At 54.8% G+C, this 56526-nt stretch carries 59 protein-coding genes and 1 pseudogene (1 of these 60 only partly in view); 13 read left to right on the forward strand and 47 right to left on the reverse strand.

The features are described 5' to 3' along the window. From OCV66_RS12375 to OCV66_RS12460, 19 genes and pseudogenes are all read right to left on the reverse strand, one after another. The coding region (locus OCV66_RS12375) for a hypothetical protein (RefSeq protein WP_262564630.1) at positions 1-228 on the reverse strand (228 nt) is incomplete at its 3' end. A gap of 364 nt (positions 229-592) precedes the next feature. Further along, on the reverse strand, positions 593-1555 hold the full coding sequence (locus OCV66_RS12380) for a flagellin (protein ID WP_054328424.1): 963 nt from the start codon (positions 1553-1555) through the stop codon (positions 593-595). 710 nt (positions 1556-2265) lie between these two features. Further along, positions 2266-2772, reverse strand: a complete 507-nt coding sequence (locus tag OCV66_RS12385; RefSeq protein WP_243182504.1) for a cytidylate kinase-like family protein — start codon at positions 2770-2772, stop codon at positions 2266-2268. Further along, positions 2769-3560: an MATE family efflux transporter gene (locus OCV66_RS12390; protein WP_147574468.1), complete on the reverse strand. Its 792-nt coding sequence runs from the start codon at positions 3558-3560 to the stop codon at positions 2769-2771. Before OCV66_RS12390 ends, OCV66_RS12385 begins: the two co-directional genes overlap by 4 nt. After that, positions 3518-3730 (reverse strand): hypothetical protein, encoded by a 213-nt coding sequence (locus tag OCV66_RS12395; RefSeq protein ID WP_054328422.1) that lies wholly within the window; start codon positions 3728-3730, stop codon positions 3518-3520. Before OCV66_RS12395 ends, OCV66_RS12390 begins: the two co-directional genes overlap by 43 nt. Further along, positions 3727-4095: an MATE family efflux transporter gene (locus tag OCV66_RS12400; RefSeq protein ID WP_186950442.1), complete on the reverse strand. Its 369-nt coding sequence runs from the start codon at positions 4093-4095 to the stop codon at positions 3727-3729. The genes OCV66_RS12395 and OCV66_RS12400 overlap by 4 nt, the downstream gene beginning before the upstream one ends. After that, entirely contained in the window at positions 4088-4453 is a 366-nt protein-coding gene (locus OCV66_RS15655; RefSeq protein WP_152959518.1) for a MarR family winged helix-turn-helix transcriptional regulator, read from the reverse strand. The genes OCV66_RS12400 and OCV66_RS15655 overlap by 8 nt, the downstream gene beginning before the upstream one ends. Next, a complete protein-coding gene (locus OCV66_RS12405; protein WP_256435240.1) occupies positions 4401-4526 on the reverse strand; it encodes a hypothetical protein in 126 nt (41 codons plus the stop codon). The genes OCV66_RS15655 and OCV66_RS12405 overlap by 53 nt, the downstream gene beginning before the upstream one ends. A gap of 202 nt (positions 4527-4728) precedes the next feature. Continuing rightward, the gene (locus OCV66_RS12410; RefSeq protein ID WP_186950440.1) at positions 4729-6354 is read right to left on the reverse strand and encodes a response regulator transcription factor; all 1626 of its coding nucleotides are present in this window, start codon (positions 6352-6354) and stop codon (positions 4729-4731) included. Next, a complete protein-coding gene (locus tag OCV66_RS12415) occupies positions 6329-8119 on the reverse strand; it encodes a cache domain-containing sensor histidine kinase (protein ID WP_054328416.1) in 1791 nt (596 codons plus the stop codon). The genes OCV66_RS12410 and OCV66_RS12415 overlap by 26 nt, the downstream gene beginning before the upstream one ends. A 74-nt stretch (positions 8120-8193) precedes the next feature. Beyond that, positions 8194-8910, reverse strand: a complete 717-nt coding sequence (locus tag OCV66_RS12420) for an ABC transporter ATP-binding protein (RefSeq protein ID WP_054328415.1) — start codon at positions 8908-8910, stop codon at positions 8194-8196. Beyond that, positions 8900-9679: an ABC transporter ATP-binding protein gene (locus OCV66_RS12425; protein WP_147574471.1), complete on the reverse strand. Its 780-nt coding sequence runs from the start codon at positions 9677-9679 to the stop codon at positions 8900-8902. The genes OCV66_RS12420 and OCV66_RS12425 overlap by 11 nt, the downstream gene beginning before the upstream one ends. Beyond that, positions 9680-10690, reverse strand: coding sequence for a branched-chain amino acid ABC transporter permease (locus OCV66_RS12430; protein ID WP_054328414.1), 1011 nt, complete (start codon positions 10688-10690; stop codon positions 9680-9682). A 14-nt stretch (positions 10691-10704) separates the two neighbouring features. Continuing rightward, complete coding sequence (locus OCV66_RS12435) at positions 10705-11571, reverse strand: branched-chain amino acid ABC transporter permease (protein ID WP_054328413.1); 867 nt, start codon at positions 11569-11571, stop codon at positions 10705-10707. A gap of 77 nt (positions 11572-11648) precedes the next feature. Then, complete coding sequence (locus tag OCV66_RS12440; protein WP_054328412.1) at positions 11649-12812, reverse strand: ABC transporter substrate-binding protein; 1164 nt, start codon at positions 12810-12812, stop codon at positions 11649-11651. Positions 12813-12882: 70 nt separating this feature from the next. Beyond that, complete coding sequence (locus OCV66_RS12445) at positions 12883-13914, reverse strand: zinc-dependent alcohol dehydrogenase (RefSeq protein WP_147574472.1); 1032 nt, start codon at positions 13912-13914, stop codon at positions 12883-12885. Continuing rightward, the gene (locus tag OCV66_RS12450) at positions 13911-14663 is read right to left on the reverse strand and encodes a sugar phosphate isomerase/epimerase family protein (RefSeq protein WP_147574473.1); all 753 of its coding nucleotides are present in this window, start codon (positions 14661-14663) and stop codon (positions 13911-13913) included. Before OCV66_RS12450 ends, OCV66_RS12445 begins: the two co-directional genes overlap by 4 nt. 629 nt (positions 14664-15292) lie before the next feature. Beyond that, positions 15293-15715: a hypothetical protein gene (locus OCV66_RS12455; RefSeq protein ID WP_242977942.1), complete on the reverse strand. Its 423-nt coding sequence runs from the start codon at positions 15713-15715 to the stop codon at positions 15293-15295. Positions 15716-15727: 12 nt separating this feature from the next. Then, positions 15728-15937 (reverse strand): annotated as a pseudogene (locus OCV66_RS12460) (transposase); the annotation flags it as partial. A 789-nt stretch (positions 15938-16726) separates the two neighbouring features. On the opposite strand from OCV66_RS12460, the gene OCV66_RS15660 reads away from it, so the two are divergent. Next, entirely contained in the window at positions 16727-16930 is a 204-nt protein-coding gene (locus OCV66_RS15660; protein WP_082397429.1) for a helix-turn-helix domain-containing protein, read from the forward strand. Positions 16931-16988: 58 nt separating this feature from the next. Here the strand turns inward: OCV66_RS15660 and OCV66_RS12470 are convergent, their stop codons facing one another. Next, positions 16989-17240: a hypothetical protein gene (locus tag OCV66_RS12470; protein ID WP_107631851.1), complete on the reverse strand. Its 252-nt coding sequence runs from the start codon at positions 17238-17240 to the stop codon at positions 16989-16991. Between the two features lie 1018 nt (positions 17241-18258). Continuing rightward, entirely contained in the window at positions 18259-18483 is a 225-nt protein-coding gene (locus OCV66_RS12475; protein WP_107631850.1) for a helix-turn-helix domain-containing protein, read from the reverse strand. A gap of 91 nt (positions 18484-18574) precedes the next feature. On the opposite strand from OCV66_RS12475, the gene OCV66_RS12480 reads away from it, so the two are divergent. The 3 genes from OCV66_RS12480 (at position 18575) to OCV66_RS12490 (ending at position 21575) form a co-directional block, all read left to right on the forward strand. Continuing rightward, complete coding sequence (locus OCV66_RS12480) at positions 18575-18832, forward strand: hypothetical protein (RefSeq protein WP_054328521.1); 258 nt, start codon at positions 18575-18577, stop codon at positions 18830-18832. 79 nt (positions 18833-18911) lie between these two features. Then, positions 18912-19994 carry a glycosyltransferase family 2 protein gene (locus OCV66_RS12485; protein WP_147574474.1) on the forward strand — a complete coding sequence of 361 codons (1083 nt, stop codon included), beginning with the start codon at positions 18912-18914 and terminating at the stop codon, positions 19992-19994. A gap of 75 nt (positions 19995-20069) precedes the next feature. After that, positions 20070-21575: a collagen-like protein gene (locus OCV66_RS12490; protein WP_456237156.1), complete on the forward strand. Its 1506-nt coding sequence runs from the start codon at positions 20070-20072 to the stop codon at positions 21573-21575. 73 nt (positions 21576-21648) lie between these two features. Here the strand turns inward: OCV66_RS12490 and trxA are convergent, their stop codons facing one another. From trxA to OCV66_RS12505, 3 genes are read right to left on the reverse strand one after another with little or no spacing between them, the layout of a single operon-like run. Beyond that, complete coding sequence (gene trxA / locus OCV66_RS12495) at positions 21649-21954, reverse strand: thioredoxin (RefSeq protein WP_054328042.1); 306 nt, start codon at positions 21952-21954, stop codon at positions 21649-21651. Positions 21955-21973: 19 nt separating this feature from the next. Continuing rightward, entirely contained in the window at positions 21974-22783 is an 810-nt protein-coding gene (locus OCV66_RS12500) for a DNA-3-methyladenine glycosylase family protein (RefSeq protein ID WP_054328043.1), read from the reverse strand. Next, positions 22780-23157, reverse strand: a complete 378-nt coding sequence (locus tag OCV66_RS12505; protein WP_054328044.1) for a DUF3783 domain-containing protein — start codon at positions 23155-23157, stop codon at positions 22780-22782. The genes OCV66_RS12500 and OCV66_RS12505 overlap by 4 nt, the downstream gene beginning before the upstream one ends. Before the next feature lie 334 nt (positions 23158-23491). Between OCV66_RS12505 and OCV66_RS12510 the strand changes: the two genes are divergently transcribed. After that, positions 23492-24286, forward strand: coding sequence for a ZIP family metal transporter (locus OCV66_RS12510; RefSeq protein ID WP_107631845.1), 795 nt, complete (start codon positions 23492-23494; stop codon positions 24284-24286). 377 nt (positions 24287-24663) lie between these two features. Beyond that, entirely contained in the window at positions 24664-25092 is a 429-nt protein-coding gene (locus OCV66_RS12515; RefSeq protein WP_054328045.1) for an RNHCP domain-containing protein, read from the forward strand. Positions 25093-25193: 101 nt separating this feature from the next. On the opposite strand, the gene OCV66_RS12520 is transcribed toward OCV66_RS12515, so the two are convergent. Beyond that, positions 25194-25979: a hypothetical protein gene (locus tag OCV66_RS12520; RefSeq protein ID WP_147574475.1), complete on the reverse strand. Its 786-nt coding sequence runs from the start codon at positions 25977-25979 to the stop codon at positions 25194-25196. Continuing rightward, positions 25961-27313, reverse strand: a complete 1353-nt coding sequence (gene rlmD / locus OCV66_RS12525) for a 23S rRNA (uracil(1939)-C(5))-methyltransferase RlmD (protein ID WP_054328048.1) — start codon at positions 27311-27313, stop codon at positions 25961-25963. The genes OCV66_RS12520 and rlmD overlap by 19 nt, the downstream gene beginning before the upstream one ends. 83 nt (positions 27314-27396) lie before the next feature. Between rlmD and OCV66_RS12530 the strand changes: the two genes are divergently transcribed. Then, on the forward strand, positions 27397-27624 hold the full coding sequence (locus OCV66_RS12530; protein WP_054328049.1) for a hypothetical protein: 228 nt from the start codon (positions 27397-27399) through the stop codon (positions 27622-27624). Between the two features lie 55 nt (positions 27625-27679). Here OCV66_RS12530 and OCV66_RS12535 read toward each other — a convergent pair whose 3' ends face one another. From OCV66_RS12535 to OCV66_RS12615, 17 genes are all read right to left on the reverse strand, one after another. After that, on the reverse strand, positions 27680-31009 hold the full coding sequence (locus OCV66_RS12535; RefSeq protein WP_147574476.1) for an S-layer homology domain-containing protein: 3330 nt from the start codon (positions 31007-31009) through the stop codon (positions 27680-27682). A 102-nt stretch (positions 31010-31111) separates the two neighbouring features. Next, positions 31112-31894: a hypothetical protein gene (locus OCV66_RS12540; RefSeq protein ID WP_147574477.1), complete on the reverse strand. Its 783-nt coding sequence runs from the start codon at positions 31892-31894 to the stop codon at positions 31112-31114. Further along, entirely contained in the window at positions 31887-32444 is a 558-nt protein-coding gene (locus OCV66_RS12545; RefSeq protein ID WP_147574478.1) for an RNA polymerase sigma factor, read from the reverse strand. The genes OCV66_RS12540 and OCV66_RS12545 overlap by 8 nt, the downstream gene beginning before the upstream one ends. Before the next feature lie 487 nt (positions 32445-32931). Beyond that, positions 32932-33456, reverse strand: coding sequence for a hypothetical protein (locus OCV66_RS12550; protein ID WP_147574479.1), 525 nt, complete (start codon positions 33454-33456; stop codon positions 32932-32934). 58 nt (positions 33457-33514) lie between these two features. Continuing rightward, on the reverse strand, positions 33515-34765 hold the full coding sequence (gene purD, locus OCV66_RS12555) for a phosphoribosylamine--glycine ligase (protein WP_054328055.1): 1251 nt from the start codon (positions 34763-34765) through the stop codon (positions 33515-33517). After that, the gene (locus OCV66_RS12560; RefSeq protein ID WP_147574480.1) at positions 34762-35316 is read right to left on the reverse strand and encodes a hypothetical protein; all 555 of its coding nucleotides are present in this window, start codon (positions 35314-35316) and stop codon (positions 34762-34764) included. The genes purD and OCV66_RS12560 overlap by 4 nt, the downstream gene beginning before the upstream one ends. Further along, positions 35313-35897 carry a hypothetical protein gene (locus OCV66_RS12565; protein ID WP_147574481.1) on the reverse strand — a complete coding sequence of 195 codons (585 nt, stop codon included), beginning with the start codon at positions 35895-35897 and terminating at the stop codon, positions 35313-35315. Before OCV66_RS12565 ends, OCV66_RS12560 begins: the two co-directional genes overlap by 4 nt. Continuing rightward, positions 35894-37069 carry a phosphoribosylaminoimidazolecarboxamide formyltransferase gene (locus tag OCV66_RS12570; protein ID WP_054328058.1) on the reverse strand — a complete coding sequence of 392 codons (1176 nt, stop codon included), beginning with the start codon at positions 37067-37069 and terminating at the stop codon, positions 35894-35896. Before OCV66_RS12570 ends, OCV66_RS12565 begins: the two co-directional genes overlap by 4 nt. A gap of 10 nt (positions 37070-37079) precedes the next feature. Then, positions 37080-37793, reverse strand: a complete 714-nt coding sequence (locus OCV66_RS12575) for an IMP cyclohydrolase (protein ID WP_054328059.1) — start codon at positions 37791-37793, stop codon at positions 37080-37082. 20 nt (positions 37794-37813) lie between these two features. Beyond that, a complete protein-coding gene (purN, locus tag OCV66_RS12580) occupies positions 37814-38437 on the reverse strand; it encodes a phosphoribosylglycinamide formyltransferase (RefSeq protein WP_054328060.1) in 624 nt (207 codons plus the stop codon). A gap of 64 nt (positions 38438-38501) precedes the next feature. Continuing rightward, positions 38502-39539, reverse strand: coding sequence for a phosphoribosylformylglycinamidine cyclo-ligase (gene purM, locus OCV66_RS12585; protein ID WP_054328061.1), 1038 nt, complete (start codon positions 39537-39539; stop codon positions 38502-38504). Positions 39540-39575: 36 nt separating this feature from the next. Next, positions 39576-40997 carry an amidophosphoribosyltransferase gene (locus OCV66_RS12590; protein WP_147574482.1) on the reverse strand — a complete coding sequence of 474 codons (1422 nt, stop codon included), beginning with the start codon at positions 40995-40997 and terminating at the stop codon, positions 39576-39578. Positions 40998-41058: 61 nt separating this feature from the next. Then, complete coding sequence (gene purC / locus OCV66_RS12595; protein WP_054328062.1) at positions 41059-41769, reverse strand: phosphoribosylaminoimidazolesuccinocarboxamide synthase; 711 nt, start codon at positions 41767-41769, stop codon at positions 41059-41061. Positions 41770-41849: 80 nt separating this feature from the next. Beyond that, positions 41850-42341 (reverse strand): 5-(carboxyamino)imidazole ribonucleotide mutase, encoded by a 492-nt coding sequence (purE, locus tag OCV66_RS12600; RefSeq protein WP_054328063.1) that lies wholly within the window; start codon positions 42339-42341, stop codon positions 41850-41852. 309 nt (positions 42342-42650) lie between these two features. After that, on the reverse strand, positions 42651-43829 hold the full coding sequence (locus OCV66_RS12605; RefSeq protein ID WP_082397347.1) for a glycosyltransferase: 1179 nt from the start codon (positions 43827-43829) through the stop codon (positions 42651-42653). Continuing rightward, complete coding sequence (gene csaB / locus OCV66_RS12610) at positions 43826-46069, reverse strand: polysaccharide pyruvyl transferase CsaB (protein ID WP_242977981.1); 2244 nt, start codon at positions 46067-46069, stop codon at positions 43826-43828. Before csaB ends, OCV66_RS12605 begins: the two co-directional genes overlap by 4 nt. A gap of 119 nt (positions 46070-46188) precedes the next feature. Further along, complete coding sequence (locus tag OCV66_RS12615; protein ID WP_054328067.1) at positions 46189-46680, reverse strand: hypothetical protein; 492 nt, start codon at positions 46678-46680, stop codon at positions 46189-46191. Between the two features lie 163 nt (positions 46681-46843). Between OCV66_RS12615 and OCV66_RS12620 the strand changes: the two genes are divergently transcribed. Further along, positions 46844-48289 carry a lipopolysaccharide biosynthesis protein gene (locus OCV66_RS12620; protein ID WP_147574483.1) on the forward strand — a complete coding sequence of 482 codons (1446 nt, stop codon included), beginning with the start codon at positions 46844-46846 and terminating at the stop codon, positions 48287-48289. A 48-nt stretch (positions 48290-48337) separates the two neighbouring features. Here the strand turns inward: OCV66_RS12620 and OCV66_RS12625 are convergent, their stop codons facing one another. Then, a complete protein-coding gene (locus tag OCV66_RS12625) occupies positions 48338-48844 on the reverse strand; it encodes a helix-turn-helix domain-containing protein (RefSeq protein ID WP_054328069.1) in 507 nt (168 codons plus the stop codon). Positions 48845-49032: 188 nt separating this feature from the next. Between OCV66_RS12625 and aspS the strand changes: the two genes are divergently transcribed. After that, on the forward strand, positions 49033-50358 hold the full coding sequence (gene aspS / locus OCV66_RS12630; RefSeq protein WP_107631809.1) for an aspartate--tRNA(Asn) ligase: 1326 nt from the start codon (positions 49033-49035) through the stop codon (positions 50356-50358). 307 nt (positions 50359-50665) lie between these two features. Next, positions 50666-52870 carry an S-layer homology domain-containing protein gene (locus OCV66_RS12635; RefSeq protein WP_262564653.1) on the forward strand — a complete coding sequence of 735 codons (2205 nt, stop codon included), beginning with the start codon at positions 50666-50668 and terminating at the stop codon, positions 52868-52870. A 102-nt stretch (positions 52871-52972) separates the two neighbouring features. Here OCV66_RS12635 and OCV66_RS12640 read toward each other — a convergent pair whose 3' ends face one another. Then, on the reverse strand, positions 52973-53194 hold the full coding sequence (locus tag OCV66_RS12640) for a helix-turn-helix domain-containing protein (RefSeq protein WP_054328072.1): 222 nt from the start codon (positions 53192-53194) through the stop codon (positions 52973-52975). An 11-nt stretch (positions 53195-53205) separates the two neighbouring features. Continuing rightward, positions 53206-53721 (reverse strand): DUF2975 domain-containing protein, encoded by a 516-nt coding sequence (locus OCV66_RS12645; RefSeq protein ID WP_054328073.1) that lies wholly within the window; start codon positions 53719-53721, stop codon positions 53206-53208. A gap of 308 nt (positions 53722-54029) precedes the next feature. Between OCV66_RS12645 and OCV66_RS12650 the strand changes: the two genes are divergently transcribed. The 3 genes from OCV66_RS12650 to OCV66_RS12660 all read left to right on the forward strand — a co-directional run bounded on the left by OCV66_RS12650 (position 54030) and on the right by OCV66_RS12660 (position 56464). Further along, complete coding sequence (locus OCV66_RS12650) at positions 54030-54569, forward strand: RNA polymerase sigma factor (protein WP_054328074.1); 540 nt, start codon at positions 54030-54032, stop codon at positions 54567-54569. Further along, complete coding sequence (locus tag OCV66_RS12655; protein ID WP_054328075.1) at positions 54550-55932, forward strand: hypothetical protein; 1383 nt, start codon at positions 54550-54552, stop codon at positions 55930-55932. Before OCV66_RS12650 ends, OCV66_RS12655 begins: the two co-directional genes overlap by 20 nt. Before the next feature lie 274 nt (positions 55933-56206). After that, a complete protein-coding gene (locus OCV66_RS12660) occupies positions 56207-56464 on the forward strand; it encodes a hypothetical protein (RefSeq protein ID WP_054328076.1) in 258 nt (85 codons plus the stop codon). Between the two features lie 38 nt (positions 56465-56502). On the opposite strand, the gene OCV66_RS12665 is transcribed toward OCV66_RS12660, so the two are convergent. Then, positions 56503-56526, reverse strand: partial view of a GNAT family N-acetyltransferase gene (locus tag OCV66_RS12665; protein WP_082397351.1) — the end only. The gene runs 726 nt beyond the window's last position; the window shows 24 of its 750 coding nt (coding positions 727-750); its start codon lies off the right edge, out of view; its stop codon occupies positions 56503-56505.

Below are 56526 nucleotides of genomic sequence, written 5' to 3' on the forward strand. Positions count from 1 at the left end.
GGAATTCTGGTTCGTCGCTGCCTGATTCTCTGCCACGGCAGCCTGCTCTACTGATGGCATGTCACTTACCGGAACCTGCCCGCTTGGCTGCAGCGATCCCGTTTGCGACGGCGCCCCCTGCTGCGGATAGCCAGCATTCCCTGCACCCGAAGCTATAGTTGGCGTACATCCCGCCAGCATTGCAGCCGCGCCAAACGCCATCATTGAGATCATTAATCCTTTTTTCATGTCCCAGACCCCCTTTCCTTTAGTACATCTGTAGTATATCGTGCTTTCATTAAAACTTCATTAAAAAAGTACATATTTTAGAAAAATTTTTCTGCTCCTATCAGGTTATGGAAAGCGGAACAAATTCTTATTAAATCCCGTTTTCAAAGGAAAAGACAAACAAAAAAACTGATTTTCTGCAGGAATAAGGACCAGGTTGTAATCAGAACAAAGGCGCGTTCCCGCAGAAAGACCCGCTCACGTTTACAACGCGGAGCGGGTCTTTCGTATTTAGTGATGACATCAACGCATAAGTTTTGCACAGAAAACGGAGCGCAGTATATTCACGCTGACCCGCCCCATTTTTCATAGAAGAAACCCAGGTTTACTGCAGGAGCTGGAGGACTCCCTGCGGCACCTGATTGGCCTGCGCAAGCATGGCCTGCGCGGACTGCACCAGAATGTTGTTCTTGGTGTAAGCCATCATCTCGTCAGCAACGTCGGTGTCGCGGATGGTGAATTCGGCGTCCTGGATGTTCTCGGTCATGACGGACAGGTTGTTCTGGGTGTGCTCCAGACGGTTCTGGGTTGCGCCCAGCGTACCGCGGATAGACGATACCGTGTTGATCGCGTTTTTGATGGCAGCCACTGCATTTTTAGCCCCAGCCTGCGTGGAAATATCAATATCCGTAAGCCCCAGCGCTGCAACATGGATATCTTGGATGGAAACTGCCATCTGGTTATAGCTGTCAGAGGTATCGCCAATCTGCAAAGTAAGGGCCTTGCCGGTAGTCGTAGCAGTTACTTTTGTGTTCGTTCCATCATTAATCGTCACGCCATTCTTGCCGGCTGCCGTCTTTAGGGTAGCCAGATCTTTAAAAGTACCGTCCGAGCCATCACTATCAGCTTTGAAAGTATATGTTGTCCCTTTGATCGTTACTGCATCACCAGCTTTAAACGTACCGCTGAGATTATAGCTTCCATCAGCCGCAGCTGTAATAGCCCCGCCATTTATAGTGCCGGAAATAGAGAGATTGACCGTAGCGCCATCCTGTAGAGAGCCGTCCAGTAACTTGATGCCGTTAAAGTTTGCGGAATCTGCGATACGGTCGATCTCGGTCTTCAACTCAGCCACTTCTTTTTGCAGATTATCTCTGTCAACTGCGTTGTCATAGGTGCCGTTCGAGGACTGGGTTGCAAGCTCGACCATACGGTTGAGCATGTCCTGCACTTCCTGCATCGCACCCTCACCGGTCTTTACCAGCGAGATATCGTCCTTTACGTTCTTCTGCGCGGTTTCCAGACCAGTGATCTGTGCGCGCATCTTCAGCGAAGTAGACGTAATCACGCAGGAGATTGACCAAATTTCTATTGTAATCCAGAATAATTCTGCGACCAGTGAGGAATCTGCGGCTGCTAGTTCAGAATTGTTTGCACAGGTAATCCAGTTGGAAGCGCAGACACAGAAATTCCAAGCAAAAGCCTGATAGGATAAGGACAGCGCGAAGAAATTTGAAAACGTGTAGAATCAGGGGGCAAGAGCTTGTTGTGATTCATTAGACAGGGCAGCTGAGGAGGGGAGGGCGTATGTTTGTCAAATAGATAGTTCAGCAAAAAGAGCACGAAAAAGTTAAGCAGGCAGCACCTGTTAATTTTATTTTACATAGTCATGAATATGTGTACAAAAAGGTGCTCAAACGCAAGATGATTGGTGCGTATCGTGTCTATGAGCGCCCATGGGTGGTACCCAAATGCAAAACATTCTGCGCTTATAAGAAAAAGCAAGAAAAAGGAGGTGTACCTCATAGCAATTTTAAGTTGTACTTGGGAAAACGAGCTACAGAAGAAATAGCTCTCCCCTCAGAATAGTGGACTATGAGAAGGCTAAAAGGCTCCTCATATATTGGATGGCGAACATGGTCAAAAAATCGAGCTTCTATTTGGAAGCCCGATTTCTGTTTATCTATCCAGCATTTTTACAATATAAGTCGTCAGCTCTTTCACAGAGAAGTTTGTCGTGTTAAGGCACAGGTCGTAGTTGAGCTTGTCGCTCCACACCTAGCCGGTGAAAAAGTTATAGTATTCCGCCCGCCCCTTGTTGATGGCTTGGATGCGGTGCTTCAGTCCATGATCTGTCAGTTCCCTACCTTCCTGTCCTTTCAACCGGCATCGCCTTATCTTGCTCTCCATATCAGAATAGGTAAAGATGCAATAGGGTTTCTGGTCTGCCAGAATATAGTCCGCACAGCGGCCCACGATCACGCAGTCCGACTTCTCCGCCAGCGCCCGGATGATTTTGCACTGCTCGGCAAAGCTCTTCCCCTGCTGGCGCAGCAGGCCGCCGGTGGGAAGGCGGAAGGTCACACCGTTGTCGATGGGGAACAACAGCACAGGGTTGCGCTCCATGCTGTGCTCCACCGTTTCTTCCATCAGCCCGGTTCGTTTAGAGAGTTCTGCAATGATCTCCCTGTCATAGTAGGCAATGTGCAGCGTCTCCGCAATGCGTCGGCCCAGCTCCCTACCGCCGCTGCCAAACTCCCGGCTTACTGTGATAATTCTGCTCATACGGATGCGCTCCTTTCCATCTTAGCTATATCGTGAATTAGATTGTGGTCAATCCTGTGTTTGACAAGGAACGCAATGCCCCAGGTAACGCACTGCGCCAGCGGGACCGAAAACCACACGCCCTGTAAGCCCAGCGCTGGGATGTTCGGCAGCACCAGCAGGAACAGCAGGATACATACCGGCTCGGCATAGACCAACAGGTACGACAGTATGCTCTTCTCCGTGGCGTACCGGAAAGCCGTGGTGATACGGACATAGGACAGTAGAACCAGAACAATCAGGAAAAACGGCAGATAGAACGATACGCTCCCGTTGGTTTCCACAGAGGCTCCAAACAGGATGCCCACATGATTCTGGGCCAGGAAGAACACCGCAAAGCACCCGATTCCAATCGTAGCAGCGGTTAAGTAGTCGTATTTCCGCATCTGCTTCATGGTGGGCAGGTTGTCCTCACTGAAAAAGCGGCTGATGAGCGGCTGGCTCCCGTCGCCCACACCTTGCAAAAGCAGATAGGCAATGGCCGCGACATAGGCGATGCACCCGTATACGGCCACCACCTGCTCGCCGTCATAGATCATCAAGAACCGGTTCATCAGGATGGTGGTAATCTGCGGGGAGAAGGTCAACCCCAAAGGGGCAACCGCCACTTTCAAAACAAACTCGAAAAGTGAAAATAGAGTTTTCGCCTGCGGTGCAGAAAAGCCAATTCTCTTTTTCACTAGGTAGAAAATCGCTGCCAGCATAGTCACGGCCTGTCCGATGATCGTATCCCATGCTGCGCCGGCCATACCTTGCCCAAGACCCTACACGAACACATAATGTTGGTGAAGAAGCCTGCCATCATGCAGGCCATGGCAAAGGTTGCGCCGCCTAGATTGCGGATGAACGGGACAAGGCCGGTGGCAAAGATCTGGAACACTGTACACAGTGCAATTACCCAGACATACTCCACAGTCATCTGTAAAAGTTCGCTTTTCGCCCCAGCAGACAGAGCAGCGGCATCAAAAATACCAGCATCAGCGCCATCAGTGCAACACTGGCCAGACCCAGCAGGAACGCCGTACTGGTAAAACACTCTTTTACTTTCCCCTGCTTCTTCTGCCCGCGCAGGATGGTAAACCGGATGGTATCGGACAGGCCGATGCCCGTCCCCACCGCCTGCATAAACGCGGAGATGGAAAAGCCCAGGTTGATGGCGGCCAGACCCATATCTCCCAAGCTACGCCCCACGAAAAAGCCGTCCACAATCGTGTAAATCCTCGAAAGGGCAAACGCTATCACGGACGGGAACACAAACTGAAAAAACATACGCCAGTTATTCATCTGTGTCGGAACTCCCATCTCGGAATAAGGTGATAAACAGGGCAAGGCTGTCATTTAGGGTGCGCATCCGTTCCAGCCCCATACGCTTCATAGCATACAGTTCCATATCATGCAATTTCTTAACGATAGTATCAGCAAGTTCCCGCCCTGTCTGAGTCAGGTGGATCTGCTTGTTCCGCTTATCTTCTGGGACGTGAACCAGTTCAATGTATCCCCGCACCTCAAATCCCTGTAAGAATGTATGAACCGTCTGCTTCAGGATTATCCATCTCTGGCCGATAGACTTGGAGGTACATGCTTTCTCATCATGGATCGAGTACAGCGCCAGGACGCTGTTCAGGGATAGCCCATTCCTCATAAATCGCATTGGTCTCCCGCCAGAGGGAATAATACCGCCGCAACTGCTCCAGCATCTGTCCCTCCTGTTTCATCAGGCTCCTCACTCCCTAATGCAGAATGGTACGGATACAAACTATTGTCAAACCGATGTCTGTCAAGAGCGCGTTAAAAATGGAGCGGCGGTGTTGCCGACCGCACTTTTATTTGTTAAACACCATTGAATATATTGTGTTACCAAAAATACGACCACCTTGGAGATTCGTTCTCCTAAATGGCCGTATTCTTTATTTTAAATTAATGCGCAAGTCGCAGGATATCGCAACCAGATTCTTGCATTCGTTTTCGATATTCAGACGGCGAACATCCTATGTGCCGTTTGAATATCGTGCTGAAATAAGTCGGATTCTCATAACCACACATATAACCAATTTCATATGACCGATATTTACTTTCCCGCAATAGTTGCTTTGCACGATTTAGCCGCGTTTCGGTCAGATAACTCACAAACGATTGAGCTAATTCCTGCTTGAACAATGCACTCAAGTAAGTAGGAGAGATCCCAACCGCCAATGCTACTATATCGAGTGATATTTTGGCGTCTGCATAATGCTCGCGAATATATAATTTGGCCCGTTTAACCGCATCCTGTCCCCCTGCAACATTCTTTTCGACGAAATCACACACTTGATCAATAATGTATGTCAAAGCATCCATCATGCCGTCAAGAGACTGTCTCGTCATCAGATGACTATATTCCTTCATCGGTTCGGGCAGTATGCTCTGTACCGGACAATGTATCTCAGTCAGAATGCTGAGCATTTCACTGTAAATGAATCCTACTATCATGCTGGTATACAAATAAGAATTGTGTGTATTCTGTCGAATGTTCTTCGTTATGTCTATCAAGCATGCGTGTATTTTTTCTTTATTAAAACTTGTCAGTGTATGTACAATTGTCTTCATGTCAAATTCATGTGGGAGCGGAGAGTTAAACGGCTTTGGCTCGATCTCCTCTACCTGCGTATCACGCCCATTCCCCATTAAGAATACGCGATCTACGAATTTAAGAGTTTCCTCGTACACAGCCTTACTGTTCTGTATTCCACCACAGATGATGGATGAAGAAATGGTTGTGTAGGAAACCTGTGTGACAGCCGCCCGTAGCCGATAAACATAGGATCGCATATTAAATTCTAAACCTTCTATCTGATTCCCCAGAAACAGCACAAAGTACAGACCGTTTTCTTTTTCTACAATACACATATTTTTTTCGCTTTGTGAAATCAGTATCTCCTCCAGCTCACTTGTAAGGCGAAAAAAGCTTTCTTCATCCTTGTCCCTGATTAGCCAATCGAAATTATCAATCTGAATCAGTATGCCTGCACAGCAGTTTGCCGTATTCCATTCTGCCGGCACGTGTTCCCTCAGCTGTCTCACGTTGATTTTTCCGGCGAGGAAACGCCGAAGTGCATGCTGGCATTGCCACATGCTATCTGCCGCTGCCTGCAAATGCAACCGCTTCACTTCATTGTTGCGCCCATGTATTTGATCTAATTCCTGAACAAGTTTGGTTAATACGCTGCACAATTCGGATATATCTACGGGCTTCAACAAGTACTCGGAAACACCTAACTGTAAAGCCGTGCGCGCATATTCAAATTCTTCGTGTCCAGTCAAAATAACAATCCGACAGTCAGGATTATGTCGGCGAAGCACCCGAATCATTTCCAAGCCATCCATGCACGGCATTCGAATATCTGTAATTACAATTTCGAACTGATTCTCCGCAGCGCACGATAGCGCTTTCTGCCCATCTTCAACTACCACCTCCAAAGCGAGTCCGAGAGACTCCCAAGGAACCGCTCGACGTATTCCTTCGCGAATAATTTCCTCATCATCTGCGAGCAGTACTGGATACATTCTCATTTCCTCCTAATTTTAGCGGCAGGTGAAGACGAACTGAAGTCCCTATCCCCAATTCACTCACGATCTCTATACCGTATTCCTCACCTGCCAGGATATGTATACGATCGCATATATTTCCCAGGCCATAACTCTCTGATGGATATTTCCGACCATACTTCAATAATTTTCCCAACTGTTGAAGCTGATTCTGCGGAATACCCACACCGTCATCCCGCACTTCCAGGAGAATAGTATCCTCCTGTTGAAGTGCATTAATGAATAGTCGGCATTTTCTCCTTGCAGGTTTGATGCCGTGATATAGTGCATTTTCCACCAGCGGCTGCAGTATCAGCTTGGGCACCATACATCCAGAAATGCTATGGTCCAGATAAACTGTATACTCGAATTCTCTGCTATAACGTATTTTCTGAATTTTAAGATAACTTTCCACATGAGCGATTTCGCATTCGACCGGAATCAAATCGCACCCTCCACTAAGGCCAATTCGGAAGAATTTCGTTAATGCAGTCACCATGTCATCTGCCTTCTTATTCTCCCCCTCCCAGATCAACCACTTTACGGAATCAAGCGTATTATATAGAAAATGTGGGTTAATCTGCGCCTGAAGTGCCTTGAATTCTGCCCATCTAAACCGCTCCTGTTCTTGCCGCACAGTATGAAGCAATTCTTTGATATGCAGAGTCATTTTTTTCATGCTAACTGCCAAAGCACCTATTTCATCGTCACGCACGACAAAAAGCGGTGTGTCAAAATCACCTTTCTCCACTTGGCCAACGAATTGCATCATCGAGTGAATAGGTCGCAGTTCATAGGCGCGCAGCAGGCGCGATACCAGAAGATTAATTAAACATGCAATTAATGCAATCCAAAGCAGTATTTTTAATATCTGACGGCTGTTCTGCCGAATAAAATTCTTATGTACTAATCCGGTTAAAGTCCATCCGCTTTCCGGCAGACGGCTGGAAAGGATAAAAAAATGTGCATTGTCATGAATCTCAGTTTCTTCACCAATTACCGTCCCGCGGATAAACTCAGAAACTGTCTCTCTTTGTCCATCGTCTTCCATTTGTTCCATCAATACGTTTCCACTGCGATCCATCAAAAATACATTCCCATTCTCTCCAAGGTACACATTCACCATTTTTCGGATCGTTTCCAACCGAATATCCACTATAATTATGCCGCATGGCAGACCAGTGCTTTTGTCCGTAAGAGAAGCGGCTGCGCTCAATACCCCCGCCCCCATATTGTTTACAATCATGGAGCCTGTCGGGCAAAGCCTCCATTTCACATCTGAATGGTTCCGCGCTTGCCGATAAAAATCGGCCGGCAATTCCAACTCTTCGTGAATGGAATAATAGCGCGACTTCGCCACCATACCATTGTCCAAAATCAAATATACCCCATAAATATTTTTATAATATTCGCCCAACTGTTTTAACCGAAGATTCAGCGATATCTGCACATCTTCGGTATTATTTTCGGAATTAAACACGCGGTTAATATGATGCTGAATCGTATCGTCCCTGATGACCAAATCGATCATACTCTTCGCATCTGTGAGCAGTTGATCCAGATCAAGCGCCACATTACTGACAATCTGCGCTGATAGCTGCAACGCGCTGTTATTCATCCTCATATCCGATGCACGATAAACGGTCATGCCTGCCGCCGATAGCGGCAACAACATCATCAATGTAAAGTACAGTGCCAGTCTCCGTCCCAGAGAATAGCGAAAAAAGCTTCGAATTCTATTCATTGCCAGCCTCCTGAAAAAAGGCGCAAGACCGGACCGCAAAAGCGGTTCGGTCTGCGTGATTCGGTATCAGTTGGTTACTCTTCCCCCAAGTACATTTTACGCACTTTATCATTATTAAGCAACCGCCGTCCGGTGTCAGTAAGCGTGATATTCCCTGTTTCCATAACATAGCCGCGATCAGCTATCGCCAAAGCCATACTGGCATTTTGTTCGACCAGTAAAATTGTTGTGCCCATTTTCTGAAGTCGCGGGATGATATTGAAAATTTCATCGATAAAAATTGGTGCAAGACCCATTGACGGTTCATCTAGGATGAGTAGTTTCGGATTAGAGATCAGTCCACGCACCATTGCAAGCATCTCCTGTTCACCGCCTGACAGTGTACCAGCCGTCTGCCAAATGCGTTCTTTCAGACGCGGAAAAACCTCAAACCATTTTTCAATATCGCTTTGCATACGCTGATTATCTTTTTTCAGAAAGGCTCCCATCTCTATATTTTCCATAACGGTCAACTTGGGGAACACATGGCGAGATTCCAACACTTGCGCAATGCCGTATTTGGCAACTTTGTAGGCCGGCAAGCCAGCGATACTTTTGCCCTCAAAGCGAATCTCTCCCTTACTCGGCTTCAAAATGCCTGAGATGCAACGCAGTAGTGTCGTCTTACCGGCGCCGTTTGCGCCGATCAACGCAACAATCTCATTTTCATTTACTTCCAAGCTGACACCCTTGAGCGACTGAATCGCACCGTATTTGTGCTCCAAATTACAAATTTCCAGCTTATTTGGCACGGGCGACTCCTCCTTTCCCCAAGTATGCCTCTATTACCTGCTGATTTTTCTGAATATCCGCCGGAGGCCCCTCCGCGATTTTTGATCCGTGATCCAGCACGGTTATTTCATCAGACAGACTCATCGCCAATTTCATATCGTGCTCAATCATGAGCACAGTAATTCCTTGCTGGCTGATTGCGCGGATGATTTGTATCAAATCCTTTTTTTCCGTTGAATTCATGCCAGCTGAGGCTTCATCCAACATCATCAGTTTAGGAGCACTCGCCAGACCACGGACGATCTCAAGCAGGCGCTGTTCACCATAAGGTAAATTGCAGGCCAGCTCGCCTGCGCGATGGGTAAGGTTTACAAAATCGAGCAACTCATATGCACGTTCAACCATCTTTTGCTCTTCCTGACGTTCTTTCTTTGTCCGAAGAATTGCAGATACAAGGCCAGATTTTGTACGGCAGTGTTGCCCAACGATAACATTTTCCAATACACTCATGGTCGAGAACAAGCTGATATGCTGAAATGTACGAGCAATACCAAGCTCGTTAATTGCGTATCTTTCATTACCGTTAATTTGTTTACCCTCAAGAAATACATTACCTTCCGTAGGCTGATATACTCCCGATATTACATTAAAGCATGTGGTTTTACCTGAGCCATTTGGACCAAGCAAACCATGAATTTCACCTTTAGAAACGCTCATGTCCAATTCATTAATTGCTTTCAGACCACCAAACTTCATTGTAACATGGTTAACCTTTAATAGTTCCTCCATTTACTCCACCCCCTGCTTGCTTGTGGCATTTCGCACAGGAACCTTATGAAACAGAAAATAAAAACGGTTATATACCGTTCCTGCAATACCATTCGGCATAAAAAAGAGTACAAAAATAATCAGCGCACCATAGATCAGCATCTGATATGTACCGAACTGCTGCAGAAATTCTGTAATTGCTATTACAAGCGCAGAACCGATTAAGGGCCCACAGAGGGTACCCATGCCGCCGACAAGCAACATCACAAGAAACATACTCGACTGGTCTGCCGAGAAGGTCTCTGGACTGATAAAACGCACCATATGTGCGTAAACCGCACCGCCGATACCGGCGTAAAACGCTGCAACAGTAAAAGCCAACGCTTTATAATGTGACAGTTTCATACCAAATGCCTCACTGGCATCTGGATTACATTTGATTGCCTGCATCGCCCGTCCAACGCGCGAATCTATAATCCGACGTTTAACCAACAGACTGAGAAGTACCAGTGCAAGCACAAAATATAAATATCTCGCGTTGGTATTCAGCTTGAAATCGAACAAAGTAACCGAAGGGATACCACCGATTCCATTTGCACCGCCGGTCAGTTGCGTCGGGCCATTGATTGCCAACAGACGAACAATTTCCCCAAATCCAATTGTTACCATTGCGAGAAAGTGGTGTACAAGTTTTGAGCAAGGGAGTGCCAGAATATAGCCAATTGCCGCTGCAAAGATACCGCCGATCAGCATTGCCAGCAGAACCGGCACGCCTGTTTTACTAAGGATAGCGCTGAAATACGCTCCAATCGCATAAAACCCTGCCTGCCCAAGTGAAATCTGTCCGGAATAGCCAAACAGGACGTCAAAGCCAGTATTGACAATAATATAGATGCCCAGCGTACAGAGAATCAGATGCATATATATCGCTTCACGGAACAAAACCGGATAAATCATCACCAATGCAGGCAGTACGGCTCCAATCGTGCGTTGTGTTTTCACATTGGACAGGGCTTTCATAATATGATTCATTTTTTACCCTCCCCTTAATCCGCTTTCACTTTCAAAATACCATGAGGCATGACGAATAGAACAACAATCAGCACACCGAAGGAAATGATATCCTTAAAAGACGAAGAAAGATAGCCTGCTGCCATCGTCTCTACAACACCGACGATCAGACCACCAATAATTGCGCCATACATATTGCCATAGCCGCCCAGAACAGCCGCTGCAAATCCTTTTGTCGAAAGGATCGCACCCATCTTTGGATATACGCCGTAGATCGGTGCCAAAAGGATACCTGCGATCGCACTAAGTACGGCAGCAAGCGCCCACGCCATACCGACCGTGAACGGTACATTGATGCCCACAACACCCGCTGCCATCGGATCCTGTGCTGCGGCGCGCAGACTTGTACCCATACGGGTCTTGTTCATAAACAAATGTAGTAAAATCATACAAACGATCGTGACCAACATGATCACGAGCTGCTGAGGTGAAATAGATACTACTCCGATTTGATATGGAAATTCTCCAAATACAGACGGAAAATTTTTAACATCAGTACCCCATACAATCATGGCAAAATTTTTCAGAAAAATAGATAGGCCAATCGTAGCGATAACAATATGTATTTGACCGGCACCTCGTTTGAGAAGCGGACTGATCATACTTCGTTCCATCAACATACCGAAAACGAACATAATTGCAATCGCAATGAATACTGCAAAAATAAACGGAATTTTACATCCAACATAAATAGTGAATGCAACGTAAGCGCCCAGCATGAATATCTCGCCCTGCACAAAGCTCATCAATCCGGAAGCGCTGTAAATCAGGCTATATCCAAGGCCGATCAGCGCATAGATACAGCCAACGGCTATTCCCCCGACCAACAACTGCAAAAACATAAGCTTACTCCTTTATTTCTTGTAAGCAGCGGCCAGCTCAGGCTATCGAACCGGCCGCTCTATTCGTTTCCGATTGTTTATTCAGCTTCCCAGTACTTACCGTCTTCAATCCTGAAAATACGCATTACATCAATTCCCTCGCCGTTGCCTCCCTTATAGGAGAATGTGCCAGCCAGACCAACATAGCCATCGATGTCATTATACGCATCGCGCAACTCCTGGCCATGATCTGCGCCAGAGTCCTCCATCGCAACCGCAATCATATTTATACCGTCATAGGCGCGGCAGGCGTTATCCGAAGCTGGAGCAGCGCCAAATTCAGCAATATAGTCTTCGAGAAACACCCTCATATTCTCGTCCTGCGCTTCTTCCGGATCCTCATAGATCAGATACTGCGCTGCGAAGCATACTCCATTGGCCGTATCACCTGCAACGTTAAGAATCTCCGGCATAGAATAACCTTCCGGACCTAAAATCGTACCCGAGAAGCCGGACTGACGCAGTTGCTTCGTAACCGCTCCCATATCATCGGACAAACACCATACTAGCACCGCATCCGGAGAGGCCGCATTGATTTTCGCAAACTGCCCAGTAAAATCACGATCACCGTTTGCCATCGTTTCCGCTGCAACGAACTCAATGTCATAATCCGCACAGGCTGCTTTGAAGGCATCCGCACCAGAAGTACCGTACTCGTCATTGCTTGTAAATGTCGCGATTTTCTTCAGCCCTTCGTCATTAGCATATTGCGCAAGCTGCTTACTTGCAGTATTCGCATTAGCAATCGAGCGGAACAGATAGGTATATCCCTGTTGAAGCCATGTTGGTGACGTACCCCCACTAACGAGCAAAGTCTGAGATTCTTCGACCACCGGCGCTGCTGCCTGCACATTAGCGCTGTGCAGCGAACCAAAAATCGCATTGACTTTGTCCACCTGTACCAGTTTGGTTGCCGCCTTTACCGCTTCCTCCGGAGACGACTTATCATCATATGATACAATCTCGACTTGACAGCCTAAGATGCCTCCCTTTTCATTCAACTGGTTAACCGCTAATTGAGCACCATTAAGCGCCGCTTGCCCCAGTTGCGCTGACCCGCCTGTCAAAGGTCCGAAATAACCAATCTTGATAGTATCATTCGAAGAACCCTCGCTACTCTGGGTATCGTTATTATTCCCACAACCTATAAGCAATCCCAGTATCATCGTTCCGCATAACAGCCAGCTTAATGTCCGTTTCATCAGTAACTCTCCTTTTCTGTCAACTTTGTTCTTTTTCTCTTTCTTTTTTGTATTGTATTCTGCACTATTTTTACGGGAGCAATTCGACCTTCATCAGACCTGGTTCCGCGTTATGAAGCCGCTTGAGCCATTCATCGCCCTCTTCCAAAGGAACAGTTGCACTAATCATACGGTCCACATTAATTTTTCCAGACGCAATCAGTGACAGACAGACGTCATACTCACCTGCGGAAGCACAGGAACCATAAAGAGTAATCTGCGAGGTGACGACGCTCTGCAGATTCATTTTCACCTCACGTGATACATTACCGACAAGAACCACTCCGCCGCCGTTTTTCGTACAGGACAGTGCAGTATCAAACGTTGCCGGTATACCCACTGCCTCAAAGGTAACATCCGCGCCGCGCCCTTCAGTCAGTTCAAGAACCCGTTGGCGGGTGTTCTCTTGTTTTGTGTTAATTGTTGCTTGTGCACCAAGCTCTTTTGCCATGGCCAGTTTGCCGTCATCCATATCCAGTGCAATAATCTGCGTACAGCCGGAAACGTTGAGCACCTGAATAAGCATTAGTCCGATCGTCCCGCAACCGACAACCACTGCTCTATCGCCCAAGTGAATCGGCGACTGTGCAACTGCATGCACCGCGATTGACAGCGGCTCGACCATCGCAGCCTGCTGATAGGAAACCGTATTTGGTATATGATATAGAATCCTTTCTGGCACTGCAATATATTGCGCCATAGCACCGTCGCGGCTATATTCCGCGCAATGGACGCCGAGTACGCGACGATGCATGCACAGATTCACCATGCCTTTACGGCAATAATAACATGAACCACAGTACTCTGTTGAATCGAACGTGACTCGGTCGCCCGGTTTGTACCGTGTCACACGCTCTCCAATACATTCGATCATTCCAGCTGCCTCGTGCCCCATAATGATCGGTGGTTGACGGCGACCACTCGACCCGTCATAGCCATGAACATCACTACCGCAGATTGCGCAGGCCTTTACGCGAACCAACACCTCATCCGCTCCATAGTCCGGTGTTTTCACTTCGCGCATCTCGGCCAATCCGTTTTCTATTACTACTAACGCTTTCATAACGCCTCCTCCCATGCGCTTCGAACAAATTCTACGGCCTTACGGATACCATCATATCCTGTTCCGCTTGCTTCTTCTATGCAGACCAACCCATTAAAGCCTTGCTGTTTCAGATACGCCAATATCTCTTTGTTCGGGGTCACGCCAGTACCGATAACAACCGGAGCAAATTTACCCAACTCTGCCATATCTGAAATATGGACTGTCGCCACATCGGGATATATTTTTTTTAGAATGGGAATTGGGTCCAAGCCCAGTGCCGTCACATTGCCAGTGTCAAAATTCAGTTTTACACCGCTTCCTTTAATTTTCAGGGCAATTTCGAGGAAAATATCGATTGGAAAGCTGAAATCGGCATACTCCCATACCGTTGGCTTGAAATGATTTTCATAAACCAGTGTTACGCCAAATTTAGCGGCCGTAACCGCGGCGCGGCGCAGCATTTCTACTGCCCAACGAATGCCTTCTTCGCGGCTAGTTTCCAGATGAGCTTGTCCCGCCAGCACGCGAACATATTGCAACCTCAGTTCTGAACACATTGCGATATCCCGCCTCAAGTATTCCAGTTCGCGTTCGCGCTGCAAAGCGTCCGGATGTGTGAAGTCTGGGTAGGCGGATGCCATCGCTATCGGAATACCGATTTCATCAATCAACCTGTTTACACGGTTCAGATAAACTGGCGTGTGTTCTTTCAGCATAACTGTACTGATATCTGCCGCATCCAGCCCCAGCCGCTTGGCGTTTTTCATCCAATCATGAAGCGTAATTTCACCTGATACTATTTTTTCATACAACGATACAGGTAAAACACTAATGGTCCTATGTCAAGATTTAGCACCAGTTAAAAAGAGAAGTTAATCCTCAACTTAACTTACTAAGAACAGTTTGTCTGTGTTTGCTCATAAAGTAATTCAAAGTCATTTGGCGACATGAGTGGATACGTTTGGTATTGTAAAAAGCTTCGATGTACTCGAATACCAGACGATACGCCTACCGGTAATCCTGTATTTTAAACCGGTTCAGCCATTCCCGTTTGACAAGCGCGTGAAACGATTCGATGCATGCATTATCCCACGGAAAAGCCTTTTTCGAGTAGCTGCGCTGCATTTTTGCAGTAGCTTCTCGCTATGCCTGGGATACATACTGGCTTCCTCTGTCACTGTGGATGATTAACGATAGTTCTGTGCTGCGTCTGGCTTTCGCTTTACCAATGGTGTCAATCACACAGGATACCTCTCAAATCTGACTGAGTGTCCAAGCAATAATCTTTCAGGAAAACAGATCTATAATGCTTGTCAGATAGACAAAGCCTTTGTTTGTCAAGATATATGTAATATCGCTACACCATACCGCATTTGGACGATCAGGAGTAAACTGTTCATTCAGGATATTTTGAAGTTCGTTGTTGAAATCGAAATCTATGGTAGTGATCGTCCACGGTTTCACCCATTTGGCCTTGATCCCCATTTCCTTCATATATTTCCCAACAGTACGTTCTACGTTCTGGGATGATCTCTCCATTCTGACGCAACTTTCTGGTGATTTGGGGAGTTCTGTAGTTTTGCTTGGATTCATCATGAATATCCTGTATTTTGGCTTTTATGTATTCCCTGCGCTTTTCCGTATCGGTAGGGGTATGTTTCAACCATGAACGGTATCCAGACCGCGAAACGCCTAAATAGTTCAGCATTCCGGAAACGGAAACCCGGCGATCCTGTTTTCTGGCAGCTTCCGTCTTTTCAGAAACCTCTATATAAATGGCTTCTGTTATTTTCCCAAAATGCTGATAACTTTTTAGCACATCGAGTGTGTCCTAGGCATCACGAAGCTCACGTTTCAAATGGGCAATCTCTTTCTGCTCATCAGAAGCGTAATTACCGGAGCCATGAATAGGGATATTTCCAGACTCCCTGAAATTCTTCAGCCATTTCGTCAGAGTGCTGTCACCTACACCGAGATTCTGAGCACAGCCACGAACACTAAGTTCTTTATGATCAAGATAGTACTGGACTGAATCCAGTTTAAACCGTTTGTCATGCTGCTTTGCATAATGAGATCCTCTTTCAAGACTATACTTCTATTGTATCATCTATTGCTTATTGGGAATTTGCTCATTTTGACTTGTACTATTTTTATTCTATCAGCAGCGTGCCTCTGAATGAGCACTGGACGGATGACATCGAAAAGGACTTCCGCAATCGGCAGAAGAAAGGACGGCAGTGATCTGTTGTCAAGACAAATGAAGGGCGGAGGTCACACCTTTGTCTTGGAATAAAATTAGGCCATCACTTCAGCTTGGTGCCGGTCTGGACAGCGCTTGTTTAATCCCCTTTAGTTTGGAAGCATTGGGGAAGGCGAGCAAACGATAGCTGAAGTCGTTCAAACTATGTACTATGAGGGATATGATTTCACGCATTTCTGTTCCATGTCTATCCCTGCGATGCTTGTGGAGGCTATTGTTCGATTGGGCTATGCTGTCAAGCGTATCAAGGAAAGGCACACCGTTTAGGATTTCATTTTATTTTCCTTGAATAGAGCGAAGTACACAAAGTTGCTAACTATGTTGTTTATAGGCTATGCGGGAGCAGGGACAGCGAATAAAGGCAAGGCATATTTTCCTCGAATCCAGTTTCTATCAATTATCTGCAGCAGATCGCTTTCGCAAAAGACTCGTATAGACAATTCAAGTGGATTTTACTTGAAAAGCCAGCTCTGGCGAGATGCCTATGTACGAGGAAAAAGCAGCAAAGAACTTGATTGTGTGTTTGCGGAAGAAGAAAAAAACTTTGTTATCGTTACCTTGGTGATGGTTATGAATCTCAGAATCCGAGACTTGCGTGAAGATGCTGACCTGACGCAAAAGCAGATCTCAGAAATTATTTTGTGCGATCAATCCCTTTATTCCAAGTACGAGCGCGGGGAACGTGTATTGCCGTTCGATCTGGCAGTCAAATTAGCCGACTATTATCAGGTATCGCTGGACTATCTGTTCGGCCGTAGCAACAAACGAAAGTAAATACATAACAAAGCGGTACGGAGCATCCCGTACCGCTTTGTTATTTCGCTTGTAACAGTCACACCCCGACCCGCGCTTTTGTCGGCAGCGTACCCCGCTGCCGCAGCACCGGCTGCTGAAAATCCCACGCGATAATACGCACCGGCGCTTCCGGGTCAGGCTCCTGCGCGAGATACTCCAGCAGTTCCATCCATTGCCCATGAAGAAGGGATAGTGTAATGCCTGCCTTTTCTTCCTCCTGCTCTTCCATCTGCGCAATGGTAACGCACCAGCCCTTCCGGTCAAAGTGCTGCACAAGGGCTTGTGCCAACCCATCCAACGGCAGCAGGATTGCGTTGTCCTCCCATGTAATATGGAGTTCATCTTCATATGCCGGAGTGAACGTGGAGCCTTTTTCAGCGCCCAGAGCGAATATTCCAGAATGTCTGCGATCGCTTCGGGCGTTTCGACGAGGATCACTTTCTCAAACGACATCATTGCCCCGACCAGCCGCACGGCGGCGTTTTTCTCGCCGTTGGGATTGAGCCGTTGGTTGCCGTTCCCGAAGTGGTACACCAGATGGAGAAAACGTTCTTCATCATAGATGCAGCCGACAAACCGGGAATATTTCAGGCTGTCTGTGCTGCGGACAGCCTGTCGTTCCTGTTCGCGCTTAATCTGTAAGGATGTCTGATACTTGCGCCTGCAAAGCAGGACGAAGAACAGCCGCGCCTCGTTGGTGCGGCTGCGCCGAACCGCCTTTTCGATGCTGTGCGTGCCCGTCGGCTTGTCCCAGATGAAAGCGTTCGACTTCCTACGGTCTTTTTGCCTCAAGCGGCAATAGGCTTCAAATCCGGAATCTGTAACGAAAAAGCTCTTGTGCCCTGGTGCCTTGACAACTTCCAGATACCCCGCGCGGCATAGCTTCTGAAACGCATCCTGTGTGCGCGCATAATTGCTTCCGAGCAATTTGGGCGCATGGTACGGCAGTTGCCCGCAGACCACACTGACTTGCAGCAAGAGCCATGCCGCGCTGTTCCTACCTATCCGCATTGTACCCTGCTCCCAGATCGAAAACCGGGATTTTGCCGGGCCGGATGCAGATCACGGTCTAATCCCTGTCGCCCCAGCAGCTCGTCTCGACATTGGAACAATAGATGCCGCTGTCGCTGGTCAGCAGGTGCCGCGCAATGATGTTCAGCGCTGTGCGGTTTTTTTCATTTCATCAAGACGTGGCGCGGGTTTTGAGTGTTTTTGAAACGCATTTTTATTTTTCTAAACAAGCATCAAAAACGCCAAAAAACCAAGTCATGCAACACGAAAAAAAGGGAGGGTGGTGCCGTTTCCTTTTATTCTTTCCTGCGCGGATAGGGTTTTCGCTCATCTGTAAAATCCAGCAGATAGTCAATACTGGTATCATAAAATTCAGCAAGACGTTTTAATTGTTGTGCTGGAATGCTGATATTGCCTAACTCATAGTCTGAATATGTTGTTTGATGCACCTGTAGCAAATCAGCCACCTGTTTCTGACTCATATCCTTGTCGTTTCGCATCCCTCTCATATGCTCATACATGCTATTCACCTCAAAGCAAGTATGGCTCAAGGATATATTCCTTATTGATTTTGAAGGGTATTTCCCTTATAATAGTCTTGAGGTGATTGCTTTGGAGAAAAACGAATTATTTCTGGAGGTATTCCGCGAGGTCCTTTCCAAGCAGGATATCCGCGTGGAATTCCCGTCCCTCATCGGAGTGGACGTCAATAAGCTGATGGATTCTATTTATTACCGCGCGCTCAACCGGATCAAGGGCTATATCCGCGACGACAGCCTTTCCGATCCGGAATGCTTTCAACAGATCGAGCTTGTCATTTCCACTTTGGAGCATCTGGGCAGCAGCGGCGGCTTCCGTCACGATTTTTGACCGTCGCGCTTCCCCTTTTCCGCTCCGTGCGCTGTCCCCCGCCTCCCGCGCAGCATAGACTGCGCGGGAGGGTTTTTTTATGGTTTCCATTAGTCTTTGCATGATCGTGAAGGATGAAGAGGCGGTGCTGGCGCGCTGTCTGGACAGCGTGCAGGGGATCGCAGACGAGATCATTATTGTCGATACTGGTTCCTCCGACCAGACCAGGGCCATCGCGTCACAATACGGCAGGGTGCTGGACTTTGCCTGGTGCAATGATTTTTCTGCTGCGCGCAATTATTCGTTCGCGCAGGCGGGCTGCGATTATATCCTGTGGCTGGACGCGGACGATGTGATACCGCCGGAGAGCCGCGCGGGCTTTGCCGCGCTCAAGCAACAGCTTGCGGAAGCAGCCGCCGACGTTGTCATGCTTCCCTATCATGTGGCGTTCGACCCGCAGGGCAAGCCGACGTTTGTTTATTTTCGGGAGCGCCTGCTCCGGCGGGCAGCCGGATTTACCTGGCAGGGTGCGGTGCATGAGTGCATCACCCCACAAGGACGCATTTTGTATGCGGACGCAGCTGTCGAACACCGCAAGGAGCGGAAAACAGACAGCCGCCGCAATCTTGATATTTATGAAAAGCAGCGCGCCGAAAAAGGAACACTGACCGCGCGCGAGCAGTTTTATTATGCGCGCGAGCTGATGGCGCATCAGCAGTGGGACGCGGCTGTGGCTGCGTTCCGTGATTTCCTATCCCGTCCGGACGGTTGGCCCGAAAACCGGATAGAGGCCTGCCGCAACCTGTCCGACTGCCTCTGCACGCTCGGGCAACGGGACGAAGCGAAAGCCGCCCTGCTTCTGTCCTTTTCCATGGATGAACCGCGCGGGGAAACCTGCTGTGCGCTCGCCGCGCTTGAATTGCAGGAGGAGCATTATGCCTTGGCCAGGTTCTGGTACGAAACCGCCTTGCGTGCGCCGCGCAGGACAGAACGGGGCGGTTTTGTGCAGGTTTCCTGCTATGGGTATATCCCCTGTCTGGGGCTGTGCGTGTGCTGCGACCACTTGGGGCAGCATGACGAAGCCGCCGCATGGAACGAGCATGCCGCGGCTTTCTGGCCGGATTCCCCCGCAGTCGCCTACAACCGCCGGTATTTTGCGCAGCGCGCCTCCGGTGCGGAGTGACCGGAGACCGCCCCCACGCATAGAATGCAGTGCCGAATGATATTATCCGGCAAATTTCCCGAAAGGAAGAAAGACATGTACGATCGCTCACAATTTGTTGGACGGGACGGTTCCGGCTGCTCCTCCGACAAGTGGATGGATAAGATCTGCGGCGGCACATGCGGCGGCCAGCAATGCCCGCCCGGTCCCACAGGCCCGACAGGACCTGAAGGCCCGCGCGGGTATCGCGGCGAACGTGGTCCGATGGGGCCGCGCGGCTTTACGGGTGCGACCGGTCCTCAGGGGCCGGGAGGTTTCCCGGGCGCGACGGGTGCGACAGGCGCAACAGGCGCGACAGGCGCAACAGGCGCAACAGGGCCCGCCGGCGGCCCGACCGGCCCCACCGGCGCGACAGGGCCGACCGGCCCCACCGGTGCTACCGGACCGACAGGTCCCACGGGTGCTACCGGCTTCGGCGCAATTGGACCTACTGGCCCCACGGGGCCGACTGGCGCGACCGGACCGACCGGACCTACGGGCGTGACGGGTACCGGTGCGACTGGGCCGACCGGTCCCACAGGTGCAACAGGTCCCACAGGCCCGACTGGCGCAACTGGCACCGGAGCAACTGGACCCACTGGTCCCACGGGTGCAACCGGTCCAACTGGCGCGACCGGACCTACCGGACCTACGGGCGTGACGGGTACCGGTGCGACTGGGCCGACCGGTCCCACAGGTGCAACGGGTCCCACAGGCCCGACAGGCGCAACTGGCACCGGAGCAACTGGACCCACTGGTCCCACGGGTGCAACCGGTCCAACTGGCGCGACCGGACCTACCGGACCTACGGGCGTGACGGGTACCGGTGCGACTGGGCCGACCGGTCCCACAGGTGCAACAGGTCCCACAGGCCCGACTGGCGCAACTGGCACCGGAGCAACTGGACCCACCGGTCCCACGGGTGCAACTGGTCCAACCGGACCAACCGGCCCCACTGGTCCCACGGGTGCAACCGGCCCAACCGGTGAAGATGGCGATGCCGCCACCGTCCGTGTCGGCACAGTTACCACCGGAGATCCCGGCACCGAAGCCAGCGTCGTCAACTCGGGTACGGAAAAAGACGCTGTACTCGATTTTACGATTCCCAGAGGGCAGGATGGCCAAAGCGGTGCGACGGTCAACCTGTTATCCGCCTATTCCATCCCCTCGCACCCCGGCGGCACAGAAAATAACGCCCTGATTTTTGACCGGAACGCACTTTCCTACGGCACTTCCATCTCGCACGAGCTCAACAGCGCAATTTTCACCATCAACCATCCCGGCGTTTATGCCGTGGTCTTTGACGGCGGCATGGCGCCTGGAAGCGGTGTGACATTCCCCTATAATATCAGCTTTACGCTTGAGTTAAACGGGTCCTTTGTCGCTGGCGCTTCCGCATCGCATAACTTCCACACTTCGACCGAAACTGTAAGCATTGCGTTCACATCGCCGGTAGCGGTTTCCTCCGCCCCTGCCACGCTGCGGGTCATTGGCAGCGGAAGCACGTATTTTTACAGCAACATTTCCCTGACAATCTACCGGCTCGGCGATATCCCCACTTAACGCTGTTTCTGGCGCGCGTCCGGACGGCTGATAAGAAAACGGAAACGGGAAATTCCCGTTTCCGTTTTCTTTTTTACAGCAGCGCAAGAATATTGGCTTTGGGCATCGCGCCGACCGCTTTATTCGCGGGCTGGCCGTCCTTGATTACGACCAGTGTCGGAATGCTCATTACGCCGAACTCCTGCGCGAGCGCGCCCTGTTCGTCCACATTGATTTTGCCGACTTTAATATCCGCGCGCTCTTCCGCGATCTCGTCCACAATTGGAGAAACCATGCGGCACGGGCCGCACCAGCTCGCCCAGAAATCGAGCAGAACCGGCTTGTCCGACTGCAGTACCTCCTGTTCAAAATTATCCTTTGTAATGGTTAAAACCGCCATATTCCTACACTCCTTTGCTTCAGTTTGTCACAAGTTCATAATAAAATGCATACTGCTGCATAACGCCCGCAAATCCCCGATAGCGCTTTAACGGGAAGCCCTTGGGATAGTGGGCATCCAATACCTGCCGGATATGCGTATCGATTGGGAACGCATCGATATGATGCAGCGCAAACAGGCAAATACATTCCGCTACCTTGCGCCCCACTCCGGACAGTCGCATCAGCTCGGTGCGGGCATGGGCATAGTCCATATGCCGGACAGCCTCCAGGTCTACTTCGCCCGATACAACCTGCCGTGCGGCGGACAGTATGTATCTCGCCCGATAGCCCAGACGGATGGGCGCAAACTCCTCCAGCGTGCAGGCGGCAAGGCGTTCGACCGTCGGGAAAGCATTGTATACCTGTCCACTCCTATTATAGCAGATTTCCCCAAAAAGGGAACATAAATTTTCGACGCATTTCGTGATGCGCCCGATATTGTTCTGTTGGGATATGATAAAGCACACGATGGTCTCCCACAGCTCCTGCCGTAGGATGCGCAGCCCGCATCCCGCCGCAACCGCACGCTGTAGGTATTGGTCCCGCTTAGCGACCGCCCGCTTATACCTGCCATAGTCCGCATCCAGGTCAAAATATCCTCGCCAGACCGACTCGAATGTTTCCTCCGAACAATCGAACCGCACCAGCCGCCCTTCCTGGCAGACTTCGATATACTTCCCTCCCGCAACGACCGAGTACCTTTTTTCCCCCAGCTCCCGAAAGCGGAAGCATTGTCCCGACCGAGCGATCTGCTCCAAATCAAAGTCTGCTATCTCGCGTTCGATCATTTGCTCATCGCCTCATGCTCCGCCGCCAGCTCGTCATACAGTTGGTGGAACAGCCAGCCCAGATTCGTCTCTGTCACGACCGCTTTATACGGGATGGATACGCCGTTCTTTTTCATTTCACGCAGCAGGATCTCCAGACGCTTATCCGTAAAACCATCCAGCACCAGCACGGGCTCAGCCAGCGCCGGCGTCTCCGGCGCTTCGCGCGCATCGAACCCCTTGCGGCCAAGCAGACAGCCAATCGTCTGTCCTGCTGCCTCCGGCGCGACATTTCGAATACGCACCCCCATCCGTACCAGGATGGATTTCAAAACAGCGGCCTGTTCCCCGCTGTTGGGATCAAAATATAAAACGTTTTCCCGTGACACCGGCATATTCGGTTCCTCCTTATAGCATTTATTTTTATTATACCACAGCGACCGGCAAACCAGCAAGGAAAAGGCGCCTGCCGCACGACCCTGCAGCCGCGACGCCTTTCCGCCAATATGCCCGCCATCCCCTATATCTCCCTCTTGCGGCGGGTGCGCGAAGCATGTATAATGAAGTATACGCATTCGCTCCATATTCAGGCGGCAGACATTGCCTTGACAGTCTTGGCATGGATATCTATAATTGTAGTTGGTTTTCGCTAACTATAATTGTCAATAAACTTTTCTATTATCAGAACGGACTTTTTATCATACTTCCATCCGGAAAGGAGGCCTTTTTATGATACAAGCATTGGTTTGGGCGGCGGCCGGCACTGGTTTTACTTTTGCGATGACCTCGCTGGGGGCCGCTATGGTATTTTTCCTGCGCCGCAAATCGAGCGCGTTGCTGCAGCGTATTTTCCTCGGCTTTGCGGCTGGCGTCATGATCGCGGCTTCGGTTTGGAGCCTGCTGATCCCCGCTATTGAAGAGGCCGAGGCGGCTGGCGGGATCGGCTGGATCCCTGCCGCCGGCGGCTTTATCCTCGGCATTCTGCTCATGCTCGCGCTGGACGGCCTGCTCCCGCATCTGCACAGCGGTGCCGTCCGAGCCGAGGGGCTGCCCTCCTCTTTCCGGCGCACCACGCTGCTCGTGCTCGCCGTAACGCTGCATAACATACCGGAGGGTATGGCGGTCGGCCTGTCGTTCGCCCGCGCGGCACAGCACAACGGAGAGGCCGGCCTGATCGCGGCCGCCGGTGCGCTGGCGCTCGGCATTGGCATCCAAAACTTTCCCGAGGGCGCGGCGGTGTCTCTGCCATTGCAGCAAGAGGGGCTGTCGCGCCCGCGCGCTTTTCTCTACGGCGCGCTGTCCGGTGTAGTGGAACCGATTTTCGGCGTGCTGGTGGTTTTGGCTGCAGCGCAGCTTACGCCTTTCATGCCCTGGCTGCTCTCCGCAGCCGCGGGCGCGATGCTGTATGTTGTAGTCGAGGAACTGATCCCGGAAGCACACCTTGGAGAGCATTCCCACCCTGGAACACTTGGTGTAATGGCTGGCTTTCTGGTAATGATGATCCTTGACGTTGCGCTCGGATGACCTACATAGGATTCTGCAAGCGCTCCCCAACCTGCTAAGCAGGCGCCGCAAAAAACCTTGCGGAACGGCTTTGTTTATGCTATACTTATGATAGAATATTAAAGTAGAGGTGGTGGCTTGATGTCGGCTATCCGTAAATAACAGGATGACAAAAATTCCTCATCGCAAGACGATGGGCTTTTTGCTGTGCTGATTTTACGGATACAGAGTCGGGCCTGCCTTTCATTGGGCAACCTTTTCGTTGCCGCCGTTTTTCGGCGGCTGCATGTTGTCGTCCCCATCTATTCAGCAGAACAGTTTAATGGCCCGTCGTCCCGGGCCATTTTTTGTTGTCCTAAAAGCGAAACCATCATTTTATAACAAAGGACAAACAAACCATGAACCGAGAAAACAAACGAAAAATGTATGAAAAGGGTTATTATAAAACCCATCCCTGTGCCGAAAGCTTTACCTGCCGCGTATGCGGGCGGCCGGTCGTCTCCGTCGGCGCAGGCAGCGGTCACCGCAACCATTGTCCGAACTGCCTGTCAAGCTTGCATCTGGACGATGAACCCGGCGACCGTACCGCAGACTGCGGCGGCGTCATGGACCCCGTCGCAGTGTGGGTGCGCAAAAACAGGGAATGGGCGGTTATCCATCGCTGCCGCCGGTGTGGCACGCTCCATTCCAACCGGGTGGCTGCGGATGACAATCCGATGAAGTTGATGTCGATTGCCATGAAGCCATTGTGTGAACCACCGTTCCCGCTGGAGCGAATCGAGGAGATGACTGCTCTTATGGGCGGCAACGGCTGCTTAAATGGATAACGGAAAAGGCATGGCGAAGCCATGCCTTTTCTGATTTCTGCGCGTCTCGGGCTTTTCTCTGGAAGACAATATGCCTTTCCTGCTCCAACACGGACAAATTTCTATCCTTTGGAGAACAGTTGGTCTTCCTCAATGATTCCTTTATGGCACGCCGCCCTTTCTATTTGGGTAAAAATCATCGACACGACTCGAAATACGTCACACAGATAAAACTGATCGTATTGCTCCTCCTCCTGCTCCCACGCTTTATGAACAAACCGATTTCTTATTTTTCTTACTCTGCCCAAATACAACAATTCCTTCTGCAGCGTTTCTGTTAAATCGCACTGACAACACTCGCCTATTTTTTGAATATAAAACGCAATTTCGTTGGTTCCTTTCTGTTTCTTTCCCAAAGGAATCGAACATACCTCACAAAACCATTGTGCAATTTCATTGAGCGAGGACTCCAAATATGAAAGAAGCAACAGCAGCATTGTATTTTTGTTAATATCGTGGGAAAGATTTTCCCAAGTAGTCACTGGCGAAAACATATATGCCGGATCAAAAAAAACGTCCAGTTCTTCCACCGTGTATTCCCTTTGGCGCCGGTAACCCTTTACCAATTCAAACCGGCCTTCCGACTCAGCAATCAGCGCCTTTAATTTGTTCTCAAGCTGGCATAATACAAACAGGCAGTAATCATTTATTTCTGCCAGTTCTTCTTCATATTTGACAAAAGGATATACCGAACTGACACTAAAAAACAAAAAATATCGTGCATTGTTATCACGATAAAATTCTAGGCTTTCTATCAGCCCTTCTTTGTCAAAATAAACTTTCATAGCTTTTCCCTTTTGGTGCAAAGCGAAAGCCCCTCTTTCCGTTTTCATCGTTGCAGCAGGCATACCGTCTCCACATGGCTCGTCCTCGGGAACATGTCAAACGCCTGCGCCCTTTCCAGCCAATAACCTGCGCCGCACAGCTCCGCAACGTCGCGGGCGAGCGTGGCCGGATCGCAGGATACATACACCACACGCGGCGGCAGCATCTTCAGGATCGCGTCTCGCGCTACTTCGTCCAAGCCCTTTCGAGGCGGGTCGACAACCAGCACATCGATGCCGCGTCCGGCAAGCTGCCGCGCCGCCTGCCCTGCGTCCGCACACAGGAATTCCACGTTTTCCATTCCGTTCCGCGCCGCGTTCCTTTTGGCATTCTCCACCGCTTCCGGCACGATCTCCACACCGATCACGGTTTTCGCCCGTTCCGCCAGCGTCAGCGTGATCGTCCCCGCGCCACAGTACAGGTCCAGCACGGTTTCCTCTCCCATCAACCCCGCAAAGTCCGCCGCACACGCGTACAGACGCTCGGCCTGGGCATGGTTAACCTGATAAAACGCCTCGGGCGAAAGCAGGAAGGAGTGTCCGCAAAGCCGGTCCTCCAACATGGCCTCCCCCCACAGCACATCGGTCCGGTCGCCGAGTATTACGTTGTCGCCGCGCTGGTTGTGGTTAAGCAAAATACCGGTCAGCGCCGGCTCGCTTTCACGCAGGCGGCTCACGAGTACCTCCAGCGCGGGCATCTTGCGTGTCGCCGTAATCAGTGTCAACTGGCTCTCGCCGCTCTTTTCGCCTACACGGACGTAAATATGCCGCACCGCACCGCGGTTTGCACCGTAATCATACGGCGGCACGTCAAACTCCTGCATCCAGGAGCGTACAACCGCAGCAATGCGGTCGGCTGTTTCCGACTGGATCAGGCAGCGCTCGACCGGCACGATTTCGTGGCTGCGCGACCGATAAAAGCCGGTGACGATACCGCCCTCCTTATCCCGTCCGACCGGATACTGCGCCTTGTTCCGGTAATGCACGGTAGCGGGCGCGCCGGTAATGCCAAGCAGCTTGCTTCCGTCCTGCCCGCCGATACGAGTCAGCGCGTCGCGCACCTTTTTCCCCTTCGCACGCAGCTCCTCCTCGTAGGTGATGTGCTGGTAACAGCAGCCCCCGCACCGTCCCGCCGCCGGACAGGCAGGTTCTATGCGCGTGCCGGAAGGCGCAACCAGCTTTTCCACACGGCCAAACGCAACGTTTTTCGTCACCTTGACAAGCCGCACGTCACACTGGTCGCCCACGGCGGTGCGCGGGACAAACACCGCGCGTCCCCCGATTTTGGCGAACCCCGTGCCATCCGCGGTATAATCGCTGATCTGGCAGCGATAAATTTTATTTTTAATAAGCTCCATTCCTCACGGCGCTCCTTTTTCCGGTTTGTATCCGTATTATATCATGCTTCCGGCACATACTGCAATCGAAAGGAGCGGTACGAATGGAACGAAATGAAAAGAAAAAGCGCGTCTCCGCGGATATCCCCTTTTCTTTCCTCAATGAGATGGGACACAACACCCGCGCGATGGAGCGGTTCTTCGATCTGCCGCGGGAAACGCAGGAGACGCTGACCGACGCGGTTTCCATTGCGGACGACCCGAACGAGCGGTCCGAGCAGGCGCTCAAGTCCTTGGCCAACGGCGGCGAGGGCTACTGCGAGCGGTTTTAAAAAGCAGAAAAGCGTCCATACGGACGCTTTTCTGCTTTTTGTTCTGTTTTTCCTCTTATTCTCCCTGATTCATCGCAGAAAGGCGCTGCAAAATCAAGGTGATCTCCTGCGCGGTGATCGGCTCCTCCGGCCGGAAACGGCCGTCCCCATCCCCTTGAAGGATGTTTTGCGCCGCCATTTTTTCAATCGCCGCCTGCGCCCAATAGCCTTGATATACATCGGTAAACACGGGCGCCCCCGCTGTGGAATCGCTGTCGGACAGCGTGGAAGCGATCACGCAGAATTCCGCGCGGGTAAGGAGCGCGTCCGGCTGATAGCTGCCATCCGCATAGCCGTTCAGCAGGCCGCGGTCGTGCAGCCGCGCCAGCGCAGCCGCGTGCGCACTGTCTGGGCTTACATCTGCAAACCGCGCCAGCTCGGGCTGCTCCACCGCAGTCTGATCGGTCAGGCTGTCCGCCAGCAGCACCGCCGCCTCCCCGCGCGTGACCGGCGCCGTATCATCCGACCTTGGGATATTCGTCTTGAGCAGCGGCGTGACCTTGCCTGTGGCCGCATCCACCCGCGCGGCAAACGGAAACTGTACGTTTTTTCCCGCCGCCCTGGTCGTCTGCGCAAATACGCGGTTCTGTGCGACCATGGCTTCCAGCTCATCCGCGCAGGCCTTCAGGTCGTCCTCGGTCAGGGAAAGGATCGCCGCGCGTTCCGCCGCATAATCCGCCTGGGTGTGTCCGGACCGTGCCAGGCCCAAGCCGCTTGCCCGCGACCATTCCGCGTCCATGTCAAAGGTGTTGACCGCATTTACCTGAAAGCCCGCCAGCTCGCTCGGCGCAAGCTGCATCGACCGCAGGTAATCCGCCGCCCCGCGGAACACCGCCACCGCCTCGTCCACGCTCACGCCGCCTGACGAAACCATGGTAACGCCGTTTGCATCGAACAGCAGGCTCGCGCCATAGGCGCCGCGCTTGTCGCGCAGCTCCGGCAGCATGTATTTCGCAGTCAGCAGCGGCCCCAGCACATCGTAAACCGCCATATTTTCCGGCGGCGTGCGGAACTGGCCGGTCAGCATGACATGGTTGGCGTCCTGCGTGTTTGAGGATACCACAAGCGCGCTCGGCCATCCGCCGGAAATCCATTCGCAGGAGGATATGCCTGTTCCCGCGGGCAGCGCCGCGACAAATGCCGCAGCCGCGCGCCGGAACGCTTCAAAATCCGCGCGGCTTCCGGTAAACTCCGCGACCACCCCTGTGCGCTGAAGTACACGCTCCAGCAGGGTGCGCATCTGTTCGAGCAGCGCGGCGTCCCCGCCCTCGTTTGCCGCCGCTTCCTCAATAAACGCCTTATAAGACATAGACGAGCCGACAAACCCCGCCGGAACGCGGTCCATGAAGCGGTTTGCCTGGGTGCTGGATTGTAGCATCATGCTGTATTCATAGTAATACGGATCCCGATATTGTGCGCGCAGGCTGTCTCTCCGTTCGGTCAGAAAGGTACGGAACGCAGCCGCATCCGCTAACGGCTGCCCGCGCAGCAGCTCTGCCGCCGCCTGTACCGCATCCGCGGCCTTTCCGGCTTCCACACCGCCACCGAGGGCGAATGCAGGCTGAAGCGTATCCGGTGCGTCATACCGTTCGCCCGAAGACATTCCGGTATAAAGGGACAGCCCTGCCTCCTCGAACTGATCGTTCAGATATTCGCACAGCAGGCACCATACGGAGGCTTCCTCCTGCCGAAGTTCGATTGGGAAATAAAGAGAAAATGCCGGCGCTTCCGTATCCGTCGCCTCATTGAAATACCAGGTCACGCCATCCGTGGTTTGGCTCGTCTGTTCCATGGAAAACGGGTCCTCTGAAAAGGCGTTCAGGTCGAGTGTGGGAAGTTTGGCGAGTACCGCTGGATCATCCGGCTGGTCCAGCCAAGCATTAAACGCCTCGGTGTCCCGCTTCACCTGCTCCAATCCGGCCGCGTCCAGCCGCGGTTCGGGGATGGAGTGCTTAGCCGCGCCATTGCCGGAGATGACGATTGTTTGGAACTTGCTGTCCCTCAATTCTGCCGCAAGCGACTTAAAATATGACATATCCTGTCGCAAATCCGCAATAACGTCCGATCGGTCGATGCAAGCGAAGGGGTCCCCCGCATAGGTGAAGCCCATAAACACCTCTTCCCGTGCAAACTGCTGCGCTTTCTGCTGCTGGTCAAGCGCTTCGTCCAGTAACGCGGTTGGGAAGCCGTTTTGCGCCGCATCCTCCAGCAGCTTTTGGAATACCGAAACCACCTCATCCTTTTGCTCCACCGGCACCTCGGACAGTATCACGCCGACATTGTAGATGCCGCCCGCATTGCCGCCCACCGTATAGGGCAGCGCCTCGGGGAACGCCTCGCCAAGCTGCCGCTGCAGACAGGTCAGCATCGCGCCCCAGGCCTCCATCTTCCCTGTATCCAGGATGCTCGGCCCATGCGCCATAAAGCCGATGTCCACCGTCTGCGTGGAACCGGTCACATTATACTCCTGTACGATCTGCGCTTGCGCGATCGGCTGTGCTTGGATGGTCACAGCCGGCGTTTCACCTTTGTCTGTTTTATTCAAATATCCATCCAGCATTTTGAGCGTTTTACCGATATCCTGCTTTCCCGCCGTATATACCAGCATATTGGATGGGCGGTAATAGGTGTCGTATACCCACATGACGTCCTCATAGGTCAGGTCAAGCAGCTCCGGTATCGCGCCGCCGGAATCAAATGTTGCTGGGGAGTCGCCATAGAGGTTTTCATACAGCTTATCGGATACAAAATCTAGCGAATTCTGGTCTGTATCCAGGCTTTTCAGCCGCAGCTCGCTGTACACAATACCGTTATATCGCGCTTTTCCGTCCGAATATTCGATGCGGATACCCTGCTGCTTGAAAATATTCGGCTCGCTGCGCAGCAGCGGGAACAGCACACACGTCGTATAAATATCCGCGAGATTATAAAAGTCTTGCTCCGCCTCGGTGCGGAAAACATAGGTGGTATAATCCTCGCTCGTATACGCGTTCAGTTCCTGCGCGACCGAGCTGTTGCGCAGAATATGCATCAGGTCATTGAGAGGATATTGCTCGCTTCCGTTGAGCAGGGAATGCTCCAGAACATGGTTCGCGCCCTTGCTGTCCTCCGGCGGGGTTCGGAAGCCGATCGCGAACTCGCGCGTTTCGCTGCCGTTTTCCAGCCAGACGACCTGTGCGCCCGTATCCGTATGCCGGAGCAGATGGTATGTTCCTTCGCCTGTACCCTGCGTTTTTACCTCGGTAAACCCGTGCTGCCCGTATCTGCCCGCCGCGGCCGCCTCCGCCGGCACGAGCGGCAGCAGGAGCGCAAGCACTGTTGCGAATGCCGCCAACCGTTTTTTCATGGGATACACCTCACCCTCGTGTATTATCTGTACTGTATGTAATAGTACAGCTATATATTAACAAACCGCTGCCGACTTGTCAACAGCGGTTTGCCTGTTTTTTTACGCCTCAATGACCTCCTGCGCCATCTGGAAGAAATCATCCATCGTCAGGCTGCCCGGGTCAAAGGTATAGATCGAATAAGCGATGTCACCCTCGATCCACGATACGCGGTAAAACACCTTTTCCTCACGCTCGTCCGAACCGTAAGCAATATTGATCTCGCCGCGATCGAATGCCGCCTGTTCCTCCGCCGTGGGCTGGCTGTTGCCATCAGCCGGCAAATAAATGCCCTTCATCTCGCGGTAGTGTACCTCGGTACCCGCCACCGTGCGTACCGTATCGTAGGGAGAGGTATACTCGCCTTCCTCCTGCACCGGATCAAAAGCCAATGTCAATTTTACGCCATCCTGCTCATAATCGAGCTGAATACCGGTAAACGAACCCAGAGTATGGTTGTTTTCGTCCCGTTTATCGGTCGTGCTCTCGTTACCCTTTTCAAAGACGAAGCCATTCGAGAATGACTCAACATATTTCGCTCCCGCTATATTTTCCTGCACATAGGCGGCTGTTTTTTCGAAATCCGTCCAGTTCTTATCCAGTCGGGTACTCGATCCCCAGCTTACAACGCCGCTGCCCGCGACCGCGCTGGTCACGGCAACTGCCGCCACCAGGCATACCGCTGCCAGACGCTTGCCCCATTTGGGCCGGCGGCGCAGTTCTGCGGGCGCTCCGCTCTTCAGCGCAAAATCAATCCGTGTCTTCAGCTTGTCGGGCGCTTCCAGCCCCTCTGCACACTGCTTCATCGTCTCTCTGATCGTGCGGTCCATCTTCATTTCATCCATTTATTGCAGCCTCCTTTGGCTTTCCCTCTTTTGCGGTCAGCGCCTGCCGCAGATGGCGGCGGGCGGAAAACAGGCGGGATTTTACCGTACCTTCGGTCACGCCCAGCGTGCATGCGATCTCCTTAACCGGAAGGTCGTCAAAGTAATACAGAATCGTCACGACGCGCCGCTTTTCATCCAGCGCATACAGCGCTTCATACAGCCGCCGCTGCTCGTCGGTGCGGAGTACGGCGGACAGCGCGCTTTCCGCCTCTCCGGTTTCAAAGAATTCCGCGACCGGTGTCTCGCGTTTGGTTTTCCGGCAGTACTTCCACGCTGCCCGCGACAGCGTTTTCAGCAGCCACGGTCGGAATTTCGCACCGTCTTTCAGCGATCCGATCGACCGCGCGCAGATGACGAACGCCTCCTGCGTCAAATCTTCACCGTCCGCACGGTTTCCCGTAATCAGGCATGCGACGCGGTAGGCGTCGTTTTTATAGCGCGCATACAACTCGTCAAACGCCTGCATATCGCCCCGCTGCATCCGGCGAACCAGTTCTTCATCGGTCATGTTTGCAATGTCCTTTCTCCGTTTTCGGTGTACCTGATAATAAGAGCACCGAAAACGGCAATCGGTTCAAAAAATTTTTTTAGGTTTATGCGCCGCCTGTTTTGGTACACCTGTCAATAAGAGCCGGCCTCCTGCCGTTTGGTTCAAAAAAAAACGCGAGCCAGGTCGCTGGCCGTGCGGCGCGGCCCCTTTCCCTGATATGACTATACTATACCCGAAATCAGACGCGGAGGAAAGTCCCTGCCACCCGCTGCGCGGATATTTTTCACGGCTCCCGCTTTCTATCGTGCATCATATCGGCACTCTAAAAAGACTATTTATTCATTTTTATAAAAACAAGACCGATATTCGCAAAAAACATCTCTATTCTACGTTTTCAGCGTCAAACCGTGCGCAAATAAAAAGCAGCCTTTCCGGCTGCTTTTGCTTTGTGGTTCTCTTTTCGCGCGGTTTCTCCGCGTTTATCCGATGTTTTGCGGCAGCCGTTTCAGCCCAGCTTGGGGAACAGCTCCTGATCGATCACCGCGTCAAGCGTCATACCTGCGTAAGCGATCTGGGCTAGCCCGTCGATGAACCGCGTGACCGCTGCCAGCAGCACGGAAATATTATCCGCAATAAACGGGATGATCTTTTCCAGCTTCAGCGAGCCATCCACTAAGGTATTGTGCTTCAGGTAGATCTGCCCCGCCTGCTCAAAAAAGCCGAACGCACCCAGCGCGCAGAAATCGTTGCAGTAGACGCACGCCTTGCGAAGCTGCGTCTCATGCGTATCCGGCGCGCCCTGGAACAGTGTGACGAAAAACTGCAGCAGCCCCATATCCTCCGCCGGAAGCTGCATCGGGATAAAGCAGCATTCTATCACAACGTCCTTGGCCACTTTGCCCTGACGCATAGCCTCGCACCGCAGCAGCGTCGGCGCGCCCTCCTGCCGCATTACCTCCGCGCGGAACCCGTTCTGATTCAGCACATCGGACATACAGCTCAATATCTGTTCCTGTTGCTCTATTTTCATATTCCTATATCTCTCCTTATGGAACACGGCGCGGACTCCCTGCCGCGCCGTGCATCGCTTATTTAACGCCGATGTCCCTGCGGTAATGCGCCGCCTCAAAATGGATTTTTTCCACATCCGCATACGCTTTGCGGATTGCTTCCTCCAGCGTGGGGGCGACCGCGGTCACGCCCAGCACACGCCCGCCGCTGGTGACGAATGTACCACCCCTGACCGCCGTACCCGCGTGGAACACGAACGAATCCTTCACATCCGCAAGGCCGGTAATCTCCTTGCCCTTTTCATACGCCTTGGGATATCCGCCGGACGCCATGCAAACGCAACACGCAGCGTTGTCGGCCCAATGGATTTCGATTTCATCCAGTTTTTCGTCGATCACTGCATTGAAAATATCGAACAGATCGGTTTCCAGCCGCGAAAGCACGGCTTGCGTTTCCGGATCGCCAAACCGTGCGTTATACTCGATCACCTTCGGCCCTTTGGGCGTCAGCATCAGGCCGAAATACAGCACGCCCTTGAACGGCCGCCCTTCCTTGGCCATCGCCGCGACCGTCGGCTGGAAGATCGTTTCCATACAAACGGCCGCGATCTCCTCCGTATAGAAACGGGAAGGGGAAAACGCCCCCATGCCGCCGGTGTTCGGTCCCGCGTCACCGTCGTAGGCGCGCTTATGGTCCTGCGCGGACGGCATGGTTTTCAGGTGCTTCCCGTCCACAAACGCCAGCACACTAACTTCGGGACCGGTCAGGTATTCCTCGATCACCACGCGCGCGCCCGCGCCGCCGAACGCATGCCCGTCGATCGCGTCCCTGACCGCGGCAACCGCTTCTTCCTCTGTCATTGCCACCGTTACTCCTTTGCCCAGCGCCAGGCCGTCCGCCTTGACCACAATCGGAGCGCCGTTCCGCCTGATGTAGTCGATCGCGGCGGTGGAATCCTCAAATACCGCATAGGACGCGGTGGGGATGCCGTATTTCTTCATCAATTCCTTGGCGAATGATTTGCTCCCCTCAATAACTGCCGCGTTTTTCCGCGGGCCGAACGCGCGGATGCCCGCTTCTTCGAGCGCATCCACCATGCCCAGCGCCAGCGGATCATCCGGCGCGACCATCACCAGATCCGGCCGCTGTGCCTTTGCAAACGCAACGACACCGTCGATATCGGTCGCCTTGATCTCCACGCATTCCGCTTCCTGCGCGATGCCGCCGTTGCCCGGCGCGCACCAGATATGATCTACCTTGGGGCTTTTTTTCAAAGCGTGGACGATCGCGTGCTCACGGCCGCCGCCGCCGATTACCAAAACTTTCATGATTTATCTACCTCCATACGGATGTATTGCTGCTGGGCGCGGAACATATCCACCAGTAGGGCGACATGGGCCAACGGCAGCAGCATGCTGGCGATCCGGATCCCCTGCGCGACCACCGGCTCCTCCAGCCAGTCGAACGCCATGACAAGCCACAGGATATACCCTGTGCTCCATACAGCCACCAGCACCCATTCCAGAACGACCTGCCGCCCCGCCGCGCGCATCTGGTCCGCCGCCGCAAGCAACAGCATGCAGCCGAGCAGAATAAGCGGCACAAGCGAAGCATACTCCAGGATATTCCCCCAATACGGCGGCAGGACCGCTGGCCCGCAGACCACCGTAAAGCCGATCAGCACATCCGCTGTAATACTCGCCCTCCGGAACCACGGAGACGCCTGCTGTTGGGAAAGCGCGCCCGCCGAGATCACGGCATACGCCACCAGCTCCAGCATCCAGTTGCCCGCCAGTGCCGTGCCGCCCAGCATCGCCAGCTTGATCACAATGCCGGCCGCGATCCCCAGATAGGCGTAATAGCTTTTGAGAACATTCATACTTTATCCTCCGCAAGCAGCGTTTTCGCGCGCCACAAATACCGCACCATCCAAGCATAGGAAACCACCGCCGCAAGCAGCGCCACAACCTCCAGCCCCATCTGCACGCAGAACAGCACGGTATACGCGCCCTGCTGGACCGAAAGCTCGGCCTGCCCTTCGAAATACGGCAGAAAGCCCATCATGGACGCGCCGCGCTGCACAAGCGTCGCCATCGCCCAGGTGCGGCCCAGGCGCAGCGTCTGCTCAGAGGCGTCGGCTGCGCGCAGCCGGCGGTCAAAATCGCGCTCCATCGGCAGGTAGAACAGCAGGAACAGCAGGTTGACCGCCATATTGCCGACCCATGCGGGATCCGTACCGTTCGGTACCGTCACCGTGAGCAGAGCACCCACCGCTGACGCGCCCAAAGCGACCCAGCAACGCAGCCAGAATGCCGCAAATGCGTTCATCAGATAGCACAGCGCCATCAGCAGCATACCGACCGGCCGGAGCGTCCCATTGAGGAACAGGGACGCCACTATCTGCGCGGCAAAGGCAGCCAGCGTCCAGACCGCCGCACCGGAAGCGTTGCTCCGGCTCAATGATGGAACAGGCGCATGCCGGTGAACGCCATCACAATACCATATTTGTTCGCGGTTTCAATCACGTTATCATCGCGGATCGAGCCGCCCGGCTGGACGATATACTGCACGCCTGACTTGCGCGCGCGCTCTACATTATCCCCAAACGGGAAAAATGCGTCGGAACCGACCGTGACGCCGGCATTGCCCTTGATCCAGGCCAGGCGCTCCTCACGGGTGAGCGGCTCCGGCCTGACCGCGAATGTATTCTGCCAAACGCCCTCCGCCAGCACATCCTCGTATTCGTCCGAAATATATACGTCGATCGCGTTGTCGCGGTCCGGACGGCGGATACCTTCCTTGAACTGCAGGCCCAGCACCTTGGGATGCTGGCGCAGGAACCAGTTATCCGCCTTATTGCCCGCAAGGCGCGTGCAGTGGATGCGACTCTGCTGGCCCGCGCCCACGCCGATGGTCATACCGTCCTTCACATAGCACACGGAATTGGACTGCGTATACTTAAGCGTGATCAGCGCGAGGATCATATCATGCCTGGCGCTTTCCGGCAGCTCCTTCTGCTCGGTCACGATATTGGTGAGCAGGCTTTCATTGATCTCATAATCGTTATAGCCCTGCTCAAAGCGGATGCCGAAGATATCGCGCTGCTCAACCGGCTTCGGCGCATAGTCCGGATCGATCTTAACCACATTGTAGCCGCCCTTGCGCTTGGTCTTGAGGATCTCAAGCGCCTCGGCAGTGTAGTCCGGCGCGATAATACCGTCCGATACCTCCCGCGCGAGATAAGCTGCGGTATCCGCATCACAGGTATCCGACAGCGCCGCCCAGTCGCCGTAGGAGCACAGGCGGTCCGCGCCGCGCGCGCGGATGTAGGCGCATGCGATCGGCGACAGTTCGTGGTCAGCCTCCACGAAATAGATCTGCTTTTCCACGTCGGTCAGCGGCTTACCCAGCGCCGCGCCCGCAGGCGAAACATGCTTGAAGGAGGCCGCGGCCGGCAGGCCGGTCGCCTTTTTCAACGCCTTGACCAGCTGCCACGCGTTGAACGCGTCGCAGAAATTGATATACCCCGGCTTGCCGTTCAGGACCTCGATCGGCAGCTCGCCCTCGGTCATAAAAATGCGCGCGGGCTTCTGGTTGGGGTTGCAGCCGTATTTCAATGCCAGTTCTTTCATTCGTTTCCCCTCATTTCACATGCTTGTTTTTGATGACCTGCTCGTATTTACCCGTTTCCAGGTCGATATACCGCACGAAGAGCGAAATCTTGTTCTGTTCGTTCAGGCTGTCCCACATCATGTCCGCGAACTCCTGCAGCGGCAGCTCGATGCGGACGCATTTCGGCTCGCCGCGGAACGGGAGCAGCGGGTCGCCGTCGCACAGGTAGGTATGGATAAAATGGCCCAGCCCAGGCACCGGTTTGTCATATTCATAGAAAAAGCGCTTGTTCGAGGTCCGGTCGGAGGTAAAGTTTTTGAGAATAGACAGGCTGTACGAGCCGTCCTCGTTGATCACGCCGGAAATGCGGGAGGTATAGTTGGGCGCGTCCGGCTCAAACTGGCGGGTGCGCAGGGCGTCGATATAGCTTTTTCCCTGCCGCAGATAGTCGCAGATCGTATCCGTCTGGTCGCCGTTGGTCACGACCGTCCTACCCGCGCAGACACGGACCGGATGATAAATAATCAGGGAGGGGTCGGTCATTCGGGACGGGTCAAACGCTTCCGTGCGGATTCCATCCTCGGTTTCCACAAACACGCGGTTCCGGCTGTTCTCCGACCGGCCCATGATGAAATAGGCCGCAACGTTCCTTTTGTTATCCTTTGTACGGCCGAAAATGATGCCGCGGCCCGGATAGGTGTTGGACACCAACTCATCCGCGATATTGAACACATTTTTGCTCATAACGCAAACACACTCCTTTGTTACTTTCTCTTGACGGCCGCGCCGTCGACGGTCAGCCTGCCCGCGCAGAAATCGGACACGGCTTGCGGAAGCAGCTGCCATTCCGCCTGAACCATCACGCGCTTCTGCAGCGTCTCCGGCGTGTCATCGTCCTCCACTTCAATCGCTTTCTGCGAGATAATCGCGCCTCCGTCCACCACTTCAGATACAAAATGCACGGTCGCGCCGGTCACCTTCACCCCTTTTGCCAAAGCCGCTTCATGGACGCGCAAGCCGTAGAAGCCCTCCCCGCAGAACGCGGGGATCAGCGAGGGATGGATATTGATGATGCGGTTCTCATAACGGCGGCAGAAGTCCGCGCTGAGCACGGTCATAAAGCCTGCGAGCACAACCAGCCCGATCTCCCGTTCGCGCAGCAGCGCGTCCAGCGCAGCGCCGTATGCGTCGGGAGAAGCGAACTCCCTGCGCCGCAGCACCGCGGAGGGGATACCGGCCTTCGCCGCCCGTTCCAGCGCAAACGCGTCCGGATTGGAGGAGACGACAAACGCGATGCGCCCGTTTTCGATCTTGCCCGCCTGCTGCGCATCGATGAGCGCCTGCAGGTTCGTACCGCCGCCAGAAACCAAAACTGCAATGTTTATCATATTGGATCTCCATTTTCTGCGCCGCAGCGCGCATTGAATCAAACTCTGCGTAGCCGCGCCGGCGTCAGACGAGTTCCACGCCCTTCTCGCCGTTCACGCACTCGCCGATGATATACGCCTTTTCTCCCGCGGCCGAGATCGCGGCGACCGCGCGCGACGCGTCCTCCGCGGCAACCGAAAGCACCAACCCCGCGCCCATATTGAACGTGTTGTACATATCGCGCTCCGGTATGCCGCCCGTTTTGGCAATCAGGCCGAACACCGGCGGCACCGGCATGGCGCTTTTTTCGATCTTCGCGCAAATGCCTTCGGGCAGCATACGCGGCACGTTTTCGTAAAAGCCGCCGCCGGTGATATGACTGATGCCCTTGACATCCACCTTGCCCATCAGGGATTGGATCGCCTTGACGTAGATTTTGGTCGGGGTGAGCAGCTCCTCGCCCAGGGTTTTGCCAAACTCGTCGATATAGCGGCGCACGGACTTTTCATTGATGCCGAGCGTCTTGCGCACGAGCGAATAGCCGTTCGAGTGTACGCCCGAGGAAGCCACGCCGACCAGCGCGTCGCCCTGCCGGATCGTCGTCCCGTCGATCATTTTCTCCTTATCCACCATGCCGACCGAGAACCCTGCCATGTCGTACTCGTCCTCCGGATAAAAGCCGGGCATCTCCGCGGTTTCGCCGCCGATCAGCGCGCAGCCCGCCTGGCGGCAGCCCTCCGCGATGCCGGAAACCATCTGCGCGATCTTGGCCGGATGGTTCTTACCGACCGCGATATAATCCAGGAAAAACAACGGCTGTGCGCCGCAGCACGCGATGTCATTGACGCACATGGCCACGCAGTCGATGCCCACCGTGTCGTGCTTATCCATCAGGAAGGCCAGCTTGAGCTTGGTACCCACACCGTCCGTACCGGAAACCAGGATGGGGTCGGCCATGCCCTTGAAATCCGGACGGAACAGGCCACCAAAACCGCCCAGCGTACCCATCACGCCCTTGGTAAAGGTCGATTCGACCATCGGCTTCATCAGCTTGACCGCTTCATAGCCCGCAGTCACGTCAACGCCGGCAGCCTTGTAGCTTTCAGAACGGCTTTCACTCATAGTAATACTCCTTCGTCGTTTAATATGGGGAGCGGCTTATTCTTTGCCGCTCCAGCAGTAGGTGCAGACCTTATCGTGGTCCAGGCCGATGGCCTCCAGCAGTCCGTCAAGCGACTGATAGCCGAGCGAACTGAATCCAAATTTTTCGCAAATTGTCTTGAGCATGCACTGGCCGCGCTTGGTATTCGCATCCGCGTATTCCTCCAGGTGCTTCTGCCCCTCATCGCCCTCCAGCTCCTGCACGGTGCGGCGGGCCAACAACTCCATCTCGGAATTACTGGAGGAGAAATTCAGGTATTTGCAGCCGTACATGATCGGCGGGCAGGCCGACCGCATATGGACCTCTTTTGCGCCGGATTCGTACAGGAACTCAACGGTTTCACGCAGTTGGGTGCCGCGCACAATCGAGTCGTCCACGAACAGCAGCTTTTTCCCCTCGATCAGCTCGGGTACTGGGATCTGCTTCATCTTGGCGACCTGATTGCGGATCTTCTGGTTGGCCGGCATGAACGAGCGCGGCCAGGTCGGGGTATATTTGACAAACGGACGCGCAAACGGTTTGCCGCATTCGTTGGCGTAGCCGATCGCATGCGGCACGCCGGAATCCGGCACGCCGGCAATAAAATCCACATTTTCCGCCAGGCCGCGCTTTTTATCGTCGCACGCCATGATCTCACCGTTGCGGTAGCGCATCACCTCGACGTTGACACCCTCATAATTGGAATTGGGATAGCCATAATACGTCCAGAGGAACGCGCATATTCTCATTTCCTTTCCGGCCGGCGACAGCGTTTCAAATCCATCCGCCGTGACCTTGACGATCTCGCGCGGCCCAAGCTCATAGGCATCCTCATAGCCGAGCTTGTGGTACGCGAACGACTCGAACGAAACGCAATGCCCGTCCTCGCTTTTGCCAATCAGCACCGGCAGGCGACCCAGCCTGTCGCGCGCGGCGATGATCCCCTCCCGCGTCAGCGCGAGCAGGGTGAGCGAGCCGTCGATCAGCTCCTGCGCGTGCAGGATGCCGGATACCAGGTCGTCCTTCTGGTTGATGAGCGCCGCAACCAGCTCGGTGGAGTTGACCTTGCCCGAACTCATGGCCATGAACTGATGGCCATGGTCGGAAAAATAGCGGGAAACCAGCTCCTCCGCGTTGTTGATGATACCAACCGTGGTCAGCGCGTACAGGCCAAGGTGGGACCGCACGAGCAGCGGCTGCGGGTCGGTATCGCTGATGCAGCCGATGCCGCTGCAACCCTGGAAATCCTGCAGATCCTTTTCAAATTTGGTCCGGAACGGGGTATTTTCAATATTGTGGATCTGGCGCTGAAAGCCGACCTCCTTGTCGTAGACGATCATGCCGCCCCGCCGTGTACCCAGGTGCGAATGATAGTCCACGCCGAAAAATATATCCAGTACGCAGTCCTGCTTGCAGACCGCGCCAAAAAATCCTCCCATAGTTGCTCCTTATCTTTTTCCGGTTTTGGGTTTGCCCGATCAGGCGCGTTCCCGCAGGCGGTTACTTGCCCAGCACGCGCTTCATGATCTCCTGGTACGCTTCCTCGACGCCGCCCAGGTCGCGGCGGAACCGGTCCTTATCCAGCTTCTCCTTGGTGGTCTTGTCCCACAGGCGGCAGGTGTCCGGACTGATCTCGTCGGCCAGCACGATTTTACCGTCCGCAGTCTTGCCGAACTCCAGCTTGAAATCGACCAGGAGTACGTTCAGCGTATCGAAATACTGCTTCATGACCTCGTTGACCTTGAACGCCATGCCCTTGATCTGCTCGATCTCCTCGCGGGTGGCGAGTTTCAATGCGATCGCGTGGTACGCATTCATGAGCGGGTCGCCCAGATCGTCGTTCTTATAGGAGAATTCGACGGTCGGCTCGTCGAACACGATGCCCTCCTCCACGCCGTAGCGCTTGGCAAAGGAGCCGGCCGAAATGTTGCGGATAATGACCTCGAGCGGTACGATAGAAACCTTTTTCACAACCGTTTCGCGCTCAGAGAGCTGCTCGACGAAATGGGTCGGCACCCCCTGCTGCTCCAGAAGCTGAAACATGTGGTTGGACATGACGTTGTTGATCGCGCCCTTGCCGACGATCGTCCCCTTTTTCTCCCCGTTGAACGCGGTCGCGTCATCCTTGTAATCGACGATGACCAGGTTCGGGTCGTCGGTCGCAAACACTTTCTTTGCCTTTCCTTCGTACATCTGCTCTTTCTTTTGCATGTCCATTTCCTCCATTTATATGTGTAATTTAAAAACAAACAAACCTTTGTTTTTGGGTTTTACCCAGTCCGCGCAGGTGGTTACGCAAACTGCGCCTTTACCTTTTCATCCTTGTCCATGACCTCGTCGGCCATTTCCTGCTTAAACTGCCGCAGCTTTCCGGCAAGCGCTTCGTCCGACAGGGCGAGCATCTGCGCCGCTAGGATAGCTGCGTTGTCCGCGCCGTCAATCGCCACGCACGCGACCGGAATGCCCTTGGGCATCTGCACCATGGACAGCAAGCTGTCCATGCCGCCCATCACGCTGGTTCCCATCGGCACGCCGATGACCGGCAGCGTGGTGTAGGCTGCCAGCACGCCGCCCAAATGCGCGGCCTTGCCCGCCGCTGCGATGATCACGCCGAAGCCCTCTGCCGCCGCGTTTTTCGCAAGCTGCTCCGCCGCCGCGGGCGTGCGGTGCGCGGAGCAGATCCGCACCTCGGCCGGTATGGCAAACGATTTCAGCCGGTCCACGCATTTTTCCATAACCTTCAGGTCGCTGTCCGACCCCATGACGACGAGCACCTTTTTCATCGCATATTCCTCCTCAAAAACAAATGAGGACACGGATAGACCCGTGTCCTATATACGCGCTCAATTAGCTGCACCGATGCCCGAAAGCATGCACGAATGCCCGGTACCCAGATTGAAGAACTGCATGCGGATAGACTGCGCCGCCTTATCCAGAAACACGCTTCCGATCATGTGTACACCTCTTTCGCTGCTTGTCCTGCTATCAGTGGAGATACATCAATATTTTATCCAAAGCGCCTGTGTATTGCAAGCGTTTTACGCCGTTTTTTCTCGTTTTGTACAAATGCCCAAAGATGGGGGCCGCGGCTCTCAGCTTTCGTGCAGAACGCCCTTTCCGTACAGCACCGCCTCAATCTGGCGCACGCGCTCGCTCCAGGAGCACTGCGCGCCATAGGCCAACCGTTTGGCCACTTTCTCCGGATCATTTTCCGTCGCTGCCGCGTCGCACATAGCGATAAACTCGTCCGCGTCGTGCGCGATATACACCACGTCCGCGAAATCCTCGACCTGCAGCGGCTCGCGTGTGGAAACCACCGGCTTGCCGGTCGCAAGGTACTCGTAAAACTTGAGCGGGGATACGTCGCGGCTCAGCGCACCCGCGCGAAACACATTCAGGCATACATCCATCTGCGCCAGGTACGCAGGCAGCTCGGGCTGCGGCACCAGGCCGTGGAACACGATATTGGGATACTGCCGCAAATGCGACAGATCCACGCCCGGCAGCGTCCGGCCGATCAGGAAAACAGTCGCATCCGGCCGATCCTTTGCCAGCTTTTCGATCAGCGCGTAATCGATGCACTCCTGCAGCATGCCCACAAACCCGAACACTGGATGCTTCAGGCTTTTCATATCTTCCGGACAAGGCAGGCTGCCTTTTTCGGTCTGCACGCGCGAAAAGATCTCATACGCCGCGCCATTCGGGATCATTTTTGTCGTGGGGTTCACCTTTTCCAGCGTTTTGGCCAGCCCGACCGCAGTCGCAAACACCTGATCCGCCACCCCCGCAAGGTCGCGCTCCATCCGGTCCACCACCACCGGATCGATATGCCCCTTGTAAGCCGAATGGCGGTCCACGCAGTCATAAACCAGCGCGCGGTGCGGCACATGCGCCGCGATATCGCAGGAGGACGGCGAGTAGCACCAGAGCACCGTTTCCTCCCCGAAGCCGTGCTCGCACATCTTCCGGCGCACGAATGCGGCCTGGCGCTTCTGGTTGAGGCGGTTGACCCACCGGAACTTGTTGAAAAACGGCAGGACGGGCGGCAACGCGTAGACAGTGATGTTTTCATGCCCCTCCACCTTTTCCCCCGGCCGCTTGTATTTCGAGAGATACGCGGACGCTTTTTTGGCCTTGAGCGGCGCAATCACCGACACCGGCGGATCAAAATACAGCACCTCCGCGTTCCGCAGGCGGCTCATCACGTTCTGCTTGCGGGTCGGCAGCGGGTGGTAGTTGGTCGTCGACAGACAGACGATATGGTTTTTCATGCGTTTTCCCCGTCCTTTTTTTCACACTTCAATCCCAGCAGCAGCGCAGCGCAGCGCACGTTCTCCTGCTCGCGCTCGCGCAGCATTCCGGCGGTGCGGCGCACCTCCCCATCCAGCGCGCCGGACACACACTCGTCGATCAGGCGGCACAGCGGCTCCGCGCGCACGGTCTGCAGCTGCAGACAGGTGCGGCTGCCGATATATTTGAGAAAACCGTCCACCTTGATGTCGTAGCTCATGCCCACGACCGGCACGCCTTGTCCAGCGGAAAACATCAGCGAGTGCAGGCGGATGCCGACCACGGTTTTCATGCGCGCCAGGATGCCGATGGTCACCTCGATCGGCTGGCGGGTGCGCACCGCGTGCCACGGGCAGCGGAGCAGCGCCCCCACCCGCTCGGCGGGCAGCAGGTCGTTCGGGAATTCGATGGGGACGAACACCGGTGTCAGCCCATGTCTCTCATAGGCGTAATTGGCCGCCGCCGCAATCTCGGGCAACGCCGCGTCCAGCCCTTTCCAGTTTCGCAGGCCGAAGCCGATATAGCGCCCCTCAGGATCGATGCCGCTCTGCTCCATGGCGAGCGACACGACCTCGCGCGGCGCGGGGTCCAGGATAATCGTCGGGTCGGCGGATACGCGGATGTCCGGACGGGTCACGCCCATCTCGGCCAGAAGCGAACGGGAGTTATCGTCGCGCAGCGTAATGCGGTCGACCGACCGGTCGATCGTCTTGGCCGCCATGACGCGGTTGCCCGCGCGGTTGATCGGGCCGATGCCGCAGCCGTACATCATCACCTTGCAGCCGCGCTTTTTCGCCGCGCGCAGGGTGTAGCAGTAATACCAGATCGACCGCGTTGAGGTGACGTCCTGCATCAGCGAGCCGCCGCCGTTGATATACAGTGCCGCGCGCCGGAACCGCCGCAGCACGGCGAACACGTTGAACGTATAAATCGCGTTCGTCCGGTAGACCAGGCGAGTCTCTTTCGGGCGGCGGGACATAACGCAGATCGTGCGCTCCGGATCGAGCGCACGCATCTCCTGCACGATCGCCTCCAAAATAGCGTCGTCGCCCGCATTGCCGCGCCCGTACGCGCCGCAGATCACGATGCTCTCGCGCTCGTGTTTGGGCCGGTGGAAGCGGGCGAGCAGATGGCGGTAATTCGCCTCCTGCCGCGCGCACATATTCTCCCGGGAAAACTCGCGGGAGGCCTTGTCGTACAGCGCCTCGGAAAAGGCGCAGCGCAGCGCGGGGTCGTTTGCCAGGCGCGCCATGTATCTGGCAAGCTGGCGGTCGTCCCCAACTGGGAAAATATAGCCGTTTTCGCCCGTGTCGATCAGTTCGGGCATGCCGCCCACATCCGAGCAGATGGTCGCGCAGCCCGCGCAGACGCCTTCGAGGATGGAGTACGGGAAAGTTTCGGACACCGAGGACAAAAGGTTGATGTCCATTGCGCGGAAAAACGGCCCGACTGGGGAAACCCAGCCGCAGAACGTCACGCGCTCCGCCACGCCGAGCTGGGCGCACAGCCTGCGGAGCATCTCCTCATCCTCGCCGTCGCCCGCGATGAACAGGCGCAGCTGCGGCGCCTCCTCAAGCGCCGCGGCAAAGCCGCGCACGGTCGTCGCAATATCCTTGACCGCGGTCAGACGCGCGGCGATCCCGCACAGCACGTCGCCCTCCTCCACCTCCACGCCGTAGGTATCCCGCAGATAGGCAGCACGGTCAAATTCGCCCTCCGGCCGTTTGAAATCCATGCCGTTGTAAATCTTCACAATCCGTTCGGGATCGAAGCCGCGCTCGATCAGCGTGCGCGCCATCCGGTCCGCGACCGGCTGGTAAAAATCCAGAAAACGCAGCGCGACCGCGTTCGCCGCGCCGAATGTATGCTGCTTGAACGGATTGCCGAGATAGTCCAGCTTATAATCCGAATGCACGGTCGTCACGATCGGCACCTGGCGCGAACGGCGTACCATCGCCCCCATCAGATTGGCGCGACCGCCGTGGCAGTGGATAATGTCCGGCCGGAACTCGTCCACCAGGTCGCGCATCGCGCGCGCCGCGCGGAACGGGTTATGCCGCTCGATCACGCGGACGTCGATGCCGCGCTCACGCGCCTCATCCGCAAACGGGCCTGCGCGAAACGAAAGCAGCATAACCTCGTTCCGCCGGCTCAGGCCGGTGACCATATTCATAATGTGGGTTTTGGCGCCGCCCACGTCGCCGCCGCCCATAACATGCATGACTCGCAAGGGCAACTCCTCCTGATAAGGCTGGTAATACTCGCATGAGTATACCATAGTATACCACGGAACACCGGCAAATGCAAAAGAAAGCCGCCCGTCAGGGGCGGCTCTCCCGCTCACGGGAGATAGGTAAGAACGGTCACGCCGTTTTCCGTGCTTTTGGAGAACACGGCGTTGTCCTCATAGCGCAGCACGCCGTATCCCTCGTCCCCGTGATTGAAAGGGATGCGGATATCGTAGCCAAGGTTATCCGGATACGCACAAACGCTCGCCACGACCCTTTCCTTCCCCCACTCGACAAACACAAGCTGCACCATCCCCTCGCTGACGCTCTCCTTGACTGCGTCACTGTCCAGCCGGATGATGCTTTGGATTTCCTCCTTCGAGGTATATGGGCCAAATGTATATACCTCGTCCCACTCGAACGGGACCAGCTCGTTCAGGGATACCTGGGTCGACTCCTCCGGTATTGCCTCCACCGCGTGTTCAAGCGCGCGGGCATTCACACCGGCCAGCCCGCCGCTGAACAGGTAGCCGCCCAAAATAACGGCCAACAGCAAAATAAAAACATAGGATGGTATCCTGATCTTCCCTCTTTGGCTGTACATTGCATTCCTCCGTTCACAGCTTGTGTATTGTTCCATCCGGTTTTATCATAGCATACCGCCGCGCCCGCCGCAAGGAAAAGGCGTTTCCAGCAAAGCCGTATTTGTTTTTGCCGCCATATCATGCTATACTATGGTTATCTGACCGAAAGCGAGGGTTCCTCATTTGTCCGGTAAAAACACTATGACGCGCGACGCGATGCTGTTCCTCCCCGCCAAGGTGGTCGAGGGGCTGCTCGTCATCGCGTGCTCTTCCTTGTATACGCATATTTTCACACAGGGCGCGGTCGGCACGTTCGGCATTGTCAACACGACCGTGCAGTTCTGTTATCTGGTCGTCGCGGGCTGGATGGCGAACGCCGCCACGCGCTATGTGGGCGAGGAATTCCGCAGGGACCGCGCCAGCGCGCTGTTTTCGACCGTTTCAGCCATCTATCTGCTGATCTGCGCGGCCGTCGCGGCCGTCGCGCTCTGCGCGGCCGCGGTCACGCGCGATCCGGTCTGGCTCGGCGGCGCGTGCATGTTCTTCAGCTATACCGTGTTCCAGATCCTCAACTCCGCGCTGATCCAGCTCGGCCGGATGCGCGCCTCCATCTCGCTCAGCCTGTTTTCCGCGGCGGGCAAGCTGGCTATCGCTTATGCGATCGTCCACGGCGCATCCGATTACCCCTCCGCCGCGCCCGCGTTCATCGCCAACACCCTCGCGGACGGTCTGGCCGGCCTGGGCGCGGTCTTCGCGCTGTCCATCCCGACGGTCGCGCGCCTGCGCTGGTTCTCCCGCCCCCTGCTGCACAAGTTTTTCGCCTACGGCGTGCCGCTCATGGGGGTATCGATCGCGGTCGCGCTGCTCAACATGATCGACCGCTATCTGGTGACGGGTTTTTTCGGCAAGGAGGCCTTTGCGGTCTACAACCAGAACAACTCGATCGCTTCTGGTATTTTTACGATGATCTCGGTCGGCATCATGCGCGGCGTATACCCGAACGTGCTGCGCGCCTGGCGCGACGGCGGACAGGCCGCCGCCAAGCCGCTGCTCGACCAGGGCGTGCGGCTGTATCTGCTGATCGCGGTACCGGCTGTCGCAGGGCTGTCCGCGGTGGCGCTGCCCATGTCCCGCTTCCTGTTCGCGGCGGGGTACGACGCGGGCGCGCCGGTCATCGCCTACACCGCGCTCGCCATGCTTTTCATGGGGCTGACCGAATACGCCAACAAGGCGTATGAGCTGGAGCAGTCCACCATCCATGTGCTGCAGAACAGCGCAGCGGCGGCGGCCATCAAGGTGGTGTGCAGCGTTGTGCTGCTCAAAACGCTCGGGTTCACCGGCGGCGCGCTCGGCTCGGTCGTCGCGTTCGCCTCGTATTTTATCATTACGGCGGTGCGCGTGCGCAAGCGCTTTATTTTCCGCGTACCCGCGAAAAGCCTGGCGCGCATCCTGGTCTGTGCGCTGCTCTGCGGCGCGGCGGCGTTTGGCTGCACGCTGTTGCCCGTGAATAACCTGCTGCGGCTGGTCTGCGCGGTCGCGGCGGGCGCGGCGGTGTACGCAGTAGCCATCATCGCCAGCGGCGAGGGACGTGCGGAAGCGCAAGCCGTACTGAAAAGGCTGAAGCGATAATAAAAGGCAGATACGGTCATACTGTATCTGCCTTTCGGGTTTCATCATCTAGTCCTTTCGTGTCAGGAAAAGTCCAAGGAATGCAGCAACCAAGATAAGCGGCGCCACTCTGACAAACAGCCATTCAAATGCGTGCAACGCAACGCCGAGAACAGCCGTTTCCGGATCACTGTAATCCCAGCCCAGGTAAGGACTTTCCAACGCCAATAAGAATGCAAAAATTGCTGCTATGCCTGCGCACAATGCGATAAGGAGCCAATGCAGCATTTTCTTTCCTGCGGCTTTTCTCTGTGCGAGCTGCAAGTTTATCACCTCTAGCTTTGCGGAAATCGCCTTTAAGTCATCAGCTTCCGGCTCCGTGACGTTTTCTCCAAGCAGCGTGCTCACGGGTGTTGCAAGCGCTTCCGATAGGGAGATCAACATATCAGAATCAGGAACTGACAAGCCTTGCTCCCACTTGGAAATTGTTTGTCGCACCACGTTCAGCTTTACAGCAAGCTCCTGTTGCGAAAGACCTTTTGATTTTCTGATTGCTTTTATGTTTTCTTTGAGCATCGGGGATAGCCTCCATTCTTCTGGTCTTTGTCATAATTATATGAGGAGCTGCCCGTTGCTGCAAGCAACGCATTTTAACATTTAAGCGAATCCCGTCTGCTTTTTCCCGTAAAAAACTTGTTTATCTTCTCTTTTCATGGTACAATGTATTCCTGTATGAGAATGCTGAATAGAGAGGCGTTATAATTATGGAAATGATTCATGAAGCGGGACAGTACGTTGATACCGTCAAGCGCGTCTGCGGCGCGGTCGGTAGCGAGGTCACGTTCCGCGGCACCGTACACCGCGCCCGTGATATGTCCGATTTTTCGTTCATCATCATGCGTGTCGAGCGCGGCCTGATCCAATGCACGTTCCAGGGGGACGAGATCGGCGGCGTCAAGCGCGCGGATATTCGGGACGCCATGGTGCTCGAGGTCACCGGCAAGGTGCATGAGGAACCCCGAGCCGAGCACGGCATCGAGGTTGTGCTGAGCGCGGTCAAAGTCATCGGCCGCCCGTACGAGCAACTTCCCGTGCCGCTGGGCAAAAAATATATGGGCCTGTCGCTCGACGTCGATCTGCCGCTGCGCCCGATCACCCTGCGCCATCCGGTCAAGCAGGCCGTGTTCCGCGTACAGGGCGCGATTGCGGACGGCTTCGCCCAGTATATGCAGGCGCAGGGCTTTACCCACATCCACACGCCCAAGATCGTTGTCGCTGGCGCAGAGGGCGGCGCGAACCTGTTCAAGCTGGACTACTTCGGCCAGCCCGCTTACCTGGCGCAGTCGCCCCAGTTCCACAAGCAGTACCTTGCGGGCGCGTTCGGCCGCGTGTTCGAGATCGGCTCGGTTTACCGCGCCGAGCGGCATAATACCTCGCGCCATTTGAATGAGTATATCGGCCTTGATTTCGAGATGGCCTATATCGATTCCATGTATGACGTGATGGCAATGGAAACCGGCATGTTAAAGTCGGTCATGGCTTACGTCAAGGAGCATTGCGCGGAGGAGCTGGCACTTCTCAAGGCCGACGTGCCGGAGATCCGCGAGATCCCGACCATCCGCTTCCATGAGGCCAAGCAGATCATGGAGGAAAAATACGGCCATAAATCCAAAAACCGTTACGACCTCAATCCGGACGAAGAGGTTCTGCTCTGCCAGTGGGCCAAGGAGCAGCACGACAGCGAGTTCGTATTCGTTACGCACTTCCCGTCCGCCAAGCGTCCGTTTTACGCGATGGACGATCCGGAGGACCCCAAGCTGGCGTTGTCGTTCGACCTGCTGTTCCGCGGGCTGGAGGTCACGACGGGCGGCCAGCGCATCCACGATTATCAGGAGCAGATGGACAAGCTCGCGGCCCGCAAGATGAACGCGGAGCTGTTTGAGTCGTTCACCATTCTGCACAAGTATGGCATGCCGCCGCACGGCGGCCTGGGCATCGGCCTGGAGCGCCTGACCATGCAGCTTCTGAGGCTAAACAATGTGCGCGACGCTTCCATGTTCCCGCGCGACATGAACCGCTTGGAGCCGTAACCTCCTCCCCATCAATTGCTTTGTTCTGAAAAAGGGCCGCTGAAACGATGCGTTTCAGCGGCCTTTTTCTGTTACCCATCCTCAACAAGCCTGTACATGGTTTTACCACAAAAAGTTCTGCTATTTTGTTGTTTTTCTATTTTCTTCTTGTTATGGAATCCACATTGTTCTAAAACCAGCTTTTTATCATTGTTTTCCGGTCGAAATTGTCGTATAGTAAGCACCAGAGCGCGGTACCGCGCACCGTTACCGCCCGCATAGCCGCGGGCTCACCGCTATACGACCAATGAGGAGAATGCAAATGCGAATGAAAAAATCACTGGCCGCGATCCTGTCCTCCACGATGGCGCTGTCCATGCTGTCCGTTTCGGCCGCAGCCGCCAACGCAAAGCCCGTTATGGAGGACGCGGCAAACAGTTGGGCCGCCAGTTCGATTGACCGATGGGTGCAGCACGGCATCGTAGAGGGCAACAGCGACGGCACCTTCAAGCCGTACCGCTCCCTGTCCCGTGGCGAGCTTGCCGCTATTTTCACCCGCATGTTCGGCTTGACCGAAAAGGCGGAAAACAAGTATGCCGACCTGACCGGCAGCGAGTGGTACGCGGACGCGATCCTGAAATGCACTGCGGCCGGCATCCTTGAAGGCGACGGAAAAAACGCCAATGCAGCGGCCCCCGTCACCCGTCAGGAGGCAATGACCATGTTCGCCCGCGCAATGGGTATGGCGCCGGACGCCTCCCCCGACCTGAGCCAGTTCACCGACGGGGGCCGGGTCGCGGATTGGGCGGCGGGCTATATGGCGCCGCTTGCGGAAATGGGTATCCTGGACGGCGTAGGCGGCGGGCGTGTCGCGCCGGACGAGCATATCGACCGTGCTTCCACCATGGCGCTTCTGGACAAAGCGATCGAGGAATACATAACCTCGTCCGGCGAGATTGCGCTGGAAAATGAAAACGGCTTTACCGTTATCAATGCCGCCGCCAGCGCGCGCGATACTGAGGGCGTCACCCTTTCCGGCAAGGCCGCGGGCCTTGTCATTTCCGCGGGTACCGCGGCGGATGTGACGGCGGACGGCCTTACCGCCGGCAGCGTCCGGATTGATGGGCGGACCTCTGTTTCGCTGGACGGAGCTGCCAGCGCCGGCCGCGTGAACGTCCATGCCGCCGCGTCGGTCAGCGTCGGCGCTTCCTCCCAGGCTGGAGAGATCACGCTTCACGGCGCGGATGCGTCGCTGTCCGTTTTCGGTTCAGCAGACCGCGTCGAAATCGCCGAAACCGCCGCCTCCGCTTCGGTCATGGTTGCCACGGACGCGTCTGTGGAAACCGTCGCCATCTCCGCAGCGCAAACAGAGCTGTCCGCTTACGGCTCGATCGCTTCGGTTGATGTGACCAAGCAAGCTGCGGATACGCTGGTTTCCGCGGAAAGCGGCGCGCAGATCGATCGGGTATCGACCGCGGGCACGGGTACGACTGTCAAGGGCGCGGGTAAGGTGTCCCATGTTGCGGTTTCCGACGGCGCTTCCGGCGTCACAGTCAACACCATCGGATCCAAAATCGACAATAACAGCAGCGAGGCGGTATCCTCCGGAACCGGCTCGATCCAGCCCGGCCATGCCGGCACCTCGAACGGCGAGAACAGCGCGCCGACGCAGGACGGCCCTTCGAGCGGCGGCTCGGGTTCGGGCGGTGGGGACACTGTCCAGCAGGCCGATATCGTCAAGGCGCCGCTCCTCGACCAGTCGGGAACCATTGACGCCGATGCGCTTGTGCGGGATTATCAGGTTTCCAGCACTGTCAAAGGGGATGTGACCGAGGTCACCATCAGCGGCGAGCACCTGATGAAGCACCAGAACGCTCAGGGCGTTTCTGACTACTGGATTGGCTTCGGTATTCCGGCTAAGGAGGGCAATACCTACTATGCCGGATACGGCGCTGTTCCGGAAGAGCTCGGCGCGCCCGTGGACTCCATCGCAGACCGCACCTATGAAGAAAACGGCAAGACCTATAATACGGTATACTTCGGCTTGAAAGACGTGGATTTAGAAAACGGCGCGTATGTCGTCGTCAAAAACGGTGAAGACACCGCAGCCTATCGCGTCTCTTTCCAGGTCACGCTGGCACCCGTGGTGGAAAATATGCAGGTTTGGGTCGTAAACGACCAGGCCTCCTACGAGCGCCTCCCCGCAGACTATACGGGCGCGCATCCGTGGGACGATGCCTACCTGCAGCCGGAAAACGCGGCCGCGCTTCCGTGGTTGGCGGTCAGCTATGACAGCAACGTAACCGGCGCGGTGGAAATCCAGGTGACCAAGGACGGCACGCCGGTCGGCAGTAAATCACACGCGGAAAGCACGGTCAACACAGACCGCTACCAGCTCTGGCACCTGACCAAGCCCGCCGATTCCGAGGGCAGGGATTATTTTGACCAGGAGGATGCCGCTGGGACCTATGTGGTTACCATCCGCAAGGACGGCCAAACGGTATCGAGCGAGGCGCTCGTATACGCGCCGTAAACGAGGCGCGCCGCCATCCCATTCTCAAACACGGCCGGCTGCCGGCAGACACGGCTCCGGACATGCGCAGGGGCGCTGGAAGCAAAGCTTCCAGCGCCCCTGTTATTTTTCTTCCGTTTCCTCGCGCCGGTACTCCAGGATATCTCCCGGCTGGCAGTCCAGCGCACTGCAGATCGCGTTGAGCGTGGAAAAACGGATCGCGCTGATCTTTCCGGTTTTGATTTTGGACAGGTTGACGTTGGAAATGCCCACCCGCTCGGACAGCTCGCCCAGCGACATCTTCCGGTCCGCCATCACACGGTCAAGCCGTAATATGATTGCCATACGCCACCGCCCTACAGTGTCTCGTCAGCTTCCTGCTGCAAATGCGCACCATAAGCAAATGCATAGGACAGGCACAAAACCACACCGCCAAGCAGCAGGTAGTTCCAGTTGATCAGCGAACCTCCGCCGGCTTCCATCACGATGCGCACACCGCCGCGGAGCAGCGTCTCCTGCCGCTCCAGCGCAAAACCGCAGACGGTATAGAGCAGCTCGGGCAGGCTGCCGCGCAGCAGTCCCAGCGCCATCACCAGCAGGCCGATGCCGCGCACCGCACGAACATGGCACGGCAGGAACGGCGTCCCCTGTCGGTCGATTCCCCGGAAAATAGCACAGCCCAACCACAGGATCCCTGCTATCACGATCCAGAACAGCGTACTCCACCAGAACGAAATCCCACAGGCAAACCGTACCGCGCCCCGCCAGCCCTCCGTACCAGTCCAGCTTACGCCAAGGGAAAAATGCTCCACCAACATCTCCGCGGGCTGGAACAGCAGCCACGTCCCGTAGACGAGGCGCACCACAACCAAAGCCGCGGTGATCCAGAATAAAACCCGCAGCAGCGTCCCGATATCCGCGCATCTTGCCCGAACGATATCCTTCTACGTCTCCAGCATACATTTCACCTCTTCCTGAAGAATATCACAGGCGTATATCTTTGTCAATAATAATTTAATGATAATCAATAAATAATATATAATTTTCATTAATCTTCGGTTTGCATTCCCTATACTGCTTTGGTAACAAAACGGAAAAAACTCGCGCGGGCATGTCACAAAACCAAGCCGCCGCACGTTATAGAAAATGAACATGTTCTTTTCAGAAAGGGGGGCGCCGGATGGACGCCCGCACCTTGGATGAGCGCTTCGCTCTGGGCGGAGAACAGGCGCTCGCCGATGCGATCGAGCTGTACGGCCAGCCGCTTTTGCGGTATTGCCACCACATCCTCTGCGATTACCACGAAGCGCAGGACGCCGTGCAGACCACCTTTATCAAGGCCTATGATAACCGCAGCCGTTTTCGGGCAGGCACCAGCCTGAGCGCCTGGCTTTACCGACTTGCCTATACCACCTGTATCGACATGCTGCGCCGCCGGAAGTTCCAGCTTCTCACACCGCCGCCTGCCGCCGCCGACCCTGATTATATCGGGGACGACCTGCGGCGTGCGCTGCAAGCCTTGTCGCCGGAGCAGAGAGCGCTGGTATTCGGCCGCGTGATCGAGCAGCGCAGCTTCGATGCGTTGGCCGTCATTTACGGAAAGCCCGCCGCCACCCTGCGCAAGCGCTATGAACGCGCCCGCAAAAAGCTCGCGCAGGCATTGGAAGGCACGCCGGCAGAAAGGAGGAGGAAGCAGCCGTATGAGTCCAACACCCGATGAAATCCGCATCCGCGAAGCGCTTGAGCGCATCCAGACACCCGCTTACGACATCGCCGGGGCGGTCAGGGAGCAGCGCGCCCGGCGCGGCAGGCGTATGCCGCTGCGCAGCCCGCGGCGGCTTGTCTCCGCCGTGCTGGCGGCGGCCCTGCTGACCGTAACGGCCGCCGCCGTATTTCAGGTTTCGGTCGGCTGGAAAACCATCTTCGGGCAGGATGTTGTAATTCCCGACGAGCTCGCCATCCCTCTGCAGAAGGGCGCCACCATGAACGGCTGCACGCTGACGGTGGAGGATGCCATCGTCACCCGCACTGGCGTCGCGCTCATCTATTCCTTCCGTTATGCGGATGGCTCCCCCCTTTCCAACCCAATTCACTTTGAAACGGTTTCCCTTTTGACCGACGGGACAGATACCGCCTATTCCAGCCGCGGGCAGAGCATCTTTACGGATTCTCGAGATGCCGTCCAATATTTTTATCAGGAGTTCTCCCTTGCCGAGGATCCCGGCGACCGTGACCTTACCCTGACCATCGGCCCCGCCTCCAGCATGGAAACCAGTGAAGTCCTTACCGCCAGCCTTGACCTTGCGGCGGTTTATCAGGCGCATCCCATTGCGTTTCCCACCGACCAGCAGGACGCTTACCGCACCTCCGCCTATTTGGAGCAGGATACTTCCTCCGTCCCGCTTCCGCAGGCTTGGGAGTCTTCGGAGGTACAGTTCGCCGGCGTTGGTTTTATGGGGGACGAATTATGCCTTGCGCTGATCACACCGCCCTATGACCTGTATCAAGGCGTTTCCTGTGATATTGTTTCCCTGCTGGACACCCGAACGGGAAAAATCATCGACAATACCGGCAGCGGCACCTACCCGCTGGAGGGGGAGGACAGCGAAATCCGTGAGGCGCGCTTCCAGGGCTTGACCGTGGACGACCTACCGTATCTGCAGCCGCAGATCATCTACACCCGCAGCGTGCCGCTGACGCAGAAGCCTTGGGAGGTTTCTTTCCGCGCCAAAAGCGCGCAGACCTATTCCCGCGCGCTCAGCCTGGATCTTTCGGATGGCAGCCATATTGACCATCTGTTCCTGTCCCCGCTCGGCATCCGGATCGAAGGGACGCGTCCCGCCTCGCTGGACGAGGATGGGGGCTTGGACCGCGCGCCCCATATCGCCGTGATCCTGCAGGACAACAGTATAATTGGCGCCTCGGTTTCCGAGTGCGGCCTCTCCATGGAGGAATCGTCCGCGCGCGAAACGTTCGAGGTCACTTATGTTTACCAGGCAGGCACTGACAGCCGGCGCTTCCTGTCCGTCTCCGACGTGACGGGCATCCGCATCGGCGATACGACAATATCGATAGCAGAGTAGAAAGCCCATGGGGGCGAATAGCCGTGCGGCGGTGTGGGGCCGCTGCACGGCAAAAAGAGCAGCCGGTTGGATCAGGCTGCTCTTTCACTTATTGCACAACATTAATCCTTTTATTTTGTGCATCTCCTACAATTATTATGACCCGCCGCCGGTTTAGCGGCTCAAAATGATGAAAATACAGAAATCTGCAAAAAACGCTTTATTTTCCTGTCTTTTATGCTATAATGATAACATAAATCAGATTTTGGAAAGCATTGCACAGGAGGTAAGTACTATGACCAGAGGAATCCGCGTAAAAAATACGGACGACATTCAGAAGATCAACAAGATCGTCACCAAGTATGGCTTTGATATCTGGATCCACGGCAAGAGCGGCATGGTAGACGCCAAGAGCCTGCTCGGCATGTTCCTGCTCTCCCTCAACGAGCCTCTGCAGATCGTGCTGGAGGACAGCGTCGACCCGACCGCGTTGTTCAAGGATCTCGCCGACTACCTTGAGATCGACGACGAGGACGTTGACGAAAAGAAATGATTCTGCGCAAAAAGCCGCTGCTTTAGCAGCGGCTTTTTCTATTGCCATAGCTCATACGCCGG

Source organism: Agathobaculum ammoniilyticum, assembly GCF_025567315.1.
Taxonomy (GTDB): domain Bacteria; phylum Bacillota; class Clostridia; order Oscillospirales; family Butyricicoccaceae; genus Agathobaculum; species Agathobaculum ammoniilyticum.

Excerpts from the sequence above, each read along its gene's own strand:
- OCV66_RS12385 (WP_243182504.1), bottom strand. The coding sequence starts at position 2,772 with ATGAGCAGAATTATCACAGTAAGCCGGGAGTTTGGCAGCGGCGGTAGG.
- OCV66_RS12390 (WP_147574468.1), bottom strand. The coding sequence starts at position 3,560 with ATGGCCGGCGCAGCATGGGATACGATCATCGGACAGGCCGTGACTATG.
- OCV66_RS12395 (WP_054328422.1), bottom strand. The coding sequence starts at position 3,730 with ATGACTGTGGAGTATGTCTGGGTAATTGCACTGTGTACAGTGTTCCAG.
- OCV66_RS12400 (WP_186950442.1), bottom strand. The coding sequence starts at position 4,095 with ATGAATAACTGGCGTATGTTTTTTCAGTTTGTGTTCCCGTCCGTGATA.
- OCV66_RS15655 (WP_152959518.1), bottom strand. The coding sequence starts at position 4,453 with ATGAGGAATGGGCTATCCCTGAACAGCGTCCTGGCGCTGTACTCGATC.
- OCV66_RS12405 (WP_256435240.1), bottom strand. The coding sequence starts at position 4,526 with ATGAAACAGGAGGGACAGATGCTGGAGCAGTTGCGGCGGTATTATTCC.
- OCV66_RS12410 (WP_186950440.1), bottom strand. The coding sequence starts at position 6,354 with ATGTATCCAGTACTGCTCGCAGATGATGAGGAAATTATTCGCGAAGGA.
- OCV66_RS12415 (WP_054328416.1), bottom strand. The coding sequence starts at position 8,119 with ATGAATAGAATTCGAAGCTTTTTTCGCTATTCTCTGGGACGGAGACTG.
- OCV66_RS12425 (WP_147574471.1), bottom strand. The coding sequence starts at position 9,679 with ATGGAGGAACTATTAAAGGTTAACCATGTTACAATGAAGTTTGGTGGT.
- OCV66_RS12430 (WP_054328414.1), bottom strand. The coding sequence starts at position 10,690 with ATGAATCATATTATGAAAGCCCTGTCCAATGTGAAAACACAACGCACG.
- OCV66_RS12435 (WP_054328413.1), bottom strand. The coding sequence starts at position 11,571 with ATGTTTTTGCAGTTGTTGGTCGGGGGAATAGCCGTTGGCTGTATCTAT.
- OCV66_RS12440 (WP_054328412.1), bottom strand. The coding sequence starts at position 12,812 with ATGAAACGGACATTAAGCTGGCTGTTATGCGGAACGATGATACTGGGA.
- OCV66_RS12445 (WP_147574472.1), bottom strand. The coding sequence starts at position 13,914 with ATGAAAGCGTTAGTAGTAATAGAAAACGGATTGGCCGAGATGCGCGAA.
- OCV66_RS12450 (WP_147574473.1), bottom strand. The coding sequence starts at position 14,663 with ATGAAAAACGCCAAGCGGCTGGGGCTGGATGCGGCAGATATCAGTACA.
- OCV66_RS15660 (WP_082397429.1), top strand. The coding sequence starts at position 16,727 with ATGAATCTCAGAATCCGAGACTTGCGTGAAGATGCTGACCTGACGCAA.
- OCV66_RS12475 (WP_107631850.1), bottom strand. The coding sequence starts at position 18,483 with ATGTATGAGCATATGAGAGGGATGCGAAACGACAAGGATATGAGTCAG.
- OCV66_RS12485 (WP_147574474.1), top strand. The coding sequence starts at position 18,912 with ATGGTTTCCATTAGTCTTTGCATGATCGTGAAGGATGAAGAGGCGGTG.
- OCV66_RS12490 (WP_456237156.1), top strand. The coding sequence starts at position 20,070 with ATGTACGATCGCTCACAATTTGTTGGACGGGACGGTTCCGGCTGCTCC.
- trxA (WP_054328042.1), bottom strand. The coding sequence starts at position 21,954 with ATGGCGGTTTTAACCATTACAAAGGATAATTTTGAACAGGAGGTACTG.
- OCV66_RS12500 (WP_054328043.1), bottom strand. The coding sequence starts at position 22,783 with ATGATCGAACGCGAGATAGCAGACTTTGATTTGGAGCAGATCGCTCGG.
- OCV66_RS12505 (WP_054328044.1), bottom strand. The coding sequence starts at position 23,157 with ATGCCGGTGTCACGGGAAAACGTTTTATATTTTGATCCCAACAGCGGG.
- OCV66_RS12510 (WP_107631845.1), top strand. The coding sequence starts at position 23,492 with ATGATACAAGCATTGGTTTGGGCGGCGGCCGGCACTGGTTTTACTTTT.
- OCV66_RS12515 (WP_054328045.1), top strand. The coding sequence starts at position 24,664 with ATGAACCGAGAAAACAAACGAAAAATGTATGAAAAGGGTTATTATAAA.
- OCV66_RS12520 (WP_147574475.1), bottom strand. The coding sequence starts at position 25,979 with ATGCCTGCTGCAACGATGAAAACGGAAAGAGGGGCTTTCGCTTTGCAC.
- rlmD (WP_054328048.1), bottom strand. The coding sequence starts at position 27,313 with ATGGAGCTTATTAAAAATAAAATTTATCGCTGCCAGATCAGCGATTAT.
- OCV66_RS12530 (WP_054328049.1), top strand. The coding sequence starts at position 27,397 with ATGGAACGAAATGAAAAGAAAAAGCGCGTCTCCGCGGATATCCCCTTT.
- OCV66_RS12535 (WP_147574476.1), bottom strand. The coding sequence starts at position 31,009 with ATGAAAAAACGGTTGGCGGCATTCGCAACAGTGCTTGCGCTCCTGCTG.
- OCV66_RS12540 (WP_147574477.1), bottom strand. The coding sequence starts at position 31,894 with ATGGATGAAATGAAGATGGACCGCACGATCAGAGAGACGATGAAGCAG.
- OCV66_RS12545 (WP_147574478.1), bottom strand. The coding sequence starts at position 32,444 with ATGACCGATGAAGAACTGGTTCGCCGGATGCAGCGGGGCGATATGCAG.
- OCV66_RS12550 (WP_147574479.1), bottom strand. The coding sequence starts at position 33,456 with ATGAAAATAGAGCAACAGGAACAGATATTGAGCTGTATGTCCGATGTG.
- purD (WP_054328055.1), bottom strand. The coding sequence starts at position 34,765 with ATGAAAGTTTTGGTAATCGGCGGCGGCGGCCGTGAGCACGCGATCGTC.
- OCV66_RS12560 (WP_147574480.1), bottom strand. The coding sequence starts at position 35,316 with ATGAATGTTCTCAAAAGCTATTACGCCTATCTGGGGATCGCGGCCGGC.
- OCV66_RS12570 (WP_054328058.1), bottom strand. The coding sequence starts at position 37,069 with ATGAAAGAACTGGCATTGAAATACGGCTGCAACCCCAACCAGAAGCCC.
- OCV66_RS12575 (WP_054328059.1), bottom strand. The coding sequence starts at position 37,793 with ATGAGCAAAAATGTGTTCAATATCGCGGATGAGTTGGTGTCCAACACC.
- purN (WP_054328060.1), bottom strand. The coding sequence starts at position 38,437 with ATGATAAACATTGCAGTTTTGGTTTCTGGCGGCGGTACGAACCTGCAG.
- purM (WP_054328061.1), bottom strand. The coding sequence starts at position 39,539 with ATGAGTGAAAGCCGTTCTGAAAGCTACAAGGCTGCCGGCGTTGACGTG.
- OCV66_RS12590 (WP_147574482.1), bottom strand. The coding sequence starts at position 40,997 with ATGGGAGGATTTTTTGGCGCGGTCTGCAAGCAGGACTGCGTACTGGAT.
- purC (WP_054328062.1), bottom strand. The coding sequence starts at position 41,769 with ATGCAAAAGAAAGAGCAGATGTACGAAGGAAAGGCAAAGAAAGTGTTT.
- purE (WP_054328063.1), bottom strand. The coding sequence starts at position 42,341 with ATGAAAAAGGTGCTCGTCGTCATGGGGTCGGACAGCGACCTGAAGGTT.
- OCV66_RS12605 (WP_082397347.1), bottom strand. The coding sequence starts at position 43,829 with ATGAAAAACCATATCGTCTGTCTGTCGACGACCAACTACCACCCGCTG.
- csaB (WP_242977981.1), bottom strand. The coding sequence starts at position 46,069 with ATGCATGTTATGGGCGGCGGCGACGTGGGCGGCGCCAAAACCCACATT.
- OCV66_RS12615 (WP_054328067.1), bottom strand. The coding sequence starts at position 46,680 with ATGTACAGCCAAAGAGGGAAGATCAGGATACCATCCTATGTTTTTATT.
- OCV66_RS12625 (WP_054328069.1), bottom strand. The coding sequence starts at position 48,844 with ATGCTCAAAGAAAACATAAAAGCAATCAGAAAATCAAAAGGTCTTTCG.
- aspS (WP_107631809.1), top strand. The coding sequence starts at position 49,033 with ATGGAAATGATTCATGAAGCGGGACAGTACGTTGATACCGTCAAGCGC.
- OCV66_RS12635 (WP_262564653.1), top strand. The coding sequence starts at position 50,666 with ATGAAAAAATCACTGGCCGCGATCCTGTCCTCCACGATGGCGCTGTCC.
- OCV66_RS12640 (WP_054328072.1), bottom strand. The coding sequence starts at position 53,194 with ATGGCAATCATATTACGGCTTGACCGTGTGATGGCGGACCGGAAGATG.
- OCV66_RS12650 (WP_054328074.1), top strand. The coding sequence starts at position 54,030 with ATGGACGCCCGCACCTTGGATGAGCGCTTCGCTCTGGGCGGAGAACAG.
- OCV66_RS12655 (WP_054328075.1), top strand. The coding sequence starts at position 54,550 with ATGAGTCCAACACCCGATGAAATCCGCATCCGCGAAGCGCTTGAGCGC.
- OCV66_RS12660 (WP_054328076.1), top strand. The coding sequence starts at position 56,207 with ATGACCAGAGGAATCCGCGTAAAAAATACGGACGACATTCAGAAGATC.